This window comes from Campylobacter sp. BCW_6873 (assembly GCF_001762365.1).
Lineage (GTDB): Bacteria > Campylobacterota > Campylobacteria > Campylobacterales > Campylobacteraceae > Campylobacter_D > Campylobacter_D jejuni.
On the sequence record NZ_MJWS01000065.1, the window covers coordinates 173,015 to 230,685 of the forward strand.

Consider the following 57,671-nt stretch of genomic DNA (forward strand, 5'->3'; position numbering starts at 1 on the left):
CACTCATTATAAGTGAGCATAGCAATGAGGCGTATTTAAAACCTAAAATTTGGCGTTTTTTAAGAAGGGTAAGCTATCCTTTTTGTGATGCTTTAAGTGTGCTTGGAAGCAGTGATAAGGTGTATTATGAAAGATTTGTAAAAAGGGTTAAGCTTTTATTAAATCCTTGTCATTTTAGCGATGAAATTCCTTTTGATTCTAGTTTTGAAAAGGAAAATTTGGTTCTTTTTATAGGGCGTTTAGATCACAACAAAAACCCTGCAATGTTTTTAAAAGCTATAGCGCATTTGGATAAAAATTTGCAAGAAAATTATAAATTTGTTATAGCAGGAGATGGAGAGTTAAGGCAAGAACTTGAATATAAGGTAAAATCTTTAGGAATAAAAGTTGATTTTTTAGGACGCGTTGAAAATGTCAAGGCTCTTTATGAAAAAGCAAAAGCACTTTGCCTTTGTTCTTTTGTAGAGGGTTTGCCAACGGTTTTAATTGAAAGTTTGTATTTTGAGGTTTGTAGAATTTCAAGTTCTTATTATAATGGTGCTAAGGATTTAATCAAAGATAATCATGATGGGCTTTTGGTAGGTTGTGATGATGAAATAGCACTTGCTAAAAAACTTGAACTTGTTTTAAATGATGAAAATTTTAGAAAAGAACTTGTAAATAATGCCAAACAAAGGTGTAAAGACTTTGAAATTTCTAATATCAAAGAAGAATGGCTTAAGCTTATAGCCGAGGTTAAAAATGCCTAAACTTTCTGTTGTAGTACCAACTTTTAATCGTCAAGTTTTGTTAGAAAAGGCTATTAAAAGCATACAAAATCAAGATTTTAAAGATTTAGAAATTATTATAAGTGATGATAATTCTAGCGATGATACTAAAAGTGTGGTGCAAAATTTACAAAAAAATGATGATCGCATTAAGTATTTTTTAAATCAAAACTACAAACAAGGTCCAAATGGCAATAAAAATAATGGCTTAGATCAAGCAAGTGGCGAGTTTGTAACTTTTTTAGATGATGATGATGAACTTTTATCTGGGGCTTTAGGCATCTTAATGCAAAAAGCAAACGAAGGTTATGCTCATGTTTTTGGAAATTGTTTGATAGAAAAAGAAGGAAATTTAAGCAAGGAATTTAGCGGCAAGGGTTTGGAAAAAGATAGCGAAATTTCTAAAAAAGATTTTTTAATGGCTAAATTTAGCGGAGAGTTTTTTTCTGTTTTTAAAAAATCTCTACTTGAAAACAAGCGTTTTAATGAAGAATTTTATGGCAATGAAGCCACGCTTTGGGTAAATTTATACAAGGAAAAAAGTTTTTATATTCATAAGGCTTTTAGGATTTATAGGATTTTTAGGCAAGATAGCGTGACTTTAGGGGCGAGTAAAAATGCTTATAGGGTGTATTTGGGATATTTAGAGCTTGCTAAAATTTTAGAAAATGAACTTAGAATGAGTAAGGATAAAGATTATAAAAAAACTTGTGCGAGTTATTATAAAATGGCAGCTTATTATGCAAAACTTGCAAAAAATTATAAAGCTCTTTATAAATGTTTGTTTAAAAGCCTGAGTATAAAAATCAACGCTCCTGCTTTGATATTACTCATTTTAAGTATAATTCCAAATAATATGATTGAAAAATTATCGAAAATTCGGGTGGCTTTATGCAAAAATTAGGAATTTTTATTTATTCTTTAGGAAGTGGTGGTGCTGAAAGAGTTGTGGCGACTTTATTGCCTATTTTAAGTTTGAAATTTGAAGTGCATTTGATCTTGATGAATGATAAAATTTCTTATGAAATTCCAGAGTGTCAAATTCATTTTTTAGAATATTCAAAACCTAGTGAAAATCCTATTTTGAAATTTTTAAAATTACCTTTTTTGGCTTTAAAATACAAAAAACTTTGCAGAAATTTAGGCATTGATACAGAATTTGTTTTTTTAAATCGACCTAATTATATAGCTTTAATGGCAAGAATGTTTGGAAATAAAACTCGCCTTGTGATCAATGAATGCACTACGCCAAGTGTGATGTATGCGAAAAATAATTTTAATTCTTTGGCAAATAAATTTTTAATTTCTTTGCTTTACCCAAAAGCTGATTTAATCTTGCCTAATTCTAAGGGAAATTTAGAAGATTTAGTGCAAAATTTTAGTATAAATCCAAAAAAATGTGAAATTTTGTACAATGCCATCGATTTAGAAAACATAGAGCAAAAAGCCCTTGAAGACATAGCTTTAAAAGATAAATTTATTTTAAGTGTAGGCAGGCTTGATAAAGGTAAAAATCATGCTTTATTAATTCGTGCTTATGCGAGATTGAAAACAGATTTAAAGCTTGTGATTTTAGGTGAAGGTGTGCTTAAAGATGAGCTTTTAGCTTTGATTAAAGAGTTAAATTTAGAAGAAAAGGTTTTGCTTTTAGGATTTGATAATAATCCTTATAAATACATGGCTAAATGCGAATTTTTTGCTTTTGCTTCTGTATTTGAAGGCTTTTCAAATGTTTTAATTGAAAGCTTAGCTTGTTCTTGTGCGGTGGTTTGCACTGATCATAAAAGTGGCGCAAGAGAGCTTTTTGGCGATGATGAATTTGGACTTTTAGTAGAAGTAGATAATGAAAACTCCATGTTTCAGGGTTTAAAAACTATGCTTGAAGACGATAAATTAAGAAAAGCGTATAAAAATAAGGCTAAAACTAGGGCTAAGGCCTTTGATAAAGTAAAAATTGCACGCGATGCTTTGAGATATTTATTAGGATAAAAGATGTTGAAAAAAGAGTATTTAAAAAACCCTTATTTAGTTTTGTTTGCAATGATTATATTAGCTTATGTTTTTAGTGTATTTTGCAGGTTTTATTGGGTTTGGTGGGCAAGTGAGTTTAATGAGTATTTTTTCAATAATCAATTAATGATCATTTCAAACGATGGCTATGCCTTTGCTGAAGGCGCAAGAGATATGATAGCAGGTTTTCATCAGCCTAATGATTTGAGTTATTATGGATCTTCTTTATCTACGCTTACTTATTGGCTTTATAAAGTCACACCTTTTTCTTTTGAAAGTATCATTTTATATATGAGTACTTTTTTATCTTCTTTGGTGGTGATTCCTATTATTTTACTAGCTAATGAATACAAACGTCCTTTAATGGGCTTTGTAGCTGCTCTTTTAGCAAGTATAGCAAACAGTTATTATAATCGCACTATGAGTGGGTATTATGATACGGATATGCTGGTAATTGTTTTACCTATGTTTATTTTATTTTTTATGGTAAGAATGATTTTAAAAAAAGACTTTTTTTCATTGATTGCCTTGCCGTTATTTATAGGAATTTATCTTTGGTGGTATCCTTCAAGTTATACTTTAAATGTAGCTTTAATTGGACTTTTTTTAATTTATACGCTTATTTTTCATAGAAAAGAAAAGATTTTTTATATAGCTGTGATTTTGTCTTCTCTTACTCTTTCAAATATAGCATGGTTTTATCAAAGTGCCATTATAGTAATACTTTTTGCTTTATTTGCCTTAGAGCAAAAACGCTTAAATTTTATGATTATAGGAATTTTAGGTAGTGCAACTTTGATATTTTTGATTTTAAGTGGTGGGGTTGATCCTATACTTTATCAGCTTAAATTTTATATTTTTAGAAGTGATGAAAGTGCGAATTTAACGCAGGGTTTTATGTATTTTAATGTCAATCAAACCATACAAGAAGTTGAAAATGTAGATCTTAGCGAATTTATGCGAAGAATTAGTGGTAGTGAAATTGTTTTTTTGTTTTCTTTGTTTGGTTTTGTATGGCTTTTGAGAAAACATAAAAGTATGATTATGGCTTTACCTATATTGGTGCTTGGGTTTTTAGCCTTAAAAGGGGGGCTTAGATTTACCATTTATTCTGTACCTGTAATGGCCTTAGGATTTGGTTTTTTATTGAGCGAGTTTAAGGCTATATTGGTTAAAAAATATAGCCAATTAACTTCAAATATTTGTATTGTTTTTGCAACTATTTTGACTTTAGCTCCAGTATTTATTCATATTTACAACTATAAAGCACCAACAGTTTTTTCTCAAAATGAAGCATTATTATTAAATCAATTAAAAAATATAGCCAATAGAGAAGATTATGTGGTAACTTGGTGGGATTATGGTTATCCTGTGCGTTATTATAGCGATGTGAAAACTTTAGTAGATGGTGGAAAGCATTTAGGTAAGGATAATTTTTTCCCTTCTTTTGCTTTAAGCAAAGATGAACAAGCTGCAGCTAATATGGCAAGACTTAGTGTAGAATATACAGAAAAAAGCTTTTATGCTCCGCAAAATGATATTTTAAAAACAGACATTTTGCAAGCCATGATGAAAGATTATAATCAAAGCAATGTGGATTTGTTTCTAGCTTCATTATCAAAACCTGATTTTAAAATCGATACACCAAAAACTCGTGATATTTATCTTTATATGCCCGCTAGAATGTCTTTGATTTTTTCTACGGTGGCTAGTTTTTCTTTTATTAATTTAGATACAGGAGTTTTGGATAAACCTTTTACCTTTAGCACAGCTTATCCACTTGATGTTAAAAATGGAGAAATTTATCTTAGCAATGGAGTGGTTTTAAGCGATGATTTTAGAAGTTTTAAAATAGGTGATAATGTGGTTTCTGTAAATAGTATCGTAGAGATTAATTCTATTAAACAAGGCGAATACAAAATCACTCCAATTGATGATAAGGCTCAGTTTTATATTTTTTATTTAAAGGATAGTGCTATTCCTTATGCACAATTTATTTTAATGGATAAAACTATGTTTAATAGTGCTTATGTGCAAATGTTTTTTTTGGGAAATTATGATAAGAATTTATTTGACTTGGTGATTAATTCTAGAGATGCTAAGGTTTTTAAACTTAAAATTTAAGGGTTGAAAATGAGAATAGGATTTTTATCACATACAGGAGCAAGTATTTATCATTTTAGAATGCCTATCATAAAAGCATTAAAAGATAGAAAAGATGAAGTTTTTGTTATAGTGCCACAAGATGAATACACGCAAAAACTTAGAGATCTTGGTTTAAAAGTAATTGTTTATGAGTTTTCAAGAGCTAGTTTAAATCCTTTTGTGGTTTTAAAGAATTTTTTTTATCTTGCTAAGGTTTTGAAAAATTTAAATCTTGATCTTATTCAAAGTGCAGCACATAAAAGCAATACCTTTGGAATTTTAGCAGCAAAATGGGCAAAAATTCCTTATCGTTTTGCTTTGGTAGAAGGCTTGGGATCTTTTTATATAGATCAAGGTTTTAAGGCAAATTTAGTGCGTTTTGTTATTAATAATCTTTATAAATTAAGTTTTAAATTTGCACACCAGTTTATTTTTGTCAATGAAAGTAATGCTGAGTTTATGCGGAATTTAGGACTTAAAGAAAATAAAATTTGCGTGATAAAATCTGTAGGGATCAATTTAAAAAAATTTTTTCCTATTTATGTAGAATCGGAAAAAAAAGAGCTTTTTTGGAAAAATTTAAACATAGATAAAAAACCAATTGTGCTTATGATAGCAAGAACTTTATGGCATAAGGGTGTAAAAGAATTTTATGAAAGTGCTACTATGCTAAAAGACAAAGCAAATTTTGTTTTAGTTGGTGGAAGAGATGAAAATCCTTCTTGTGCAAGTTTGGAGTTTTTAAACTCTGGCGTGGTGCATTATTTGGGTGCTAGAAGTGATATAGTCGAGCTTTTGCAAAATTGTGATATTTTTGTTTTACCAAGCTATAAAGAAGGCTTTCCTGTAAGTGTTTTGGAGGCAAAAGCTTGCGGTAAGGCTATAGTGGTAAGTGATTGCGAAGGTTGTGTGGAGGCTATTTCTAATGCTTATGATGGACTTTGGGCAAAAACAAAAAATGCTAAAGATTTAAGCGAAAAAATTTCACTTTTATTAGAAGATGAAAAATTAAGATTAAATTTAGCTAAAAATGCCGCCCAAGATGCTTTACAATACGATGAAAATAATATCGCACAGCGTTATTTAAAACTTTATGATAGGGTAATTAAGAATGTATGAAAAAGTTTTTAAAAGAATTTTTGATTTTATTTTAGCTTTAGTGCTTTTGGTGCTTTTTTCTCCGGTGATTTTAATCACTGCTTTACTTTTAAAAATCACTCAAGGAAGTGTGATTTTTACCCAAAATCGCCCAGGGTTAGATGAAAAAATTTTTAAAATTTATAAATTTAAAACCATGAGCGATGAAAGAGATGAAAAGGGTGAGTTATTAAGCGATGAATTGCGTTTGAAAGCTTTTGGAAAAATCGTTAGAAGCTTAAGTTTGGATGAGCTTTTACAACTTTTTAATGTTTTAAAAGGGGATATGAGTTTTGTTGGACCTAGACCTCTTTTGGTTGAGTATTTACCTCTTTACAATGAAGAGCAAAAATTACGTCATAAAGTGCGTCCAGGTATAACAGGGTGGGCGCAGGTAAATGGTAGAAATGCTATTTCTTGGCAGAAAAAATTCGAGCTTGATGTGTATTATGTGAAAAATATTTCTTTTTTACTTGATTTAAAAATCATGTTTTTAACAGCCTTAAAGGTTTTAAAACGAAGCGGGGTAAGCAAAGAAGGTTATGTTACAACAGGGAAATTTAATGGCAAGAACTGAAAAAATTTATATTTATGGTGCTAGTGGTCATGGGCTTGTTTGTGAAGATGTGGCTAAAAATATGGGCTATAAAGAATGTATTTTTTTAGATGATTTTAAAGGAATGAAATTTGAAAGCACCTTGCCAAAATATGATATTTTTATAGCCATAGGAAACAATAAAATTCGAAAAAAGATTTATCAAAAAATTTTAGAAAATGGCTTTAAAATTGTTAATCTTATCCATAAAAGCGCGCTTATAAGTCCTAGTGCAAGTGTGGAAGAAAATGCAGGGATTTTAATCATGCCTTATGTAGTAGTTAACGCTAAAGCCAAAATAGAAAAAGGCGTGATTTTAAATACTTCAAGTGTGATTGAGCATGAATGCATGATAGGGGAATTTTCTCATGTAAGCGTAGGGGCTAAATGTGCGGGTAATGTAAAAATCGGTAAAAATTGTTTTTTAGGGATTAATTCTTGTGTTTTGCCTAATTTAAGCTTAGCAGATGATAGTATTTTAGGTGGTGGAGCAACTTTAGTTAAAAATCAAGATGAAAAAGGTGTTTTTATAGGAATACCTGCAAAAAGGATGTAAATTGCATTTTAATAACAATCTTGTTGTTCACTATATAGTAAATCCTTCGCCTTTGGGGTGGATTGTCATTAATTTACTAACCATATGTCTAATATGCTACATATTTCCTTTGAAAAATTCTTTAAAACACAAAAAACTTTTTAGTCTTAAAGCAAATGTAAATTCTAAAAATAGTAGGATTGTAAAATATACAGGTATTGCTGCTTTTTTGGGTGGATTAATAGGAATTTGGTATAATTTTGAAGGTTTTTATCAACTTCTTTTTTTCTTTGAATTAGAAAATGAAAATTTAAAAACACTTTGGAATTTGCAAGTATCAGTTTCTTCTGTGATAACAGGTATGTTATTATTGTTGATGTACGTTATAAATTTAGCAATAGTTTGTGAAAATGGAATTTATATAGTTAGTAAATTTAATCTTTTTTATATGTATTTTATAAAACGAGAAGATTTGGAAATTGTTAAAATAGAAAAAATGAAATTTTTAAATCAAGTTGAAGTTTGTTTTGTTATCAAAACAAAAAATAAAATACTCCTTAAATGCTTTGAAAGTATTTATAAAAAAGAAGACTTAGAAAAGCTTAAAAATTGGTATGAAAACAAGCTTTGACTATAAAAAGAATTTAAATATTTGAATCTTGGTAATTTTTTTTAGATAAAATATATAAGGATAAAAAATTCTGCTTTATATAAAGGATAAAAAATGAGATTTTTTCTTTCTCCTCCGCATATGGGTGGTAATGAATTAAAATACATAGAAGAAGTTTTCAAAAGCAATTATATAGCACCTTTGGGTGAATTTGTAAATTGCTTTGAGCAAAGTGTAAAAGATTATAGCAAAAGTGAAAATGCCTTAGCTTTAAATTCAGCCACAGCGGCTTTGCATTTAGCTTTAAGGGTGGCAGGGGTAAAACAAGATGATATCGTTTTAGCTTCTTCTTTTACTTTTATCGCTTCAGTAGCACCTATTTGTTATCTTAAAGCAAAGCCTGTATTTATAGATTGTGATGAAACTTATAATATTGATGTAGATTTGTTAAAACTCGCCATTAAAGAATGTGAAAAAAAACCAAAAGCATTGATTTTAACTCATCTTTATGGCAATGCTGCAAAAATGGATGAGATTGTTAAAATTTGCAAAGAAAATGAAATTGTTTTAATCGAAGATGCTGCCGAAGCTTTAGGAAGTTTTTATAAGAATAAAGCTTTAGGAACTTTTGGAGAATTTGGAGCTTATTCTTATAATGGCAATAAAATCATCACCACTTCAGGTGGAGGTATGCTTATAGGAAAAAATAAAGAAAAGATTGAAAAAGCAAGATTTTATAGCACTCAAGCAAGGGAAAATTGTTTGCATTATGAACATTTAGATTATGGTTATAATTACCGTTTAAGCAATGTTTTAGGAGCTATTGGTGTAGCACAAATGGAGGTTTTAGAACAAAGAGTGCTTAAAAAAAGAGAAATTTATGAGTGGTATAAAGAATTTTTAGGAGAGCATTTTAGCTTTTTAGATGAATTAGAAAATTCAAGAAGCAATCGCTGGTTAAGTACAGCTTTGATTGATTTTGATAAAAATGAACTTAATGCTTGTCAAAAAGATATAAATATCAGTCAAAAAAATATCGCTTTGCATCCAAAAATTTCAAAACTCATAGAAGATTTGAAAAATGAACAAATAGAAACAAGACCATTATGGAAAGCTATGCACACTCAAGAAGTATTTAAAGGAGCTAAGGCTTATCTTAATGGCAATAGTGAGTTATTTTTCCAAAAAGGAATTTGTTTGCCAAGTGGCACGGCGATGAGTAAAGATGATGTTTATGAAATTTCAAAACTGATCTTAAAGAGCATAAAGGCTTAAAATGATTTTTTATAAAAGCAAAAGATTAGCATTTTTTTTAACTTTAGATATTGTTTTAATTTTACTTAGCGTTTATCTGGCTTTTTCTTTGAGATTTAGTGGAGATATTCCGAGTATTTTTTATCATGGTATGATGATTTCTGCTATTATTTTGCTTGTTTTAAAACTTTCATTTTTGTTTGTTTTTAGAATTTATAAAGTAGCTTGGAGATTTTTTTCTCTCAATGAAGCAAGAAAAATTTTTATTGCTTTGCTTTTAGCTGAGTTTTGTTTTTTTCTTATTTTTTATTTTTTTAGTGATTTTTTTAATCCTTTTCCAAGAAGTGCTATTGTGATAGATTTTGTTCTTTCTTATATGTTTATAGGTACTTTAAGAATTAGCAAAAGAATGCTTGTGGATTTTAAACCTTCTAGAATGAAAGAAGAAGAAACTCCTTGTATTGTAGTAGGGGCAACTTCTAAGGCTTTGCATTTGTTAAAAGGTGCAAAAGAAGGTTCTTTAGGGCTTTTTCCTGTAGGCGTAGTTGATGCGAGAAAAGAGCTTATAGGGACTTATTGTGATAAATTTATTGTAGAAGAAAAAGAAAAAATAAAATCTTATGTAGAACAAGGGGTAAAAACTGCCATTATTGCTTTAAGACTTGAACAAGAAGAGCTTAAAAAACTTTTTGAAGAACTTGTAGCTTATGGTATTTGCGATGTAAAAATATTTTCTTTTACAAGAAACGAAGCAAGAGATATCAGTATAGAAGACTTGCTTGCTAGAAAACCAAAAGATTTAGATGATAGTGCTGTGGCGGCTTTTTTAAAAGATAAGGTAGTTTTGGTAAGTGGAGCAGGTGGAACTATAGGCAGTGAACTTTGTAAGCAATGTATTAAATTTGGTGCTAAGCATCTTATCATGGTTGATCATAGTGAGTATAATCTTTATAAGATCAATGATGATTTAAATTTATATAAAGAAAAAATTACTCCTATTTTACTGAGTATTTTAGATAAGCAAAGTTTAGATGAGGTATTAAAAACTTATAAACCCGAGCTTATTTTACATGCAGCCGCTTATAAACATGTGCCTCTTTGCGAACAAAATCCACATTCAGCAGTAATTAATAATATTTTAGGAACTAAAATTTTATGCGATAGTGCTAAAGAAAACAAAGTAGCTAAATTTGTGATGATAAGTACAGATAAAGCAGTGCGACCAACAAATATTATGGGTTGCACTAAGAGAGTTTGCGAGCTTTATACTTTAAGTATGAGTGATGAAAATTTTGAAGTTGCTTGTGTGCGTTTTGGTAATGTTTTAGGTTCTAGTGGTAGTGTGATACCGAAATTTAAAGCACAAATTGCCAATAATGAGCCTTTAACTTTAACGCACCCTGATATAGTGCGTTATTTTATGCTTGTGGCTGAGGCAGTGCAACTTGTTTTACAAGCTGGAGCTATTGCAAAAGGGGGAGAACTTTTTGTTTTGGATATGGGTAAGCCTGTAAAAATCATAGATTTAGCTAAAAAAATGCTTTTACTTTCTAATCGTAATGATTTAGAAATTAAAATCACAGGCTTAAGAAAAGGCGAGAAGCTTTATGAAGAGCTTTTGATTGATGAAAATGATGCTAAAACGCAATATGAGAGTATTTTTGTAGCAAAGAATGAAAAGGTTGATCTTGATTGGCTTAATAAAGAGATAGACAATTTACAAATATGTGAAGATATTTCAGAGACTTTATTAAAGATTGTGCCTGAATTTAAACACAATAAAGAAGGTGTATAATGTATATAAAAGATATACAAAGATTTGAAGATAATCGCTATCGTGCTAGAGCTTATATGAGTTATATTTTAACAAGAAATTTACCTAATAAACTTCCTGATATTCACCTTGAAACGATTAAAACAGCTTTGGATAAAATAGCTCATGAAGTTGTTGTTTTTGATGCTTTGTATATTTTAGATATTTCAGGCATGCAAATAGAAAATGCGATTTCCTTAAATAAGGCTCATGAAATAGGGCAGGGTGAGGATAGAAGTACTCGTTCTTATTTTTATAGAGCTGTAAAATTAAGACGATGCGTTTTAAGTGATCCTTATCCTTCGGTTTTAAACAACGAACTTTGCGTGACAGCTTCTATGCCAATTTACGATGATAAAAATAACTTGCTTTTTGTTGTTTGTATCGATATCAAGCTTGAAGATATTTTAAGGATTATTCAAGCAGGAAAATTTGAGTTTGTTTTTACTCAATTTAGTCGTTTGGTATATTTTTGTTTCGCACTGGTTTTATTTGTGATTACTTGCTTTTTATTTCAAAAAGGTTTTTTTAGTCTTTTTGATAATCAAGCTATAGGTATAGAACATATGTTTGAAAGTACTATTGCTATAACTTTAGCTTTAGCTATTTTCGATTTGGCAAAAACTTTGATCGAACAAGAAGTATTAGGAAAAACAAAAAAAGAAGAAGGCGGAATTCAAAAAACTATGGTGAGATTTTTAGGTTCTATTATCATTGCTTTGGCTATAGAAGCTTTGATGTTGGTATTTAAACTTGCTATTGGTGATTTTTCTCAGATGATTTATGCGATTTATCTTATCGGTGGAGTGAGCTTGCTTCTTTTAGGTTTAAGTGTATATTTATTTACGGTTAAGTATAAAAATAATAATATTTGAGTAAAATTTTAAATAAAAGATGATATAATGCTATTTTTTAAAATTTTTTAGCTTGATTAATAAGGCTAAAAAGGGTAAAATAAAACTATAAAAACTTTGAAAGGACGAAATTGTGAAATTGTTAGTTGTTGATGACAGTTCTACTATGAGAAGGATTATTAAAAATACCCTAACAAGACTTGGACACGATGATGTTTTAGAAGCCGAGCATGGCGTTGAAGCTTGGGATTTATTAACTAAAAATGAAGATGTAAAAGTTTTAATTACAGATTGGAATATGCCAGAAATGAATGGCTTGGAGTTGGTAAAAAAAGTAAGAGCAGAGAAAAAATATGAAGATATGCCTATTATCATGGTTACAACTGAGGGCGGAAAAGCTGAAGTGATTACTGCTTTAAAAGCTGGCGTAAATAACTATATTGTAAAACCTTTTACTCCACAAGTTTTAAAAGAAAAGCTTGAAGATGTTTTAGGAATAGGAAGTGGAGAAGGTGCAGCTGAGTAAAGGCTGATTTTTAAAATTCTAAATGCAAAAAAAATATTACGAATTGTTCTTTATCGTAGAAGAGCAGTATAAAAATTTATTTCTTGATTTTGCTTTTGATTTAGGTATAGAAGCTATAGAAGAGAAAGATAATGGTGTTTATATTAGATCCCATGAGAGTTTAGAAGAGCTTTCATGGGCACTTGAAATATTTGCTCAAAAACTTACAACTACTTTCAATTTAAACCATAAAATTATTTCTAATTTAAGTCTTGTAGAGAAAGAAAACAAGGACTGGATACAAGAATATAAAAACGGCATAAAACCTATTTTGGTGGATAATGTTTATATCCATACCACTTGGCAAGAAGAAAAAAAGAATTATATAAATATAAAGATTAATCCAGCCTTAGCCTTTGGCTCAGGACATCATGAAAGCACATATTCTTGTGTAAAATTTTTACAAAAATTTTCTAAAAGTAAATTAAGAGCCTTAGATCTTGGTTGCGGTAGTGGAATTTTAGGTATTATCATGGCAAAGTTTGGTTGTAATGTTGAAATTTGTGATACTGATGAGTTGGCTATCGATAGTTCTTTGGAAAATGCAAGATTAAATGATGTCGATTTTCATAAGACTTGGTGTGGATCTATAGATAAAGCAAATGGTTTATATAACCTAATTGTTGCAAATATCATTGCAGATGTGATTTTAATTTTAGAAAAAGATATTAAAAACCATTTAGAAGATAATGCTATACTTATTTTGTCAGGAATTTTAGATAAATATTCAACAAGAATTAAAGAAAAATTTCAAGATTTAGAACTCATTGATGAAATGCAAATCAATGAGTGGTGTAGTTTTGTATATAAAAACAATAAAAAGGATAAGTAATGAATAATAATACCCCAAATAATAAGGGTAATCCGCAGGGTAATAATTTTTTTAACAAAAATCCCATTTTTATTTTTGCGATTTTTGCAATTGTAATGATAATTATTTTTAAGGGATTTTTTGATGGCAATGGTTCTTTTGGTGGGGCATTGAATGGTAATGAAGTAAATAAAAATGTCCCTTATTCTGAGTTAAAAAAGCTTATTGAAAATGGACAAATCAATCAAGTTAGTATAGGACAAACAACAATCAAAGCAATTTCAAGCTCTCACAATACTGTTTATACAGCAAAAAAAGTTAACGATCCTGAGCTTGTGAGTTTACTAGATAGTAAAAATATCGCTTATGGTGCGTATTCTGAAACAAATTGGTTTACGGATATACTTTTTTCATGGGTTTTGCCAGTATTTATTTTCTTTGGTATTTGGATGTTTTTGGCAAGTCGTATGCAAAAAAATATGGGAAGTTCTATATTGGGCATAGGAAGCTCTAAGAAGCTTGTAAATTCAGAAAAACCTAAAGTAAAATTTAGCGATGTGGCTGGTGTTGAAGAAGCTAAAGAAGAAGTAAAAGAAATTGTAGATTTTTTAAAGTATCCTGAAAGATATATTAAATTGGGAGCGAAAATTCCAAAAGGGCTTTTGCTTGTTGGGCCTCCAGGTACAGGAAAAACCTTGCTTGCAAAAGCAGTTGCAGGTGAAGCTGATGTGCCGTTTTTTAGTGTTTCAGGCTCGTCTTTTATAGAAATGTTTGTGGGTGTAGGTGCTTCTCGTGTGAGAGATTTGTTTGAAAATGCAAAAAAAGAAGCTCCTGCTATTGTTTTCATAGATGAAATAGATGCTATTGGTAAAAGTCGTGCGGCAAGTGGCATGATGGGTGGAAACGATGAAAGAGAACAAACTTTAAATCAGCTTTTGGCTGAAATGGATGGCTTTGGGACAGAAAGTTCCCCAGTCATTGTTTTAGCAGCAACAAATCGCCCAGAAGTTTTAGATGCAGCACTTTTAAGACCAGGAAGGTTTGATAGACAAGTTTTGGTTGATAAACCTGATTTTAAAGGTAGGTGTGATATTTTAAAAGTGCACATGAAAGATGTAAAAATCTCCCCAAAAGTTAAGGTGGAAGACATAGCACGCTTAACCGCAGGACTTGCAGGAGCTGATCTTGCAAATATTATTAATGAAGCGGCACTTTTAGCGGGTAGGGATTCTAAAAAATATGTAGAACAAAATGATTTAATTGAAGCTGTTGAAAGAGCTATAGCAGGACTTGAGAAGAAATCACGTCGTATTAATGAAAAAGAAAAGAAAATTGTTACTTATCATGAATGTGGTCATGCTTTAATCGCTGAAACTACCAAAGGTGCAAAACGTGTAAGTAAGGTTTCTGTGATTCCGCGTGGTCTTGCGGCTTTAGGTTATACTTTAAATACTCCTGAGGAAAATAAATTTTTAATGCAAAAACATGAGCTTATAGCTGAAGTAGATGTACTTTTGGGTGGTCGTGCAGCTGAAGAAGTGTTTATAGGTGAAATTTCAACGGGTGCAAGTAATGATTTAGAAAGAGCAACCGATATCATAAAAGCTATGATTTCTATGTATGGTATGAGTGAAATTGCAGGACTTATGGTGCTTGAAAAACAAAGAAATACTTTCTTAAGTGGTGGACAAACCATAAAAGATTATTCTGAAAAGATGGCAGAATCTTTAGATGATTATGTAAAGAAAACCTTAGATGAACGCTATAAAGATGTTAAAGATACTTTAAATACTTATAAAGGAGCGATTGAGACTATGGTAGCAGCCCTTTATGAAGAAGAGACTATTGAAGGCGCTAAAGTGCGTGAGATTATTAAAGAGTTTGAGGAACAAAATAGTCTACCAACTCGTTTGCAAGAGCTCGAAGAAGTTAAAATTGAAGTTAAAGTAGAAGAATGAAAGATTTTATTGCAAAAGATGGATATTTAAGTCTTATTATTTTAAGCTTGATTTTTATTTTTGTGTGGATTTTTTATTCTTTTTCCATCCTACTATTAGCATTAATTGTAATTTGTATTTTTCTTTTTAGAACACCCAAAAGAGAACTTGTTTGTAGCGATGAAAAAGCTATTTTTGCACCTATAGATGGTAGGGTTACTAAAATAGAAAATATTCATCATAAAGATTTAGGTGAATGTGTTGAAATTACTATTAAAAATGCTCTTTATGATGCTGGGAATTTTAATACACCTTTTGCAATGTCTATAATAGATATTCGTTTACGACACGGGCTTTTTTTGTGCAGTGAATTAAAATCTGCAAAAATGATGAATGAAAGAGCTTTTATTTTGGCAAAAGTTAAAGAGAATAAAACGATAGCCTTGCGAATTTATGCAGGTTCTTTTGATAGAAAATTAAAGCTCGATAATATTTCTCATGATTTAAAAGCAGGAGATAAAATGGGTTTTTTAATTAATGGCTCTATAAGTTTACTTTTACCAAAAGATACTAGAATTCATATAGGCTTAAATGATGAAATTAAAGCAGGTTCATTGTTAGGCTATTTTGCGTAAGGAAAAATAATGAATAACAGACCGCAATTAATTTATATTTTACCCAATCTTTTTACAGCTGCTTCAGCTTTTTTAGGGGTTATTTCTATTATAGCTTCAATACATGGAAATTATTATACAGCTTTGATTTATATTATTTTATCTTTGATTTGCGATGGGCTTGATGGCCGTGTTGCAAGACTTACAAATTCTACTTCAAAATTTGGAGTAGAATTTGATTCTTTAGCTGATCTAGTAGCTTTTGGAGTTGCTCCAGCAGTTCTTTTTTATATGGCTATAGGTTATGATTTTGGAAAACTTGGATCTTTGATTACGGCTTTTTTTGTGGTTTTTGGAGCCATTCGTTTGGCGAGATTTAATGTTACCACAGGCACTTATGAACCTTCTGTTTTTATAGGTCTTCCTATACCTACTGCAGCAGTTGTGAGTGCTATATGGACTTATGCGTTTATCAGTTATGATTTTTTAAAGCCTTATGGTGTAGTTTTTTTGGTGCTTCAAGCAATTTTGGGGCTTTTAATGGTAAGTAATATACGCTATCCCAGCTTTAAAAAGCTTGATTTTAATCGTTCTAGCGTTTTAAAAGTTTTAATTATATTAATTATAATATTTTCATTTTTATATCTTTATCCCCTTGAAAGTTTAGTAATTTTAGCAAGCTTGTATGTGCTTTATGGAATTATTCGGGTTTTATATACCATTATTGTTTCAAAATTTAAGATAAGAAATCAAGAGTAAAATTTTTCAATGACTTCGCATTCTTCTTGAGTGAAACCAGCTTTGATTCTTGCCTGAATGTTAAGTTTTTTTCCTGCAAGAGAGAATTGTTTAAATGTTTTGCAAAGCTCGATAAAATCATACTTGTTTTGATTTGAAAATTTCCACCAAGTATCTCCTTTTTTAACGTGTTTTATTTCATCATTAAGTATAATTTCAAGATATTCCATTAAAAGATTTTTAATGGAGTGATTGGAGCTTTCAAGTTTTTGAACAACAAAGGGGTTGGCATCAAGCCCTTTAGCTTCTAAACCTCTATGAACTACTCCCATTCTAAAGCTTAAAGAGTCTTTTGTAGCTTCTAGAGCAGATTCTAAATTATCATGCACTGGAAAATCTCCATATTTGTAACCAAGTTCTTCAAGTACTGAATTTAAAAGTTTGAAATGTTTAATTTCCTCATCTGCTACCTCCAGCCAATCGTAATAAAATTGCAAAGGTAGATTTTTAAAGCGATAACTAGCATCTAAAGCTAGGTTAATTGCATTAAATTCTATATGAACGACTGAATGAATTATTTTAGCAAGCGCATGAGTTGAATTGACAAATTTAGGTCTTCTTATACGCGTAGGATGAAGTAAGGTAATTTGTTGTGATGTATTTTTTTTGAAAATGCTTTGATTCTCGTGATTAAAAATAAATTTGTGGCTTTTAAAGTCTTCATAAAAATTTTGAAAAGAGTGAAATTTTATATTTGTATTTTTTTCATATAAAATATTTTGAAGCTCTTGAAAAAATTCTTTTTGCATTTAAAACTTTCTTGAAAATTATAAAAATTTATCATTTAAAATTGAAATTTTAATTATATAATATAAAAATTATTTTACAAGGGTAGATCATGAAAGAATTAAATGAAGAAGAAAAAAAAGTAATTTTAAATAAAGGAACAGAAGCTCCTTTTAGTGGGAAATATAATGATTTTTATGAAAAAGGAATTTATCAATGCAAGCAATGTGGAGCTTCGCTTTATAAATCCGAAGATAAATTTAAATCAGGTTGTGGATGGCCTAGCTTTGATGATGAAATAAGAGGGGCTATTAAAAGAATTCCTGATAAAGATGGGATTAGAACCGAGATTGTGTGTGCAAACTGCAATGGACATTTAGGTCATGTTTTTGAAGGAGAAGGGTTTTCTGCTAAAAATGTAAGACATTGTGTAAATTCTATTTCTTTGGAATTTGTAAAAACTAAGGATTGATAGTGTTTTCTAGTATGGGTTCTGAGCTTTATTTGATATTTTTTGCTGCAATTACTTTACTTGCCATCTTAAATCCTTTTGGTAATTTAACTCAATTTTTGGCTATGAGCGATGGATTACCTATAATGCTTCGGAAAAAACTTTTTAGAACTATTGTCTATACAGCTTTTACTATAGTTTTGGTATTTTTATTATCAGGACCTTTATTTATGAACTATATTTTTAGAGTTTCATTAGATGATTTAAGGGTTTCTGGTGGTTTGGTTCTTATTGTAATGGCTATTAAAAATTTACTTTTTTCAACAAAAATTGTAACTAAGGATTTTAGTTCTTATCAGGATATGGATGATAAGGAAATTTTAAGACAGAGTTTAATACCTATGGCATTTCCTATGCTTGTTGGACCTGGAACTTTAGCTAGTATTGTCGTTATAGCAGAAGATGGTGGGCTTGATGTTGCTCTTGGCGGAGTAATGATAGCTTTTATTTTTATGTTTGTACTTTTTCATTTTGCAGCTACTATAGAAAAAATAGTTGGAAAATTGATTTTGCATGTTTTTTCTCGTATAGCACAAGTGTTTATTGCTGCTATGGGGTTTAAGATGATTATTGTAGGTTTAAAGGATATATTTAACTTATAAATTAATATAATTTTAAGTAAATAATACTATATAAATATGATATAATTTTAAAATAATTTATTATTAAAAAGGTGAGTTTTATGTTTGGTGCTAAGAAAAATAATACTGAAATAATTGAACAACTTGAAAAAAAGTGTAATGGTTTAGGAGATATTTTAAGATCTATTGGGAATACCATGGCAGTAATTGAATTTACCACCGATGGCGTTATTTTAGAGGCAAATCAAAATTTTTTAACAACTATGAAATACTCCCTTTCAGAGATCAAGGGCAAGCATCATAGTATGTTTTGTTTGCCTGAAGTTGTTAATTCTTCAGCATATAGTGATTTTTGGAAAGATTTAAGAGATGGAAAAGCTAGAAGTGGTCTTTTTAGACGTATAGCTAAGGGAGGGATAGATGTTTATTTAGAAGCAAATTATCTTCCAATTAGTGATAATAATGGCCATGTTTATAAAATTATTAAATTTGCCAATGATATAACTCAAAGACATTATGAAATGCTTGATCTTAGAAATACTATTGCTGCTGCTAATCGTTCCATGGCTATTATTGAATTTAAACCTGATGGGACTATTATTACGGCTAATGAAAATTTTTTAAGAACTATGGATTTTAATATTGATGAGATTAAAGGAAAGCATCATAGTATGTTCTGTGATTCTAATTATAGACACTCTAAGGACTATGTTCAATTTTGGGAAGATTTAAGAGAGGGCAAATTTCAATCAGGTAAATATATAAGATACGGAAGAAATAATAAAAAAGTATACCTTGAAGCAAGTTATAATCCGGTTAAAAATGATGATGGGAAAATTTACAAGGTTATTAAATTTGCTACAGATATAAGCGAACAAGTTAAAAAAGATCAAGAAAAACTTCGCCTCATAAGCGAACTTGCAGAAAAAAATGATAATCTTACTCAAGATGGAGATCGTGTAATTGAAAACACTGTTTCAAATGTTCAGAATATTGCTGATATGATGTCTCAAAGTTCAAATCTTGTTTCTTCATTAAATCAACAATCAGATGAAATTAAATCTATTATTCAGACTATTAGTGATATTGCTGATCAGACTAATCTGCTTGCTTTAAATGCTGCTATTGAGGCAGCGCGTGCTGGTGAACATGGTAGAGGTTTTGCTGTTGTTGCTGATGAAGTAAGAAATTTAGCCGAAAGAACAGGGCATTCAGTTAATGAAATTACCACTACGATTAATTCTATTCGTAATGTTACATCACAAGTGGTTGAGAGTATTAAAAGCGGTTTAGAGGATGTTAATCAGAGTGTTGAACTTGCAAAAGAAGCAAGAGAATGTATGGAGAAAATTCGTGAAAGCTCTACTGAAGTTGCTAAAGCAATGTCATAAGCGTGATTTTCACGCTTATTTTTTAAGTCATTAAATCTTTAAAATTTTTAAAACCACTTTCTTGATTGCATTTTTCTTTTAAAATATTTAAAAATTCTTTCCTAGAAATATTATGAGCACCCATGAATTCTAAATGTTGGTTATAAACTTGACAATCTATGATAAAATCATAAGGTTTTAATAAATCACAAAGCTTAATCATGGCAACTTTAGATGCATTTTTTTTAATGCTTACCATGCTTTCACCAAAGAAAACCTTGCCTAAAATTAAACCATAAATTCCACCTATAAGTTCATTATTTTCATAAAGTTCAAGGCTATGCGCATAGCCTTGGGTAAATAACTTATAATAAGTGGTAATAAATTCATCATCTATCCAGCTTTGAGAGCGTGTATCGCGACATAGTGTAATTAATTTTAAAAAATCATAATCAAGTTTAATTTGATAGAGATTAATAAATTTTTTCATATTTTTTTGGATGTGAATTTGATTTGGAATTAAAACACATCTAGGATCTGGACACCACCAAGTTACAGGTTTACTTGTCCATGGGAATAGACCAAAAGTATAAGCTTTTACAATAAAATCAGCTTCTAAATTTTGACTTAAAAATACAGGAGCATTTTTAGGTGCATTGAGTAATTTAGAATATAAATTCGAGCTTTCCATTTTTACCAAGTTTGATTTTAGCTATACCGCCTTTTTTAAGCTTTCCGAATAAAATTTCATCACTGATTTTTTCTCCTATTTCCTCAGAAATTATGCGTTTTAAAAGCCTTACTCCAAATTCTTTATTATAGGCTTTTTTAGTTAAATAAATTTTGGCTTTATCATCCGCTGATAATTTTATATTGTTTAAATTTTTAGAAATTTCATCAAGTTCTTTTTCGATAATTTTAACAAGTATAGCATCGTTTAAATCATTAAAATGTAAAATTTTATCAATGCGATTAATAAATTCTGGAGCAAAAAAATCTTTGATAGCACGATTACTTTTTTCTTCATTTTTACTTAAAAAACCAAGCTCATTGCTTTCTTTAAGTCCTAGATTGGATGTCATAATAATGATTGTATTTTTAAAATCTACTTTAAGACCGCTATTGTCGGTGAGTTCAGCATTGTCAAAAATCTGTAAAAAGGTATTACTTAAATCAGGATGAGCCTTTTCTATTTCGTCAAAAAGAACAAGACTGAAAGGATTTTTGCGGATAGCATTGCTTAAAAGTCCACCCTCTTCAAAACCTATATATCCAGCTGGAGATCCTATTAGTTTACTTATAGCATGTTTTTCTGCATATTCACTCATATCAAAGCGTTCTAAATTTAAACCTAAAAATTCAGCTAAAGCTTTGCAAAGTTCTGTTTTTCCAACTCCACTTGATCCAGTAAACAAAAACACTCCGCGTGGTGTATTGGAATTTTTAAATCCTGCGAAACTTTGCTTAAGTGATGAAACAAGACTATCTATAACTTCATCTTGGCCAAAAATTTTTGCTTTTAAATTTGTTTTTAAATTCATTAAAGCTTTATTTTGATCGAATTCAAACATTTTGTGATGGTGGGTCATTTTTGCTAAAACATTTTCTAAATCTTTTAAATTGACATTTTTTTTAGCTTTTGGATTTAAAGCAAAAGAAGCGCCAAGTTCATCGATCAGATCTATAGCACAATCAGGTAAAAATTTATCATTAAAAAATTTTTTACCCCAAATTACAGCATATTGAAGAATTTCATCGTTTAATTTTATATGATGAAATTCTTCATATTTGTTTTTTAATCCTTTAAGAATTTGCAAGCTTTCTTCTTGGCTTGGTTCATCTACATTTATTTTAGCAAAACGGCGACTTAGGGGTTTATTTTTATCAAAAGTATTTTTATATTCCATAAAAGTTGTTGCACCTATGCATTTTAAAGTTCCATTACTTAGAGCTGGTTTTAAAAGATTGGAAAAATCAGTATGAGATTCTCCTGTGCTTCCAGCTCCTACTATAGTGTGAATTTCATCAATAAATAAAATAGCATTGGGTATTTTCTCAAGTTCATTTAAAATTTCTTTAATTCTTTTCTCAAAATCTCCACGGTATTTTGTTCCCGCAAGTATACTAGCCATATCAAGACTAAAAATTTTTGCATTTTGTAAGTTTTTAGGCACCTTTTTTTCCGCAATAGCCAATGCTAATCCTTCTACAATGGCCGTTTTGCCAACTCCTGCTTCTCCTATTAAAATAGGATTATTTTTCTTGCGACGTGAAAGAATTTGCATCATTCTTTCAAGTTCAAATTTTCTTCCTATTAAAGGATCAATCTTGCCATTTTGAGCTAAAAGTGTTAAATCACTTGTGTGGTTGCTTAAATTTTGTATATTTTTATGATTTTGAAGTTCTTGAATTTTGTTAAGATTTATGTTGTGTTTTTTTAAGAGATAGCTAGAATAACTTCTTGAATCCTGTATGAGCTTTTCTAAAAAATCTATAATTTTAATTTCATTATTTTTATTTTTAAGTGAAAGTAAGATTTCATCTAAAACAACAGATATTGTAGGTTCTATTTCTTGTTTAATAATTTGATTGTTTTGAGAAATGTAATTTTTTAATTCAGTTTCTAGAAGTTCAAGATCTCCATCTGAAAATTCTTCAAATATATCCTTAAAATCAGTGCTTAGTTTTAGTAATGCAAACAGCACATGCTCACAGGTAACAAATTCATGGTGGTTTATTAAGCTTAGATTTTTGGCATTATCAAGATATTTTTGTAAATTTTCTTGGTATTTCATTCTTCTTCTACCTTCGCTTGTAGTGGAAAATTAGCAAGTTTAGCCGCATCTATAACTTTTTTTTGTTTTGAAAGAGCTATTTCTTGAGTGTAAATGCCACAAATTCCAGAACCATTGTGATGAATTTCTAACATTGTTTGACTTGCTTTCTCAAGGTTTTGATGAAAAATATTCATCAAAATTTCTATAACAAAATCCATAGTTGTTACATCATCATTTAAGAGTATAACTTTATACATTTTTGGTTCACTAAGTTTTATTTGTTCTAGAGTTTGGGTTTTTGGCATTATTTTCCTTTGTAGATTTTATTTAAATCTTCTTGCATGAGTTCTGTTGGAATTTTACCAAGATAAAAATTTGTTGGAGCATTATTATTCCAGTAATCGCTTATTTTTTGATAAATTCCATTTTTTAAAACGACCTTAAAAGGAAGTTGCTCCATATTTTGATAGTCTATATCTTTTAAAATTTGAGCAATAATACGATCGTTAGAGCTGCCATTGCTTAGAAAATAGTAAGCACCATAATCATCTGCGAATTTTTTAACTGTTTCATCGCTAACATCTTCAAAATGCGTAAGTCCTATAATGATAAATTTGCTAGAATTATTTTTCCAAAGTTTGCTAAGATCTAAAGCTTCTTCTTTACATGGGGTGCAAAAAGTGCCAAAAAAATCAAACATTAAAACTTTTCCTTCCTCTCCTTCTACCACAAAACCTTTATCTGTTCTTATTAAAGTTTTGCTTCCACCATTTACACTATTTAAGACTATTTTATCTCCTTTGTGATACTCTTCAAACATAAAATCATTTTGAATTTCTTCTTCTTTGGAGCAAGCATTAAGAAAAAATGCTAAACTTATTAAAAATAGGGTTAAAATTTTTTTCATTTAATTTCCTTTATTTATAATTTTTCATAGCAGCTCTAGCCTCTAAATCGGCTTGCTTTTTCTTTAAAGTTTCACGCTTGTCGTGTAAATTTTTCCCTTTAGCTAAAGCAAGAGTGGCTTTTACTTTATTTTTCGTGTTAAAATAAAGATCTAATGCAACGATAGTATATCCTTCTATACTTACTTTACCTAATAATTTATCAATTTGTTTTCTATGCATTAAAAGCTTTCTAGCGCCTCTTTCTTCGTGTTTATAGAAAGAATGTGTAGTATGAAGCAATGAAATATGAGAATTAAGTAAAAAAATCTCATTTTTTATAATGCGAACAAAAGAGTCTTTAAGATTTGCTCTTCCTGCTCTTAAGGCTACAACTTCACTTCCTTTAAGGACAATTCCAGCTTCAAAGCGTTCTATGATGCTATAATCAAATAAAGCTTTTTTATTTCTCGCAATAATTTTCATCGATCAACCTTAAAAACACTACTACCGCTACCGCTTAGAAAAAAATCTTCTTGTAAGTAAGACTTCATTTTAGGATATAAAGTTGCACAAGGAGTAAATAAATCATTTAATTCTTTGTTTTTAAAGTTTTGCAACAACTCTTTTGTGCTGAGTTTTTTGTAGATTTGCACTTGATTATTATTTTTTTGAAAGTCAAATATTCCTCTATCAAATTCATCATAAACAGCTTTAGTTTGGCAAGATATTTGTGGAAAAGTCCATTTTAAATTAGGTATGTCATCTTCAAATTCTTTTATAATTTCACCACAGCCACTTACATCAGCAGAGTGAAAGCCACTTAAAAAAAAGGCAATATCACTTCCTAGTTGCATGCTTAAATTTATAAGTTCTTGTAGGTTTAATTTTAAATTTAGGGTTTCATTCATTAGCAGTAAAAAACTCGCACAATCGCTACTTCCACCGCCAAGTCCAGCACATACTGGGATATTTTTTGTGAGTTTTAGGCTTTTTTTGCTAAATAATTCTTTTAATTCATTATTATATCTTTTAGAAAGTAGTAAATAAGCCTTTTGAATAATATTATTTTCGCATTTAAAATTACTAATGATTTCAAATTCTTTTTTAGAATCTGATTCTTTATCAACAAGCTCAAGCTCATCAAAAAGATCTTTTAAAAGTATAAATCGTGATTCTAAAAGATGATATTTTCTTGAGTCAAAACCGGTAAGTTTTAAAAAAATATTTGCTTTAGCGTAAGCTTTCATTTGATTAGTTTTTTGCTTAAGTCATCAAGTTTAATATCATTCTGAACAACAGAATGCAAATTTTCATCCTTTACTTGTTGAACAAGTTCTTTTCTAAGTATCATAAGGGATTTTGGAGCTTCTATGCCTATTTTGGCATATCCTTTCCCTGTTTGAACGACTTTGATTTCTATACCTTCTCCGATAATTATACTTTCATTTTCTTTTCTTGATAATATTAACATTTTTCAACCTTATTCAGAAGATATTTTACTGTATTTTCTTTAATATTAATTATGCTAAAATATTTTTCTGTTTCAATATAATAATCTCCTTCATCATGAAATTCTAATTCTTCGACAAAAATTTTAGCACCATTTTCGAGTTTATTTAAATCCTTGATAAAATTTGGCTTTAGGTTAATGTATTTTAACACATTTAAGCTTTTCTCATTATTATAAACAAATTTACCTTCTTTAATGCGCTCTAAAGAGCTTAAAGTTGCATTAATACCTAGTTTTCTAGCAAAAAGTTCACAATAAGATCTTATATAAGCACCTTCACTGACTGTGATTTCAATATTTAAAAAAGGATGATTATAGCTTAAGATCTTACAATCAAATACTTCCATTTGACAAGGTTTTAAAATTGCTTCTATACCTTTTTTTGCAAGTTCATAGGCGCGAGTTCCATTGATTCTTTTGGCGCTAAATTGAGGTGGTGTATAGGAGATAATTCCTTGCATTTGATCAATGATTTGTTTTAAATTTGCAAGATCAAATTCTTTTATATTTTGAATTTCTTTTATATTTTGATCATCAAGACTTAAGGAGTAAACTCCAAGCCATAAAGTAGCTTTATAGGTTTTTGGAGTTTTTTTTAAAAAACGGAAAAGTTTTGTGTATTGTCCAAATGCAACGATTAAAACCCCTTTGGCGAAAGGATCAAGAGTGCCAGAATATCCTGCTTTTTTATTTTTATATTTTTTCTTTAAAGTGCTTAAAAAGGCATTAGAGCTCAAACCCCTTGGTTTAAAGGCTGCAAAGATCTTGTTCATACTGCTTTTTCCACAAAGCTTGCCATGATTACACGCATTATGCCACCAAAATTAATATTAAGCTTTTCCTCTTTTCCGCTTTTATTAACTTCAACAACCCTGCCAATGCCAAAAATTTTATGTTTAACTAGATCTCCTTTGCAAAAACTAGTTTTTTGTATATTTTGATTTTTTGATTTTTCATTGATTAATTTACTTTCTTCTAAGAAGCGACTAGGATTGATATTTGCTCTTGAACCATGATAAAAACGAGAATTTGCAACACTTATTGTGAGAAATTTCTTGGCGCGAGTGATGGCAACATAAGCAAGACGGCGTTCTTCTTCGAGATTTTCTTCGCTATTTAAAGGAAAAAATCCTTCATCAAAGCCTATTATAAAAACATAATCAAATTCCAAACCTTTGCTAGCATGAATACTCATCAAGCAAACACATTCTTCATCTAAATTATCTTGATCACTTAATAAAGAAATTTCACTAAGTAGATCTTCTAAAGAAGCTTCGGGATCTTCTTTGAGTTTTTCTCTTAGATTAGCATAAAACTCATCAAGATTTCTGATTCTTTCATCTCCATCATCTTGCTCTGAAAAATAATCTTTGATTTTAAATAATTCTTCTATATTGTCAAAAACCTTTTTTGCATTATCGTAGCTTTTTAGAGTGTGAATATTTTGTATAAAAATATTTGCTTCATTTTGTGCTTTTTTTGTTGTTAAAATTCCTACACCACCATCGCTTTCACATAAGGCATCAAAAAGTGAAATTTGACGTTTTTTTGCATATTCTTCTAAATTTTTTAGGGTTTTTTCTCCTATGGATCTTTTGGGGCGATTAATAATGCGCCTAAACGACAAATCATCATTTGGATTTAAGATAAGTCTAAGATACGAGATTAAATCTTTTATTTCTAATCTTTCATAAAAACGCATACCACTAAGCAGTTTATAAGAAATTTTTTCCTTCATAAATGCTTCTTCTATTGCTCTTGATAGTGCATTAACTCGAAATAAAACGGCGATCTCTTTAGCTTCTACTCCAGAATTTAGCAATTTTTTTACTTCTTGAGCGATATATAAACCTTCATCTTTTTCGTTTTCGTTTTTTAATATTTTAATATTTTCCCCAGTATCTTTAGTGCAGATTAAAGTTTTTCCAAGTCGTTGTTCATTGTGAGATATGAGATTATTTGCTGCTTGTAAAATAGTCCCTACTGAACGATAATTTTGTTCAAGTTTTACAAGTTTAACATTTTTAAAATCGTTTTGAAAATTTAAAATATTTTCAATTTTTGCTCCACGCCAACTATAAATACTTTGATCATCATCACCAACAACTGTGATATTTTCATGCATACAACATAGATTTTTTAGAATTTTATATTGTAAGGTATTAGTATCTTGATACTCATCAACTGTAATGTAATTATAAAGTAAGCTTTGTTCTTTGGCAAAATTTATATCATTTTCTAAAATGAGATTGCTTAGCAATAAAAGATCATCAAAATCTACAAAATTTTGTTTTAATAAGTATTCTTCATAAGCACGGTAATAGTTGGCAAATTTGTATTCATTTTGATATTTTTCAAAATTATGTTCTTTTAGTAAATTTAAATCTTCAAAGACATTGCTTACTTTTTTGCCTTCATTTTTGCAATAAGATATGTATTTGATAATATCATAGACATTATCTTTGTTTTTATCATGGATTAAGTCTTTAATTATTTTTTTTGTATCATCTGTATCGATAACAATAAAACTATTTTTACGCTCCAATCTTTCAAAATGGAGTTTTAAAAATAAAAGTCCAAATTTATGAAAGGTGCAAAGCAAAGGATTGTGATTGCCTTGTAGAAAATTTAATGCTCTATGACGCATAACACTAGCTGCTTTATTTGTAAAAGTAAGAGTAAGAGTGTTATGCGAGGGGATGCCTACTTCACCGATAAGATAAGCAAGACGAGTGGTGATAGTTTTGGTTTTTCCACTACCTGCACCCGCTAGGATAAGCATGGCTCCATCAATGTGGCTTACTGCCTGTTTTTGACTATCATTTAAATCTTCAAATAGATTCATTTTTTGAAAATATCTTTATTTTTTGGATTATTTAAAAATATATTTTTAGATTTTTGTAAATTTTTACTATCTTCGCGTTTATAAAGGCTAAAATTAACAAATAAAATGCTATTTTCTATTTGAATTTGCGTGATAGCTCCTAAATCAACCTTTACAAAACTATCAAAATCATCATTTCCAAAACCTGCGTGAAATTGAATGAAATCTTTATTTAGTTGTATGGATTCAAAGGTGTATCCTCCAAGAGCAAAAAGAGCATAAGGATTTTGTTTAACATCAAGCTCTTTGGGAAGTTCAGGGTTAAAATCTATGAAATTTGTATTTGCAACTATGGAAAATTCTATATTTTCTTCTATAAGGTGTGAAATAACTTCATAGCAATGCTTTTGCATGGTATGGATAAAATTTTCATTTTTTAAGATTGTTTCTAGCATGATTGTAACTCCATAAATTCATTGATGAGTTTTTGAATTTCTTTTATGCCTATTTCCCAAAAATTTTCATCTTCTATATCAAAGCCAAACATTCCTACTAGTTCTTTTGGACTCACACTTCCACCTAAAGAAAGCATTTTGATATAAAGTTCTTTAAAATTTTCACATTTTTTACTTTTGTAAAGTCCATAAAGAGCTAAAACTAAAAGTTGTGCATAAGCATAAGCATAGCAGTAAAAAGGAGAATGGATAAAATGAGGAATATAACTCCACCAAGAAGCATAATTTTTTGTAAGTTTTACGCTGTCTTGAAACATTTTTTGAGATTCTTCCATCCAAATTTTATTGATTTCTTCGGTGCTTAATTCATTTTCTTGAGCATGTAAGCGTCTTTCAAAACAAGTAAAATTAATTTGTCTATAAAAAGTTGCAAAAATATCTTCGATTTTATTTGCATATAAAGATAGGAGTTCTTCTTTTTTTAACTTATCTTTAATAAAATCAAATACGAGCATTTCGGCAAAAACTGAAGCTGTTTCTGCGGTGGTTAAAGGTGTGTTTTGATTTAAGTAGCTTACATTGTAAGAAAGTTTTTGATGGATAGTATGTCCTAATTCATGTGCAAGTGTAAAAAGATCACGCCTTTTATCGGTGTAGTTTAATAAAACAAAAGGATGCGCATCAGAAGTTGCAGAATGTGAAAAAGCACCCCCTTGTTTATTTTCTTGTGGATAAACATCAATCCAGCCTTGATCAAAAGCATTTTTTGCTATATTATAAAATTGAGAAGAAAAAGCTTGAAATGCCTCTAAAACAATATCTTTACTTGTTTTAAAATCAAAACTTGCTTCTTTTCCTATGGGCGCATATCTGTCGTAGTCTTTAAGCTCATCATAGCCTAAAATTTGTTTTTTTCTTTTGTAAAATTGCGATACTAAGTTAAAATGTTTTTGCGCACTTGCTATCAAAGAATCAACGCTTTTTTGTGAAATTTGATTGCTGATATGTCTTGAAATTTCAGCATTTTCATAACCTCTTAATAAGCTTATATTTTTTCTTTCTGTTTTTATCATATTGATAATAAAACTTAAAAGTCTGCTATTTTTTTGCAAAACTTTACTGAATTTTTTAGCAGCTTTTTTGCGTATCTTTCTATCTTCATCATACATTTTGCTTAGAATTTCTTCTTCACTAAGTTTTTTACCTTCAAAAGGGATTTTTAAAGCGCTCATACTTTCATCAAAAAGCCTACTAAAAGCATTTGCACCTGTATTTGAAAGATAGAGCATAATGCGTTCTTCGTTTTTGCTAAGATTATAGCGTTTGTTTTGCAATAAATTAGAAAGATAAAAATCATAATCTTTACAAAAAGTTGTAAATTCTTGACTTTTTTCAGGAACTAACTCACAAAATTCAAGCTCGAAAAAGAGTAAATTTTCTTCTATTTTTTTGCATTCTTCTTCGTATTGTGCGTAAAAAGAACCATTTTGAGTGTTTTTAGCAAAAAGCAAATAAGCATAAGTCATGATTTTGCCAAGAGCTTGATTTAAATTTTCATAATCTTTTAAAGCTTGTAAAAACTCATTAGCATTTAATGTATAGAGTTTATTTTCATAGTCTTTTTTAAAATTTAAACTTTGTTGGATTTGATCTTGTGTAAAATTTTGCAACGCTTCTTTATTGTGAAATAAAGCACTTAAATCCCATTCTAACATTTTTTATCCTTCATTTTCTAATATGAGTTTTTTAAGAACAGCCATTCTAATGGCCACTCCATTTTTAACTTGTTTTAAAACTAAAGTTCTTTCATCACTCATCATTTCATCGCTTATGTCAATATTGCGATTTACAGGGCCTGGATGTAGTAAAATAAGCTTTTTATCTTTTACCAAGCTTTTTTGAATACAAAAATCATTTGCATAGTCTTTAAGTGAAGCATAAACGGTTTTATTATGTCTTTCTGTTTGTGTTCTAAGACTCATGATAATATCTGAATTTGCTATGATATTCTCATCAAGCTTATAATGTTTTTTAAGATGGGTATTAGGCATAAAATGTGGTGGAGCTACTAGGGTAATATCAAGATTAAATCTGCTTAAAAGTTCTATATTGGACGCTGCAACGCGGGAATTTTTGATATCACCTACGATGCAAATTTTCTTACCTTCGACATCGCCTTGAAAATGATTATAAATAGTGAATAAATCTAGCAAAGCTTGGGTAGGATGGGCGTGTTTTCCATCTCCTCCATTAACAACTGGACAATGCATATGCTTTGCCAATATCAAAGGAACTCCTGAGTTTGCGTGTCTTATAACAATAGCATTAGGACTCATCGCATCTAAATTAGCAGCAGTATCATAAAGAGTTTCTCCTTTGCTAGAGCTTGATCTTGAAACATCAAGGCGTAAAACCCTAGCACCTAATCTTCTTGCAGCGCTTTCAAAAGATGAAAGGGTGCGTGTAGAGTTTTCAAAAAAAATTGTCGTGATACTTTTTCCTTTAAGAAAAGTTCTAGGTTTTTCATCTAAGAAATCACTTGCTTCTTTAAAAAGCTCCATAATTTCGACTTTATTAAAATCCTTTGTAGTGATGAGATGACGCATACTTTTACCTTATTTGATATTATAATTTAATTCATTTTTAGAACAAATTGCTGTAAAAAGAACATCTGTAGAACTATTTAAAGCAGTTTCAACACTATCTTGAATAATCCCTATAATAAAACCTATGGCAACTACCTTCATAGCAATATCATAGTCTATATTAAATAAAGAACAAGCCAAAGGTATAAGCAGTAAGGATCCACCCGCAACTCCGCTAGCCCCGCAAGCTGCAAAGGTGGCAATAATGCTTAATAAAAGGGCTTGCAAAAGACTGATTTCTATACCAACGGTATTGGCTGCAGTAAGACTTAAAATAGCTATAGTAACTGCCGCTCCTGCCATGTTGATAGTAGCTCCTAAAGGTATAGAAATGCCATAAAATTCTTTATCTATGCCAAGTTTGGCGCAAAGTGCCATATTAACAGGAATATTTGCTGCTGAACTTCTTGTAAAAAAAGCAAAAAATGCACTGTGCCTTAAGCAGATAAAAATCAAAGGAAAAGGATTTTTTCTTGTATAAAAAAAGACTATTAAAGCATTGATAACAAAAGTAACAAAAAGCATAGTAGCTACAAGTAAAATTAAGAGTTTTACATAGCTTAGTAAACCTTGTGCTCCTGTTTGTGCTACAGAATTAGCCACAAGTCCAAAAATTCCAAAAGGAGCAAGTTTTACTACAAATTTAACAATTTTCAAAACCCCTTCATTAATATCTATAAAAACTTGTTTTGCTTCGTTAGAACAGTGTTTTAATGCTATACCTCCAGCTATTGCCCAGGTTAAAATTCCTAAATAATTCCCGCTTGAAAGAGCATTTATGGGATTATCGACAATTTTAAATAAAAGATCTTTAAAAATCTCACTCATGTGGGTTGGAGATGAGTTTGTAGCAGTTTGAACTCCATCTAAAACAAGCTTTATAGGGAAGAAAAAATTAGCAAGAACCGCACAAGCTGAAGCAAGAAAGGTACCTACTATATACAAAATAATAATATTTTTGATCTTAGCACCACTTTGAGAAAAATCTTTAGTGCAAATTGAGGTTAAAATTAAAATAAAAACAAGCATAGGAGCGATAGCTTTTAAGGCGCTTGTAAAAAGTATTCCGAGTAAATTTGCAATTTCAGATATTTCTTTAGAACTAATGCCTATAAGTATTCCTAGTACTATACCTATGCAAATTTGAACTATGAGGTTGCCTTTAGCGTAGCTTTGAATGATTTTAGAAAACATAAAAACCTTTTAAATATTTTTTATATCAGAAGTTGATTTTAACTAACTTTTGCTTAATTTTAGAGAATTTTTAATTTATCAAGCTTTGATAAGTTTATTTGGATACAATTGTGGTTCATTTTAAATGAAAGGACTTTTTATGTATCTATTCACTTCAGAAGTCGTAAGTGCAGGTCATCCAGACAAGTGCGCTGATATAATCGCTGATACGATAGTGGATATACTCTTGAAAAATGACAAAAATTCAAGGGTGGCGAGTGAGGTTTTTGTCGCAGGAAATAAGGTTGTGATAGGAGGCGAAGTTAAGTCAAATCACAAACTTAGTAAGGCTGATTACGATAATTTAGTTAAAGATGTTTTAAAAAACATTGGTTATGACGGGGCAGGGTATTTTAGTAAAGAGCAGTGTTTGCATCCTGATGAAGTTGATGTTATGGTGTTTTTAAATGAACAAAGCCCTGATATCAATCAAGGTGTCGATCAAGAAGATGGCGAAACAGGAGCAGGTGATCAAGGTATTATGTTTGGTTTTGCAAGTTGCGAAGCTGAAGAATACATGCCAGCAGCTATTAGTTATGCAAGAATGCTATGCGATAGAGTTTATGCTTATGCAAAAGCAAATCCACATGAACTTGGAGTGGATATTAAAACTCAAGTAACTATTGATTATGGTACTAAGGCGAATTTTGAAAATTGCGAACCGCAAAGTATCCATACTATAGTAGTTTCTGCACCTTGTGTTGAAAGTATGAAAATAGAAGATTTAAGATCTTTGGTGATGAAACTTATCTTAGATAGTAATTTACCAAAAGAACTTTTTGATCCTAATAAAACTAGAATTTTAATCAATCCAACTGGTAAATATATCAATCATTCTTCTTTGCATGATAGTGGTTTAACAGGAAGAAAGCTTATAGTAGATAGTTTTGGAGGTTATTCTCCAATAGGTGGTGGCGCACAATCAAGCAAAGATTATACTAAAGTTGATAGAAGTGGACTTTATGCAGGTAGATGGCTAGCTAAAAATATAGTTGCAGCAGGGCTTGCTAAAAAATGTATTGTTCAACTTAGTTATGCTATAGGTGTTGCAAAACCTACTTCGGTAAGTGTGGATTGTATGGGCACAAATACCAGTGTAAATGATGATGTTTTAAGTGATTTTGTTATGCAAAACTTCTCTTTAACGCCAAATTGGATCCGTGATAAATTTCATCTGGATAAACCAAGTAAAGAAACTTTTCTTTATGCGGATGTAGCGGCTCGTGGGCAAGTAGGGCAAAAGGACTATCCTTGGGAACAACTTGATGCTCTAGAACAGTTTAAAAAGCTGCTTTAAAAAATTAACAATATTATACAAGCTTAAATAAGGCTTGTATAATTATAAAGAATTAATGAAGTTGTATTAATTTTTGACTTAGAGGGATATTTTTCAATATCCCCCATAAATATAAAAGTTAGGAAGGAAGCTAAATTAATTTAGCTTTGGGGTAAAAACCCCTCTAAGTCAAAATATTATTTGACAGAATTATAATATAAAATAACTTAAATTACTTTAAAATTAAAATTTTAATATTATTTTTTATCATTAAATATTTCTTTGGATAAATTTTTTCCAATCTTTACTTAAAAGCTTTTTAGGGAGTATAACTATATTCTCTTTACCATTTGTAGCATGATAAACACTAACCCCATATTTACTTGCATAAAATTTCATTAAGAGTTGTTGGAGTTTGTATTCGCTGCTATTATTAAACCAAGCATTGTTGCTTAGAGCTATAATAATTTGTGAATTTTGATAGTTTTGTTCTTTGGTAGCTTCATAACAAATTGCATTTGTAATAATTTGATTGTCTAATTTATATTTGCTTTGTATAGGACCTTGGGAAAATTCTTCAATATTTTTAAGAAAATATTTTTTTATTAAGTCTTTAAAAAATGGAATTTCTTCACCAAAGGGAACTAAAAAATGCTTATTTAAAATATAGACATTGCCTTTTTTAAAGATATACGTGCTATTGTAAGTATGCTCTTTTTCAGTATAAAATGCTCCCGTAATAATGGTAATTTTATAAGATAATTCTTTAAGCATAAGTTCATATTTGGTATTTTTTAAATCAAAAGCAAAAGCGGTTTCAGGCAAGATTACAAGTTCTTTTTTTTCATTTATAGCTTGAAATATATCTTGAATTAGGATATCAGAATTTGATTTTAAATTTTCTTGTAAAAATTTTTGATCTTGAGAGATATTAGTATTGATGAGTTTGTAGTTTAAATTAAGAGTTTGAGCTTGTTTTTCATTATATTGAAATCCACTAAAGAATAAAATAAGAACAATTGCTATTTTATAATATCTTGATATATAACCCTCATAGATGAAATATGCTATTAAAAATATGCAAATAATGCCACGATAACTTGGGTCAAAAAAACCATAAACTGTAAAAATTCCCCAATTAAGCCAATCAAATCCTAAAGGATGGATAAAACTTATGCAAAAAATTCCACAAAGTCTTAAAAAATCAAATTTTAATAAATAACATAATCTAAAAAGCAGCCCATAAATAAAACCAATGATAATTGGTATAATTGGTACTAAATAGTTTAGATTAAAATAAATTGAAGATAAAGCAATCCACCAAAACCAAAGAATCCCTACAAAAAAACCTATCCAAAAATATTGTTTAGAAGTTTTACTTTTTAGGAGTAAAACTAACCCCCAAATAGCTAAAAACGGGCTAATGGTTTGTGTAAAAATATTTTCAAAAAATGATAGATAAATAGAATTTGAAAGTAAAATTGCAATAAAAAAGACTTTTATTATTTTAAAAATGATAGAATTAGTGTTTAATTTTTTTGGAATAAAGGAAAAATATGGCAGAAAATTCAATTTTAACTTCATTGTTACCTCTTGTAGTGTTATTTGCAATTTTTTATTTCTTGGTGATCAGACCGCAACAAAAACAAGCAAAAGCACATAAACAAATGCTTGAGTCTTTGCAAAAGGGAGATAAAATCATCACTAATGGCGGACTTATTTGTGAAGTCGTAAAACCAGAGGAGGATTTTATCAAAGTTAAGCTTAATGAAGACAATGTTACTGCAAAAATTTCAAGAGAATTTATAGCAAAGAAAATTGATGCGTAATTCTAAAATCAATTATCGCTTGATTATTTTTATAGCGGTATTTATTTTTGGAGTAGCTTTTTCACTCCCTTCTTTTTTGCAGTCAGAACGTGGTGCGAAGATTAATTTAGGGCTTGATTTGCAAGGTGGGCTTTATATGCTCTTAGGTGTAGATAATGAAGAAGCTGTAAAATCTAAAATAAAATCAATTGCATCTTCATTGAGTTATTCTTTTAATAAAGAAAATATTTTAAATGATGGCTTAAATACCCATGATGATATTTTAGAATTTACTTTGCTTGATAATGCGGATATTGCAAAAGTTGAAAATTTGCTTAAAGAAATAAAAGGAATTAATATACAAAGTGAAAATATGCACTATAAAATTTCTTTTACCTCAGAAGAAGTAAAAAATATAGAAAATTTTACACTTTTGCAAGCAGTTGAAACCATAAGAAATAGGCTTGATCAATTTGGTTTAGCAGAGCCAACAGTTGCTAAACAAGGTGATGATAAGATTTTGGTTGAACTTGCAGGGATTAAAACCAAAGAAGATGAACTAAGAGCAAAAGAACGCATCACAAAAGCAGCACATTTACAACTTATGGAAGTTGATGATTCTAAAATGGGTCAAGCTTCCACAATGAGCGACGCTGAGGCTGCGAGTTATGGACTGATTTTAGTGCCTGATTCTAGAAATCCAAATTTAAAATATACCTTAAAAAGCATACCTATTTTAGATGGATCTATGCTTACTGATGCTAGAGTAGGGATTAGTGATAAGAGTAATTATCCTGTGATTAATTTTACTTTAAATGCCGAGGGTTCTAAAAAATTTGCTGATTATACAGGAGCAAATGTTGGAAAGCGTCTTGCTATTGTACTTGATAATAAAGTGTATTCTGCCCCATCTATCAATGAACGCATAGGTGGAGGTAGTGGGCAAATCAGTGGAGCTTTTACCCAAGAAGAAGCGCGTGATGTGGCGGTAGCTTTAAGAAGTGGAGCTTTGCTTGCGCCTGTAAAATTACTTGAACAAAGAAGTATAGGACCATCTTTAGGTGCTGATAGTATTAAAATGAGTATGATAGCCTTAATTGGTGCATCGGTTTTTATTGTAATATTTATGATGATGTATTACGGTGTGGCAGGAATTTTTGCAAATATTGCAATGTTAGTTAATGTTTTGGTAGTAGTGGCTGTTATGGCTATGTTTGGAGCAACTTTAACTTTACCAGGGATGGCAGGACTTGTTTTAACTGTGGGTATGGCAGTAGATGCAAATGTGATTATCAATGAACGCATACGAGAACTCTTGCGAGATGGAGTAAATATAAGAGCTAGTATAGAGCAAGGTTATAAAAATGCTATGAGTGCGATTATAGATTCAAATATCACTTCTTTAGTTACTTCGGTAGCACTTTATGCCTATGGAACAGGAGCAGTTAAAGGTTTTGCTGTGACTTTGGGAATTGGTATCGTTGTTTCTATGATTACAGCTATTTTAGGAACTCATGGAATGTTTGATTATTTTATGCAACGCATAGAAAAAAGTAATAATACAAGATTTTGGTTTGGTTACAGGAGAAGATAATGCAGTTTTTTAGCGAAAAGAAAATTTATGATTTTATGAGAATGCGTTTTGCTGCTATTTCTCTTTCTTTTATTTTGTTTTTTGGTTCTATTTATTTGCTTTGGGATAGGGGTTTGCAATATGGTATTGATTTTAGCGGAGGAACTTTAGTTCAGCTTAAATATGAAAATGCAGCTCCTATAACACAAATCCGAGAAATTTTAGAAAAACAAGGAACTTTTCAAAATTTATCTGTAACCGAATTTGGAAGCAATAAGGAAGTAACCATACGCTTTTTAGGAAGTAATGATAATGTAAGCAATGATATAGGCGAGCATATAAGTACTCTTTTAAAAGATACGGGAAAATTTGAAGTGCGTCGTGCCGATGTGGTGGGTCCAAAAGTAGGTGATGAACTTAGAAATAAAGGACTTATGGCCATAGCTATATCTTTGATAGCAATTTTAATTTATATAGCGTTGCGTTTTGAGTGGCGTTTTGCTCTTGCGGCTATAATCAGTGAAATTCATGATGTTGTGATTACTTTAGGGGCAATTTCTTTATTTAAAATTGATGTCAATCTAGATACCTTGGCTGCTGTTTTAACTGTACTTGGGTACTCTTTGAATGATACAATTATTATTTTTGATAGAATCAGAGAAGGTATTAAAACAAGTAAAAAAACCGAACTTGCACCTATTATCAATGAAAGCGTTTCAGCAACTTTATCAAGAACGGTTTTAACTTCAGGGTTAACTTTAGCAACCGTTGTGATACTTTATTTCTTTGGAGGGGAAATGATACAGGGATTTTCTTTGGCTTTAATTGTAGGTATTATAGCAGGAACTTTAAGCTCTATTTTTGTTGCAAGTCCGACATTATTGTGGTTTAAATTTAGTGTGCTTGAGTTTAGAAATAAAGAAATTGAAAAAGCAAAAAGAAAACAAGATAAAGAACGCAATCGTGCAATGTATGAAAAAGGAACAGTGTAAGGAGAATTTTTATGGCTTATGAAGCAAGTTTAATAGAAAAAAAATGGCAAAAAATTTGGGATGAAAATGAATATTTTGAGCCAAAAGATGATTTAAATTTGCCTAAAAAATATATTTTATCGATGTTTCCTTATCCTAGCGGGCGCATTCATATGGGGCATGTAAGAAATTATACTATAGGTGATGCTTTAGCAAGATATTATCGCAAGATAGGTTTTAATGTTTTACATCCTATAGGTTTTGATAGTTTTGGTATGCCTGCTGAAAATGCAGCTATTAAACATAAAATTCATCCTAAGTCATGGACTTATGAAAATATAGCTTATATGAAAAAAGAACTTTTTTCTTTAGGTTTTTCTTTTTCTAAAAAAAGAATGCTTGCTACTTCAGATCCACTTTATACAAAATTTGAGCAAGAATTTTTTATTAAGATGTTTGAAAAAGGTTTGATTTACACTAAAGAAGCAAATGTAAATTGGTGTGAGCAAGATCAAACGGTTTTGGCTAATGAGCAAGTTGAAGACGGAAAATGTTGGCGTTGTGGTCATGAAGTGGTGCAGAAAAAAATGCCAGGTTATTATGTAAAAATCACTGCTTATGCTGAGGAACTTTTAAAAGATTTAGAAGAATTAAAAGATAAATGGCCTAATCAAGTTTTAACTATGCAAGAAAATTGGATTAGTAAAAGCGAAGGTTTGGAATTTTCTTTAAATTTAGACGAAGAAAGCAAGCAAAAAACCAAAGAAAGTTCTTTAGAAGTTTTTACTACAAGAGCAGATACAATTTATGGAGTTTCGTATATCGCTTTAGCTCCAGAACATAAAATTGTTCAAAATTTGCTTTCGCAAAATTTATTAAATCAAGATGTATTAAATAAAATCAAAACTATTCAAAATCAAAGCCCAAGAGAAAGACAAAGTTCTGAAAAAGAAGGTTATTTTCTAGGAATTTATGCCATTCATCCTTTAAGCGGAGAAAAAATTCCTTTGTGGGTGGCTAATTTTGTCTTGGCTGATTATGGTAGTGGAGCGGTTATGGCTGTTCCAGCTCATGATGAAAGAGATTTTGAATTTGCAACAAAATATAATCTTGCCATCAAACAAGTTATTCAAACTCAAGAAAATTTACCTTATACGCAAAAATTAGGAAAATTAATTAATAGTCAAGAATTTGATAATCTTGATTGTAATGAGGTAAGATTAAAAATCATTTCTCAGTTTGAAGCTAAAAATATAGGAAAAAGGGTTGTAAATTTTAAAATTCGTGATTGGGGTGTTTCACGCCAAAGATATTGGGGTGCGCCTATTCCTATGATTAAATGTCAAATTTGTGGTATAGTGCCTCAAAAACTAGAAAATTTACCTATTACCCTACCTGAAGATGTGCAAATTACAGGTGAGGGTAATCCACTTGATAAACATCCAACTTGGAAAAATTGTATTTGTCCCAAATGTGGCAAAGAGGCTCAAAAAGAAAGTGATACTTTAGATACTTTTTTTGAAAGTTCTTGGTATTTTGCACGTTTTGCAAGTGATGAGAGAACTTGGCAGGAAAAAGCTTTAGATGAAAAAAGTGTAAAGTATTGGATGAGTGTGGATCAATATATAGGTGGTATTGAACATGCAATCTTGCATTTACTTTATGCGAGATTTTTCCAAAAAGCTTTAAGAGACTTGGGTTATTTAACACAAAATGAACCTTTTGATAAACTTTTAACTCAGGGTATGGTGTTAAAAGATGGTGCTAAAATGTCAAAATCAAAAGGCAATGTTGTAGATCCTGATGAGATTATAGAAAAATACGGTGCTGATACCGCAAGACTTTTTATACTTTTTGCCGCACCTCCGGCTAAAGAGCTTGAATGGAATGATGATGCGGTTGAAGGGGCTTATAGATTTATTTGTAAACTCTATGATAGGGCGCAAAATATTAAAAAAGGTGAGCTTGTAGAATTAAAACAAGAAAATTTAAATAAAGAAGAAAAATATGCAAGATTAAAGGTATATGAAGCTTTGAAAAAATCCTTTGAAGTTTATCATCAAAGTTTTGCTTTCAATACTTTAATTGCAGCTTGTATGGAGGCTTTAAATGCTTTAGCGCTTTGTAAAAATGAAGCTTTGGAGCAAGAGGCTTTTTATATTATTTTAAATATCTTAGAGCCTATCATTCCTCATGTTTGTTTTGAGCTTAGCGAGGAGCTTTTTAAATGTAAAAATTTTAAAAAATTAGAACTCAAAGAAGAGGTTTTTGTAAAAGATACTTTAAATTTAGCTGTAAGTATTAATGGTAAAAAAAGGGCTGAATTTGAAATTTCAAGTAGTGCGAGTAAAGAAGAAATTTTAGCTTTTGCAAAAGAAAATACTGCTAAATGGCTTGAAGGTAAGAGTATAGTTAAAGAAATTTATGTGGAAGGAAAGCTAGTTAATCTAGTGATTAAATGAAAAAGATTTTAATTTTTTGTATAGGTTTATTTTTAGGTGCTTGTGGATATGTTCCTACATCAAAAATCGCTAATAATATTTTCGATGAGAAAGTTTATGTTAATGTTGAATTAAGTCAACAAGACCCAAAAAATAGTATCTATGTTGCCGATACTTTAAAAGAAATGGTAATTTCAAAATTAGGGCGCAAGCTTGCTTTAAAACACGAGGCAGATGATGTAATTAATGTTAAAATGAATAATTTAGAATTTATTCCTTTAGCTTATGATAAAAATGGCTATGTCATTAGTTATAAAGCTAAATTAAATTTAGATTTTAATGTTGTCTTTAAAGATGGTTCAAGTCAGGCTTTTAGTACAAGTGGAAGTTATAATTTTGAAATTTCTCCAAATAGTATTATTAGTGATTCTGCAAGGTATGAGGCTATTCGAGCAGCTTCAAGCGAGGCATTTGATGAGTTTATTTCCGTAATTGCTATTAAAGGGCAAAAACGTGATTCCAAATACTAATGAAATAGCAAAGCAAACTTTAATTGCATTAAAAGAAAGAAAACTAAAACCAACTCCTGAAAATTATACGGAAATTTTTGAAGAACTATCTTTAAAATATGGTATCACAAGCTCAAATAAAGCTAAACTTGACAAATACAAAACCTTACTTTTACCGATTTATCAACAAGAATTAAATTCTAAAACTATAAGAAGTTTAGAAGAACTAATTAGTTTTTTAATTTCTGTTTTAAATAGACAAAGCGGAAAACAATTTAGTGAATTTTTTGATTTTTTATATACCATATCTAAAACTTTGCAAATAAGTAAGGATAAAAAGATAAGAGATTTGGCTAAGGTGACTTCGATTAGAATTTCTAAAACTATGGATAGTGAAAGTATTTACTTGCTTACCAAAAAATGGAAAGAGCTTGAAAGAAATTATGATGAAAATAATTTAGAAGAACAAGCTCGTAAATATGGCATTAGTAAATATGATGATTATGATAGCGTGATTAAAAAACTCTTAGTTAAACTTGAAGAGCGTAGTTATGAGCACTTTAGTGAATTATTATGCTTGGGTTTAAATCCTTCATTGGTGGAAGATTTAAAAATTCAAGGTTTTATACAAAATTTAACACAAAAGCCTTTTGTAATAGGCGAAGAAAATTTTAAGAACGAATTAATGGAATTTATCAATCATCGCATAATGGTCGATAATATGTATGTCCAAAAAAATTTAAATTTTTTTAATGATAATCTAAAAAAAATCTATGAATTGCTTGTTTTGCTTAATAAATCGAATGAACAAAACATGGATTTTATTAATACCTTAAAACCAGATGAAAATGGGGAAGTAAAACTTAGTTTTGAGGATTTAAAACTAAAATTTAAACAACTTGGAGAAAAAATTACATCTTTAAATAATCAAATTGAATTCACGCAAAGTTTGGAGGAGAGAGAGGCTTGGAGTGTTCTTAAAGAGCTTGATAAAATGGATGAAAATTTTAATAAGTATAAAGTTAATTACTCTTTAGCTTTATTTTCTATAGTAAATTACCGTTTCATTATGGAAAAATATGGTATGGGAAGTTTGAATGAAATTTTTGTTCGATTTAAAAAAATTTTAAAAGATTCTTGTAGCGAATTTGATGAACTGTGGATGATAGATGAAAAGAGTTATTTGATTGTTTCGCCAGGAAAAAGCAAAGATGAAATTACACAGCTTGTAAATACAAATCTTAAAACTATAGAAAATTTTAGATTTATTTATAAGCAAGATATTATAACTCCTAAAATTCACGTGGCTTATCTTGATAAGCAAAGTAAGCCAAGTATTAATATTTTAGATGAGTTAATAAAGCAAATTGCAGCGGTTAATGAACAATATAATGAAAGTTGAGAATTTTTTAGCTCAAAAAAGTATAAATTACGATAAAATTGATCGTTTTTTGATGTTTAGAATGTATGAAAAATATAAGAAATATTTTAAAAATATTCCTATAATTCAACTTATAGGCACAAATGGTAAAGGTAGTACGGGTAGATATTTAACCCAACTTTTAGAAAATTTAAATTATAAAATAGGGCATTATACTAGCCCCCACATTTTCAGTTTTAATGAAAGATTTTATCTTGATGGTAAGATTGCAAATGATGAAGAATTAGAACAAGCTCATATAAGACTTGAAGAAATTTTTAAACAAGACTTGCAAAAATTAAGTTATTTCGAATATGCTACTTTTTTAGCTATGATTTTATTTCAAAAATGCGATTTCATTGTTTTAGAAGCAGGAGTGGGTGGAGAATATGATGCTACTTCTGTTTTTGAAAGAAGAATGAATATTTTTACAAGAATTGGATTTGACCATGTTCAAATTTTGGGCAATTCTTTAGAAGATATTGCAAGAACCAAGCTTAAAGTTATGGCGCCTATAGCACTTATAAGTGATGAGCAAGAGCAAAATGTTTTAAATTTAGCAAAAAAAATTGCTTTTTTAAAAAAAGCTAATTTGCAAGTTTCTTCCTTAAATCCTTTTTTGAAAGAAAAATTTGAGATTTATTGTAAAAAGTTTGTTTTACCTTGTTTTTTAAAGCATAATTTAAAGCTTGCATTAAAGGCTTGTGAAATTTTAACTTCGCAAGAAAAAACCTTAGAAGCTTTAAAAAAGTTACAAGAGTTAAATTTACAAGGAAGATGCCAAGAAATTTCTCCAAATTTTTTTGTTGATGTGGGTCATAATCCCATGGCTGCTAAGGCTATGCTTGATAAATTTCAAGGAGAAAAAATAAATCTTATTTATAATGCTTATTTGGATAAGGATATTTTTCAAATTTTAAATGCATTAAAGCCTATTATTGATACAATACAAATATATAAATATAAAAGTGCAGAACGAAAGCTGGCTGATGATGAAATTTATAGTATTGCATCAAAGCTAGGCATACAATGTAAAGAATTTGTAAAATTAGAAGAAAATAAAAAAAATCTAGTTTTTGGCTCTTTTATGCTGGTAGAAAATTTTTTAAAGGAGTGGTGTGGTAAAAAATAAATTCACTATTACCATTACAGATATTAACGGTTCAAGACATTTTTATTTAAATCAAATAATCAAAAAAATAGTTTTTTATACTATTGCTTTTATTGTTTTATTTTTAGTTTTTAGTGGTTTTTATATCAAATATCTCGATAGCAAACTTAGTGATATCAGTGAAAAGCGTGAGGAGCTTTTGAAAAAAAGTAAAGAATTGGAATTATCTAATTCGCAAATGCAAAAAAGCATAGAAGAAAAAACTCAGCAGTATGCAGCTATAGAAGATAAAATAGCTTCTTTTGAAGAGGCTTTGGGCTTAGAAGCAGAAAATAATCTTACAATTAGTGCAAGACTTGATAATCTTCAGCTTACCAATGAGCAGCAACTTGGAATTTTGGGACAAATTCCTAATGGATGGCCTATTGAAAATAAAGGTATTACGGGAAATTTTGGCTGGAGAGAGCATCCGCTTTTAAAAAGAAGGGAATTTCATCCTGGCATTGATTTAAGAGCAGAAATTGGTACTCCTATTTATGCACCAGCAAGTGGAGTGGTGGAATTTTCAGGTTATAATGATAATGGCTATGGTTATAATGTAATTTTATTGCATAATTTTGGTTTTAAAACAGTATTTGCTCATATGATGCGCAAAGAAGTAGTCAAAGCGGGTCAATTTGTTAATAAAGGGCAGTTGATAGGTTATAGTGGCAATACAGGTCTTTCTACGGGGCCGCATTTGCACTATGAGGTAAGGTTTATTAATAAAACTTTAGAACCTTTGTATTTTTTAAATTTGCAAAGAAAAAATATGAATGATTTTTTTAATCAAGAAAGGAGAGTTCCATGGCAATCTTTAATAAAGGCGGTATCAGCCCAACATCCAGCTCTAGCTCAGAAACAACAGTAATTTCTTCAGGTGCGAGAATTGAGGGTAAATTTTATTTTGCTTCTATGCTTCATGTTGATGGAGAGTTAAGTGGTATTATTCATTCTGAAAGTATTGTAGTTATCGGAAAAAATGGAAATTTAAAAGGTGAATTACAAGCAGATAAAATTGTAGTAAATGGGTATTTTGAAGGGCAGCTTGAGGCTAATAGTTTAGAAATTTTAGCAGGCGGAGTTGTTAATGGCGATATTTCAACGCAAAAAATTTCTATAGAAAATGGCGGTCGCTTTAATGGAACTAGTAAAATTAAAGAAGATACTATCAAACTTATTGAAAATAACAACGAAGAATAATGCAAGCTTCATTTTATGAATACCTACAAAATCCAAAAATTTGTGAACTTTTGCTTTGTAAAGATGAAAAACAAGCAGATTTACTTGCTCAAGTTTCACGATTTAAGGGTTTAAAAACCTTTGTTTTACCTGATTTTAGAGCGCAGTTTGGAGATGATTTAAGGGCTTTTTCCAAAGAACTTTTTGATCTTTGCAAGATTTTAAATGCTTATCATAAAGAAGAAGAAAAAAAAATCCTTATTTCTCCTTTAAATACTGTTTTAAAAAAACTTCCTTCAAAAAAACATTTACAAAATTATCATATCGATAAAAAACAAAATTTTGATTTGAAATGTTTTGAAGATGAAATTTCAAGATTGGGATACGAATTTGTAGATATAGTTCAGGATAAAGGTGAAATTTCAATTCGTGCGGATATTATTGATATTTTTTGTATCAATGAAGAAAATCCTATTAGAATTTTACTTTTTGGCGAAGAGATTGAAAGCATAAGATATTTTGATTTGCAAAGTCAAAAGTCTATTCCTAATGAACTAGAATATTTTGAAATTTGTCCTTTTTTAAAATATTTTGACAAAGAAAATTATGAAATTTTTAAGGACAAATTAGAAGATTTTCAAAGCGATACTTTAATACATGATATTAATTCTTTAGGATTTTGGTGTATTGATGATTTTTTTGATTATTTAGAACTTGATTTTTTAGCTTGTGAAAAGTTTGATATTAATGAATATGAAAAAGATATAAGTTTTGTGAATGCAAAAATTTTACCTCAAGCTAAAAAATTTAAAGAATTGCAAAGTTCTTACAATAAAGATTTTTTTGAATTTCATAAAAATAAAAAAATCACACTTTTAGCTAAAAATGAAGCTTTGTTTAAAGCTTTGGAGCTTGAAGATACTCAAAATATCCATTTTGTAAAAAGTGATTTAAGGCTTAATCTTATTAGTCCTGAAGAGCTAATCATTTCTTTAAATCAAAAAGAAAAACAAAAAACAAGAAAAAAAGCTAGTTTGATTATAGATGAGCTTAAAAATGGGGATTATATAGTGCACGAAGATTATGGAGTGGGCAAATTTTTAGGTCTTGAGATGATAGTGATAAGCGGAGCAAAAAAAGAGTTTGTTGCTATAGAGTATCAAAATTCTGATAAGCTTTTATTACCAGTGGAAAATCTTTATTTGATTGATAAATATTTGGGTGTGAGTGGATCTATTCCAAGCTTAGATAAACTAGGTAAAACAAGCTTTATTAAACTTAAAGAAAAATTAAAGACTAAACTTTTAGCCATAGCTTCTGAAATTGTTATTATGGCGGCTAAAAGATCTTTGGTGCAAGCAAAAAAAATTACAGTGGATTTAAATAGACAAGCTGATTTTATAACTAGTGCAGGTTTTATTTATACAAGCGATCAAGAGAAAGCTTGTCATGAAATTTTGCAAGATTTTCAAAGTGGAAAAGTTATGGATAGGCTTTTAAGCGGTGATGTGGGTTTTGGAAAAACAGAAGTTGCCATGAATGCTATTTATCCAGTGGTTAAAAGTGGATTTTGTGCATTTTTATTTGCGCCTACAACTTTGCTTTCTCATCAGCATTATAAAACCTTAAAAAAGCGTTTTGATCCTTTTGATATAAAGGTTTTTAAACTGGATCGCTTTACAAGTAGTGCAGAAAAAAAACAAGTTTTACAAAATTTAAAAGAAAATAAAGCTTGTGTAGTTGTAGGAACTCATGCGCTTTTAAGTGTAGAATGTGAAAATTTAGCTCTTGTTATTATTGATGAAGAGCATAAATTTGGAGTGAAGCAAAAAGAAAAGCTTAAAGAAATCACTCAAAATTCACATATTTTATCCATGTCAGCAACCCCTATACCAAGAAGCTTAAATCAAGCTTTAAGTTCTATAAAATCTTATAGTGTTTTACAAACTCCACCAGAAGATAGAATGGATGTAAGAACTTTTGTCAAAGAAAATGATGACGCACTTTTAAAAGAAGCTATAGCAAGAGAGTTAAGACGTGGTGGGCAAATTTTTTATATTCATAATCATATTGCAAGTATAGAGCAGTGTAAAAAACATTTATTAGAACTTTTTTCTACTTTGCGTATTTTGATTTTACATTCTAAAATCGATGCCAAGGTGCAAGAAGAAGAAATGTTGAAATTTGAAAACAAAGAATATGATTTGCTTTTAAGTACCTCTATCGTAGAAAGTGGGATTGATTTACCTAATGCAAATACTATCATAGTAGAAAAAAGCGATCGTTTTGGTATGGCTGATTTGCACCAATTGCGTGGGCGTGTAGGAAGAAGTGATAAGCAAGGTTATTGTTATTTTTTAATCGAAGATAAAAATGCTATCACAAAAGATGCTTTAAAGCGTCTAGTTTCTTTAGAAAGTAATTCTTTTTTAGGCGCAGGTTCTGTTTTGGCTTATCATGATCTTGAAATTCGTGGCGGTGGAAATTTATTAGGCGTAGATCAAAGTGGACATATCGAGCAAATTGGATATAGTTTATATCTTAAAATGTTAGAAGATGAACTTAATGCTTTAAGTAAAAATGAAGTGGATCAAAAAGAAAATAAACTTGATTTAAAACTCAATGTTAATGCCTTTTTAAATAGTGAGCTTATCAGCGAAGATCGCTTAAGATTAGAACTTTATAGAAGACTTAGCAAGTGTGAGCAAGTTCATGAGGTTTATGAGATCGAAGGTGAAATTGAAGATCGCTTTGGAAAACTTGACGTTTATACTAAGCAATTTTTATCTTTGATTATTATTAAAATTTTAGCTTTAAATAAATTTAAAAGTATTAGCAACTATGAGCAAAATATTCAATTTACTGCTTTAAATGATGAAAAAGAACTCATCAAAGCAAAAAGCAAAGACGATGATGATATTTTAGAGGCAATTTTAACGCATTTAAGAAAGGCTTAAAATGGATTGGAATAAAACTTATGCAGCAATTTATAGAGCAAGAAAAGACTATTTAAAGCCTATTTTTGAAATCGATCCTATTGCTTTAAAAGATTTAGTAGGTATGGAAAAACAAAAAAAAGCACTTTATGAAAATACTTTAAATTTCATTCAAAACAAAGGGGCAAATCACGCACTTTTATGGGGATCTAAGGGTACTGGAAAATCAAGTTTAATTAAGGCTATATTTAACGAATTTAAAGATCAGGGCTTAAGACTTGTTGAATTAAATAAAGAAGATTTATTTGCCTTAGCAGATATCATCGATGAAATCAGATTAGAAAATTTTAAATTCATACTTTTTTGTGATGATTTTTCTTTTGAGAAGGGAGATGATAGTTATAAATTTTTAAAACCTTTACTTGAGGGAAGCATAGAAAAAGCCCCAAATAATGTAATTATTTATGCGAGTTCAAATCGTAGGCATTTATTAAGTGAAAGCATTGCTGATAATCTTGATACGCAAATTGCACATACAGAACTTCATTTAAGCGATGCTGCTGAAGAAAGATTAAGCTTGAGTGATAGATTTGGTTTGTGGTTAAGTTTTTATCAAGGAAATTTAGAAGAGTATTTAAAGATGATAGATTTTTATTTTAAAGATTATTCTTGTGATAAAGAGCTTTTACACGCTAAAGCTAAAGAATTTACTACTCTAAGAGCAAGTAGAAGTGGTCGTACTGTGAAGCAATTTTATTTGGCTTTTAAGGAGAATTTTAAATGACTGGAGCGCAAATTTTTACCAAGCTTTTAAATTTGGATTTAAATTATCATGATTTTGATTGGCTTGAAAATCAAGGATTGAGTGAATTTGAGCTTTTAATTTCTGTGATTTTAACTCAAAATACAAATTGGAAAAATGTCTTAAAAGCTTTAGACAATTTAAAAAAAGAAAATATTGCAAGCTTAGAACAAATCAATACTTTATCCAATTTAGAACTTGCAACTTTAATTAAGCCTAGCGGATTTTACAACACCAAAGCCAAGCGTTTAAAAGGCTTGGTAGAAAGTATCATAAACACTTATAAAAATTTAGAAAATTTTAAAACAAATGTAAGCAGAGAATGGCTTTTAAATATCAAAGGTTTAGGTTTTGAAAGTGTTGATGGTATTTTAAGCTATCTTTGTAAAAGAGAGATTTTGGTTGTAGATAGCTATAGTTTGCGTTTGGCTTTTTACTTAGGTTATGAGTTTGAAAATTATGAAGAATTAAGAGAATTTTTTCAAAGTGGCATAGAAAGTGAGCAAGAAAATTTGTGTAAAATTTTAGGAAAAAAATGCGAACTTTACGAACTTTATCAAATTTTTCATGCTTTGATCGTAGCTTTTGCAAAACAGAGTTTTAAAGGACAAAAATTAAGCCCTAAGGGTGAAGAATGGATCAAAATTTTAAAGGAAGATTTATGAAAGCAAAAGGAAGTGAACTTATACCTGTTTTAACTATAGCAGGGAGTGATTGTAGTGGTGGAGCAGGGATACAAGCCGATCTTAAAACCTTTAGTGCGCACAATCTTTTTGGTATGAGTGTGGTTTTAAGTGTGGTAGCTGAAAATACCGCAAGGGTGATTTCTGTACACGATATACCTACTCAAAGCGTAGATGAACAAATGCTTGCCGTATTTGAAGATATAGTGCCAAAGGCAACTAAAATCGGAATGATAGGTTCTTGTGAATTAATGAGCTGTGTAGCTAAAAATTTAAGCGAGTTTAAACCTCAAAATGTAGTGATCGATCCTGTAATGTTTGCTAAAAATGGCTATGCTTTAATGCCGCAAGAAAATTGTGATTTTTTCAAGCAAACCATAGTAAAATTTGCAGATATTCTTACGCCTAATATTCCTGAAGCAGAGTTTTTATGCGGTTTTAAGATCGCTAATGAAGAGCAGATGATAAAAGCAGCTAAGCATTTATGCAGCTTGGGGGCTAAGGCAGTTTTACTTAAAGGCGGACATAGTGAAGAAAATGCCAATGATGTGCTTTATGATGGAAAAGAAATTTATATTTTAAAAGGCGAACGCATAGAAACTAAAAATACTCACGGTACAGGTTGTACGCTTTCTTCGGCTATTGCTAGTAATTTAGCTAAAGGCAAGGATTTATTTTATGCTGTTAGTGAAGCTAAAGAATATGTAAGAAATGCGATTTATTATTCACTCAATCTTGGAAAAGGTTGTGGTCCTACAAATCATTTTTTCAAGTTTTTAGATGAAAAATAAATTAGATCTTAGCCTTTATTTGGTTGCTACTAAGGGAAATAAAAGCGAGGAATGTTTTTTAAATACTTTAGAAAATGCTATAAAAGGCGGAGTGAGTATAGTTCAACTTCGTGAAAAAGAGCTTAATGCAAGAGAATTTTACAAACTAGGTTTAAAGGTGCAAAAACTTTGCAAGGCTTATAAAATACCTTTTTTGATTAACGATAGAGTGGACATAGCTTTAGCCTTAGATGCTGATGGGGTGCATTTAGGACAGGAAGATTTAGAAGTAAAACTAGCTAGAAAGCTTTTAGGAGATGAAAAAATCATAGGCTTAAGCCTTAAAAAACTAGAACAACTTGAGTTCATACAAGGAGCAAATTATTTAGGTTGTGGAGCTATCAAGGCAACGCCTACTAAAGAAAGTTCGCTTTTAAGCCTTGAGCTTTTAAGCCAAATTTGTGATAAAAGTCCTATAGGGGTTGTAGCTATAGGAGGGGTTGATAAAGCAGTGCTTGATGAGTTAAAGGGTATAAATTTAAGCGGCGTGGCTGTGGTTAGGGCGATCATGGATGCTAAAGATGCTTTTTTGGCAGCTAAAGAGTTAAAGCGTAAAATCTATGAAAATTTACCTCTTAAATGAAACTCCTTTTAAAGGGGTGGAAAATCTTATTTTAAATGAGATTATTTTTTACGATTTTAGTATAGATTTGAGTTTGTATGATGCTTTAATCTGTACTTCAAAAAATGCTTTAAAAGCCTTACAAAATGCAAAAATCACTTTAAATTTTAAACTCAATTTATACGCTGTAGGACAAAGTACAGCTCAATACGCTAAAAATTTAGGTTTTAAAAAGATTAAAATTCCATCAAAGGCTTATGGAAAAGATCTTTTTCTTGAATTTAAAGAGGAATTAAAAACGCAAAAATGTTTGTATTTAAGGGCTAAAAATATTGTTTCAACTTTAAATTTGGATCTTAAAAATGTAGGTGTGGATTTAGATGAAGTGATTGTTTATGAAAATGTTTTTAAAAAAGGTGACAAAAAACTTACTCATCCTGCTATTTTTATATTTACCTCTCCTTTAAGTGTAGAAAATTTTTTAAAATTTTATAGCTTAAAAGAAGAAGATAAGGTTGTAGTTATAGGACAAAGCACAGCAAAGAAGCTTTTAAATTTTAAAAATCTTTATATATGCGAAAATCAAAGTCTTTTAGAGTGTGTTAAGCTTGCTAAGACTTTGGTTTAATTTTTTAAATTCCAAAAATTTTCTTTGGGATAAATAATAATGCTTTTTGTGAGTAAAATTTCATCATTGACGTTTTTATCACGATTTAAAGCAATGCTAATGTGGGCTATAATAACACCATCTTTGCTTAAATTTGCATCGGGATTAAAGTTGGAAAATTTAAAATTAACACATTGTGCAATAGGATAAAAATATTTTATTTTAATCAAAGCTTTTGTGTAATTAAAATATATATTATCTAAACATTCTTTATTTTCTTGCTTTGCTTGATATAAAAAATATTTAGAAAATTGTGTTGCATTATGACTTAAAATTTGAGCTTGAAGGTAGTAATAACTATCTTGGATTATTTTTGGAGTGTAGCTAGATATGTTTAAGGTCAAGCTCATCCATAGACTTATTAGTAATATTAAAAAAATTGTCCAAATTAAAACATAAGCTTTTTTCATAGTAAAATTCTTTTTTCAAGACAATATTTTGCTTGTCTTTTTAGGCAAATTTTTAATTTATTGTTTTGCAGGTTAAATGAGCTTATGTTTTTAGAAATTAATCCTTGTTGGTTTAATTGTTCATTAAATTTTGGCTTTATTTCATATATAAGTTCTCCATTTTGCAATTTGATAACTAATTGAGCTTGCAAAGGAATAAAACTACCTGTAAAATTTGTAGATATACCATTTTCTAAGATGGATATTTTTTCAATCTTATTAATTTTATAAGCATAGCTAATATGCTCATTGTCATTATATAAATCTTTTCTATTTTGGAGTTGTGTTTTAAAATCAGAATGAGGTGAATAAAGTGTATGATTATTTTCTAAAATAAGAGCAGAATTAATAAGATAAAGTTTATTATCTTTTAGGCTAATTAACTCATCTTTTAAAAGACATTTTAATGTATTTTGTGAAAATGTAATATTAATACAATTTTGTATTAATTTTTCTATTTTAAGCAAGTTTAAATGTGCTTGAGTGATAAGATTGTTTGTATGTAAAGCAGTGAAATTTAAATGATAAAAATCCATTAAAGGTTTTGAAAGTAAGCTAGTTATAAAAGTAAAAAGTATTAGTGATATTATAAGTTCAAAAAGTGTAAAAGCTTTGCTCATTCTTTAAAATAAACGCTATAATTTTGATCTTGAAAGTATAATTTTTGAAATTGAAATATACCATCATTAACAAACTGTTCTTGTAAAACTATAGGTTTTAAGGCTGAAGTTTGAAGTATGATGGTTTTAAAAATGGGCTTTTCATATAATTCTTCTTGAAGTTTATAGAGTCTTTCAAAAATATTTAAATTTTCATAGTTTTTGTAAAGTTGAGTATAGTAATAAAAAATGCCAATGAAAATTAAAGATATGATCGTTATAGCACTAATACTTTCTATAAGTATGAAAGCCTTTTTCATTTAGCGCTGCTAGCATTTATGGCTTCAAAAAAACTTCCGCGAATTCCTTTTTGTTCGAGTATTTTTATGCCTTTTATTGTAACTCCGCCAGGGGAGCAAATATTTTCTTTGATAATAGCTGGATGTTCATGTTCTAGTAAAGCACTAGAGCTTTTAAATAAAGAGCGCGTAAGATTGAGACTAAGTTCTTTTGACAAACCTTCATAAACTCCAGCATTAGCAATGCTTTCCGCTATAAGTGCTAAAAAAGCAGGAGCGCAGCCGCTAATCGCCATAGCTGCATTCATTTGTATTTCATTATCTAATTTATAAGCCGAGCCAAAAGTTTTTAAAATGTCTAAAATTTCATTTTCAAAATGAGAGTTTTTAAGTATATATGGTGTGGTTGAAGCCTTATATTTAGCTGCTGTATTGGGCATTATTCTAACATAATTTTGAGCTTTGATGGTTTGTAGTTTTTCAAAATCAACATTGGCTAAAACAGAGATTAAGATACGTGCTTGTCCTTTTAGCATTTGAGCAATATTTTCTAAAGCATAGGGTTTAAATGCTAAAATAACATCTTTACCTTCTATGTTAAAATCTTTGTAAAGTAAGGTTTTAAAGCCTTCTTTGGTGAGGGCTTGAAGTTTTTCTATACTTCTTCCTACTATACAAATTTCATAATCATCTTTTAATCCATAGGCTAAGGCTGTTGCCATAGCTCCATTTGCAAGTATATAGAGCATTATTTTTTAATATAATTAGCAATTTGATCAGCTTGAAAAAAGTCCGGATAATTAACTGTATCTAGTATCACTTGTACCATAGTATTATTATCAAGATTAATGACTACTGGAGCTAGAAAATTCACTGTCGATTCTTCAATGCTTTTTGCTATGGCTACTATATTAAAAATTTTCATATTAGATTCAGGTGTTAAAGAAAGAAGCTCTTGATAATAAGTTGGTATATCAAATTCATAATCAGGTCTAATCAAATAAGGATTAATTAAAACAAAAGAAAAGTCTTTACCATCAAGACTTTTAAGTCTTACAAATACTTCATCGATAGTTGAAAATTCCATATTTTTGGTTTCTTCAAAACCTAAGATAGGGCATTTAACAGCTAGGGTCATGTTTTCTCCTCAAGTTATAATGTTTAATATTTTAACATAAAATAAGCAATAATCATTCCAAAATTTTAAATTATTTAATTAATTTTATTATAATTTTAGAAGAACATAATTATAAAATCGTTAAAATATAGATTTTTGAGAATATAAATCAAGGTGAAGTATGAAAAAAGGTATTTTTTTATTGGTTTTTTTAAGTGTTTTTTTTAGTGCGTGTAGTACGAAAAATGATGAAGGTTTATACAATCTTAGTGCTAGTGAGTGGTATAAGCAAATTATTAAAGATTTGCAGGACAAGGATTTGGAAAAAGCTGATGATCATTATAATGGTATGGCAAGTGAGCATGTTGCCGATCCTTTATTGGAAACTACTTTAATTATTTTAGCACAAGCTCATATGGATGAAGAGGAATATAAGTTAGCTGAATTTTATTTAGATGAATATAATAAAAAATTTGGAAATTCACGCAATGCTGATTATATTCGTTATCTTAAAATTAAGGCAAAATTTGATGCATTTGCAGTGCCAAATCGTAATCAGGCTTTAATGCTTGAAAGCCAAAAAGAAATAGATACTTTTTTGAAAGATTATCCTTATACAGAATATGAACCTTTGGTTCAGACAATGCTTACAAAATTTAATTTAGCGGTTTTTTATCTTAATAGCACTATAGAAAATCTATACCAGCGCATAGGGCATGATGAAAGTGCACAAATTTATAAACAAAGACTTCAAGAAAGTGAATTTTATCAGCAAAGTATTATCAAACCTGAGCTTCCTTGGTATAGAAGTATATTTGAAAGATTTTAATAAACAAGGAAAATAAATGCAGATTGAAGAGATACAAAATTATCCAGCAAATTTACCAGTATTGGTTGAAGATGAATTATTTTTATATCCTTTTATGATAACTCCTATTTTTATTAACGATTCATCCAATATGAAAGCTTTAGATCTTGCGATTAAAAATGATAGTATGCTTTTTGTTGCACCTTCAAGGTTGGAAAATGGAAGAAATTTTGATGAAATTTATAATTGTGGAGTGATTGGGACTATCATGCGAAAAGTTCCTTTGCCTGATGGAAGGGTGAAAATACTTTTTCAAGGATATGCTAAGGGTAAAATTATAGAGCAAATTTCTAATAAACCTTTAGAAGCCAAGATAGAACTTATAAAAGAAGACTTTTTAGAAGGAACTAAAAAAGAAGCGCTTCTTGAAGTTTTAAAAGAGAAGGTAAAAAATTTGGCAAATATTAGTCATTATTTTTCTCCGGATCTTTTAAGAACAATTGAAGAAGGTTTTGATGCGTCTAGGATTTGTGATTTGATTTTAAATACTGTGCGTATTAAAAAACAAGTTGCTTATGAGTTTTTTGTTTTAACAGATCTTGAGCAAAAATTAGTAAAATTAATAGATTTAATTGCCCAAGAAATAGAAGCCAATAAAATTCAAAAAGAAATTAAAAATAAAGTACATTCTCGTATTGATAAGGTAAATAAAGAATATTTTTTAAAAGAACAATTAAGACAAATTCAAAAAGAGCTTGGTTCTGACACACAAAAAGAAGATGAGGTTAGAGAGTATCAAAAGCGTCTGGAATTAAAGAAGAAATTTATGCACGAAGACGCTTATAAAGAAATCAAAAAACAAATTGAAAAATTCGAACGCATTCATCAAGATAATTCCGAAGCATCGATGATTCAAACTTACATAGAAACAGCATTAGATATTCCTTTTGAAAAAATTTCTAAGAAAAAACTTGATATTAAAGAAGTTTCAAAACAGCTCAACCATGATCATTATGCATTAAATAAACCAAAAGAACGCATAGAAGAATATTTTGCAGTTAGGGAACTTTTAGAAAAAAGAAAAATAGCAGAAAAAGATGGTGCTAAAGTTATACTTTGTCTTTATGGACCTCCTGGCGTGGGTAAAACTTCACTGGCAAATTCTGTTTCAAAAGCTTTAAAAAGAGAGCTTATTCGCATAGCCTTAGGCGGACTTGAAGATGTTAATGAGCTACGTGGTCATCGTAGAACTTATATAGGCGCTATGCCTGGACGTATTACCCAAGGACTCATAGAGGCAAAACAAATTAATCCTGTAATTGTATTGGATGAAATTGATAAATTAAATCGCAGTTTTAGAGGCGATCCAAGTGCGGTGCTTTTAGAAATTTTAGATCCAGAGCAAAATTCTAAATTTAGGGATTATTATTTAAATTTTAATATTGATTTAAGTAAAGTCATTTTTATAGCAACAGCAAATGATATTAGCAATATTCCTGCACCTTTAAGAGATAGAATGGAATTTATAGAACTTAGCTCTTATACTCCAAGTGAAAAATTTCATATAATGAAAAAATATTTAGTTCCAGATGAGCTTAAAAAACATGGCTTAAAATCCAATGAATTATCTATTGATGATGAAACTATAGAGTTAATCATTAGTGATTATACTCGTGAATCAGGAGTTAGAAATTTGCGTCGCAAAGTGGCAGAGTTGTGTCGTAAGAGTGCTAAAAAACTACTTTTAGAAAATATTAAAAAAGTCATTATTAATACAAAAAATTTGAATGAATTTTTAGATAAAAAAGTTTTTGAAATAGAAAAAAATAATGGAGAAAATCAAGTAGGTCAGGTTAATGGTTTGGCTTGGACAAGTGTAGGTGGAGATGTTTTAAAAGTAGAGGCTGTAAAAATTAAAGGTAAAGGAGAATTAACGCTCACGGGAAGTTTGGGTGATGTAATGAAAGAATCAGCTAGAATTGCTTTTAGCATGATAAAAGTTTTAATCGATGAAGGAAAAATAAAAATACCTAAAAAAATAATTATCGATCCTAAAGTTAATGTTTATGATAGTTATAATATTCATATCCATGTGCCAGATGGAGCTACTCCAAAAGATGGTCCAAGTGCGGGCATTACGATAAGCACAGCTATTGCTTCTATTTTTAGTGATAAAAAGGTTAAAGCAGATGTTGCAATGACAGGTGAAATAGATTTAAAAGGAAAAGTTTTACCAATAGGCGGATTAAAAGAAAAATTAATTGCAGCTTATAAAGCAGATATAAAAACAGCTTTAATCCCAAGAAAAAATTACGAAAGGGACTTAAAAGATATTCCTAGTGAGGTTAGAGACAATATGGAAATCATTGCTGTTGATACTTTTAGTGATGTCTTAGAATATACTTTGATTTAATTTTATTTTGAGAATAAATGTATAAGAAAGCAAACTTTTTACAAGTTTGCTTTTAAAAGATTATAGTCCTTCAAAAGGATTATTGATTACTTCTTTTCTATCCACTATATAAGGGATAAGAGCTACATGTCTTGCACGTTTGATTGCAACTTCTACCATTTCTTGGTATTTTTTGCTTGTACCTGTTAAACGGCGTGGCATGATTTTAAATCTTTCAGATAAAGCATGTTTTAACATTGCTGTATCTTTATAATCAATAAATTCAACTTTTGCTTCAGTGTATTTGCAATATTTGCGAGAGTATTTTCTTTTTTCTGCCATAGTTTATCCTTTAAAATGGTAAATTAGTATCATCGCTATCATAAGCATCGATATCAATTTCTTTTAATTTTTCTTCGTGTTGTGGGTTTTGGTTTCTTTGTGGAGCAGGGTTTGTTTTTGCTTTATTAAAATTTTGATTTTCACTCATATAAGGATCATAGCTTTGATTTTCATAGTTTCCACTATAATTGTTGTTTGAAAAGCTATTATTGCCAAAATTTCCGCCTTGTTGTGGAGCATTGGAATTGCCAAGCATTTCCATATTTTCAACTTGAATGCTATGTTTAGAGCGATTTTGTCCATTTTGATCACTCCATTGTTCAAATCTTAAACGTCCTTCTATGAGTACTTTTGAACCTTTTGTAAGGTATTGGTTTGCAACTTCTGCGGTGCGACCATAAAAGCTTATATCAATAAAGCAAGTTTCTTCTCTTTTTTCTCCATTTGTGGTAAATCTTCTTGTTACTGCTATAGCGGAAGCTCCAATAGCACTACCGCTTTGTGCATAACGCATTTCTATATCACGTGTAAGATTTCCAACCAAAACAACTTTGTTAAACATCTTTTTCCTTATTGAATTTCAGGAGCATCTAAAGGTTTGATTTCTTTTTTAGATTGCTTAATCCCGTGGCTTAGTTTTTCCCAAGCTGCAATTTCTTTTTTATTTTCATATTTTACGATTAAAAATCTTATTACTTCTTCAGTGATTCTTAACACCCTTTCAAGCTCTGCAATTAAGTTTGTAGGAGCTTTGAAGTAAATCACAAAATAAGTTCCTCTTTCGTATTTTTTGATTTTATACGCTAATTTTCTAGTGCCCATTGGAACAACAGTTTCAATTTCTGCACCATTTTTGGTTAGGACTTCTTTAACGAATTCCAACTTCGCATT

At 29.8% G+C, this 57,671-nt stretch carries 59 protein-coding genes and 1 pseudogene (2 of these 60 running past the window's edge); 37 read left to right on the forward strand and 23 right to left on the reverse strand.

Annotated elements, in window-relative coordinates:
• From pglH to pssA, 16 genes are all read left to right on the forward strand, one after another.
• Positions 1–749, forward strand: the 3' portion of a protein-coding gene (gene pglH, locus AJ932_RS04730) for a GalNAc-alpha-(1->4)-GalNAc-alpha-(1->3)-diNAcBac-PP-undecaprenol alpha-1,4-N-acetyl-D-galactosaminyltransferase (protein ID WP_079860937.1). 331 nt of this gene lie to the left of the window's left edge; the window shows 749 of its 1,080 coding nt (coding positions 332–1,080); the start codon falls outside the window, past its left edge; the stop codon is at positions 747–749.
• A complete protein-coding gene (gene pglI / locus AJ932_RS04735; RefSeq protein ID WP_070278151.1) occupies positions 742–1,671 on the forward strand; it encodes a GalNAc(5)-diNAcBac-PP-undecaprenol beta-1,3-glucosyltransferase in 930 nt (309 codons plus the stop codon). The genes pglH and pglI overlap by 8 nt, the downstream gene beginning before the upstream one ends.
• Entirely contained in the window at positions 1,659–2,756 is a 1,098-nt protein-coding gene (gene pglJ / locus AJ932_RS04740) for an N-acetylgalactosamine-N,N'-diacetylbacillosaminyl-diphospho-undecaprenol 4-alpha-N-acetylgalactosaminyltransferase (RefSeq protein WP_070278149.1), read from the forward strand. Before pglI ends, pglJ begins: the two co-directional genes overlap by 13 nt.
• 3 nt (positions 2,757–2,759) lie before the next feature.
• A complete protein-coding gene (gene pglB, locus AJ932_RS04745) occupies positions 2,760–4,901 on the forward strand; it encodes an undecaprenyl-diphosphooligosaccharide--protein glycotransferase (RefSeq protein WP_070278147.1) in 2,142 nt (713 codons plus the stop codon).
• Positions 4,902–4,910: 9 nt separating this feature from the next.
• Entirely contained in the window at positions 4,911–6,041 is a 1,131-nt protein-coding gene (gene pglA, locus AJ932_RS04750) for a N,N'-diacetylbacillosaminyl-diphospho-undecaprenol alpha-1,3-N-acetylgalactosaminyltransferase (RefSeq protein ID WP_070278145.1), read from the forward strand.
• A complete protein-coding gene (gene pglC / locus AJ932_RS04755) occupies positions 6,034–6,636 on the forward strand; it encodes an undecaprenyl phosphate N,N'-diacetylbacillosamine 1-phosphate transferase (RefSeq protein ID WP_070278143.1) in 603 nt (200 codons plus the stop codon). The genes pglA and pglC overlap by 8 nt, the downstream gene beginning before the upstream one ends.
• Positions 6,623–7,210 carry a UDP-N-acetylbacillosamine N-acetyltransferase gene (gene pglD, locus AJ932_RS04760; protein WP_070278266.1) on the forward strand — a complete coding sequence of 196 codons (588 nt, stop codon included), beginning with the start codon at positions 6,623–6,625 and terminating at the stop codon, positions 7,208–7,210. Before pglC ends, pglD begins: the two co-directional genes overlap by 14 nt.
• The gene (locus AJ932_RS04765; RefSeq protein WP_261660085.1) at positions 7,194–7,820 is read left to right on the forward strand and encodes a hypothetical protein; all 627 of its coding nucleotides are present in this window, start codon (positions 7,194–7,196) and stop codon (positions 7,818–7,820) included. The genes pglD and AJ932_RS04765 overlap by 17 nt, the downstream gene beginning before the upstream one ends.
• Positions 7,821–7,913: 93 nt before the next feature.
• On the forward strand, positions 7,914–9,074 hold the full coding sequence (gene pglE, locus AJ932_RS04770; RefSeq protein WP_044779136.1) for a UDP-N-acetylbacillosamine transaminase: 1,161 nt from the start codon (positions 7,914–7,916) through the stop codon (positions 9,072–9,074).
• Position 9,075: 1 nt separating this feature from the next.
• The gene (gene pglF / locus AJ932_RS04775) at positions 9,076–10,848 is read left to right on the forward strand and encodes a UDP-N-acetylglucosamine 4,6-dehydratase (configuration-retaining) (RefSeq protein WP_070278140.1); all 1,773 of its coding nucleotides are present in this window, start codon (positions 9,076–9,078) and stop codon (positions 10,846–10,848) included.
• A complete protein-coding gene (locus AJ932_RS04780) occupies positions 10,848–11,741 on the forward strand; it encodes a PDC sensor domain-containing protein (protein ID WP_002861835.1) in 894 nt (297 codons plus the stop codon). Before pglF ends, AJ932_RS04780 begins: the two co-directional genes overlap by 1 nt.
• 112 nt (positions 11,742–11,853) lie before the next feature.
• Complete coding sequence (locus AJ932_RS04785) at positions 11,854–12,246, forward strand: chemotaxis response regulator CheY (RefSeq protein WP_032603349.1); 393 nt, start codon at positions 11,854–11,856, stop codon at positions 12,244–12,246.
• Between the two features lie 22 nt (positions 12,247–12,268).
• Complete coding sequence (locus tag AJ932_RS04790; RefSeq protein ID WP_002861833.1) at positions 12,269–13,117, forward strand: 50S ribosomal protein L11 methyltransferase; 849 nt, start codon at positions 12,269–12,271, stop codon at positions 13,115–13,117.
• Entirely contained in the window at positions 13,117–15,054 is a 1,938-nt protein-coding gene (ftsH, locus tag AJ932_RS04795) for an ATP-dependent zinc metalloprotease FtsH (protein WP_070278138.1), read from the forward strand. Before AJ932_RS04790 ends, ftsH begins: the two co-directional genes overlap by 1 nt.
• Entirely contained in the window at positions 15,051–15,668 is a 618-nt protein-coding gene (locus AJ932_RS04800) for a phosphatidylserine decarboxylase (RefSeq protein WP_070278136.1), read from the forward strand. The genes ftsH and AJ932_RS04800 overlap by 4 nt, the downstream gene beginning before the upstream one ends.
• A 9-nt stretch (positions 15,669–15,677) precedes the next feature.
• Positions 15,678–16,406, forward strand: a complete 729-nt coding sequence (pssA, locus tag AJ932_RS04805) for a CDP-diacylglycerol--serine O-phosphatidyltransferase (RefSeq protein ID WP_002859122.1) — start codon at positions 15,678–15,680, stop codon at positions 16,404–16,406.
• Here pssA and AJ932_RS04810 read toward each other — a convergent pair.
• On the reverse strand, positions 16,397–17,194 hold the full coding sequence (locus AJ932_RS04810) for a ferritin-like domain-containing protein (protein ID WP_070278135.1): 798 nt from the start codon (positions 17,192–17,194) through the stop codon (positions 16,397–16,399). The two genes, pssA and AJ932_RS04810, sit on opposite strands and share 10 nt — an antisense overlap.
• Before the next feature lie 89 nt (positions 17,195–17,283).
• Between AJ932_RS04810 and AJ932_RS04815 the strand changes: the two genes are divergently transcribed.
• From AJ932_RS04815 to cetZ, 3 genes are all read left to right on the forward strand, one after another.
• Complete coding sequence (locus tag AJ932_RS04815; protein ID WP_002861829.1) at positions 17,284–17,643, forward strand: methionine-R-sulfoxide reductase; 360 nt, start codon at positions 17,284–17,286, stop codon at positions 17,641–17,643.
• A 14-nt stretch (positions 17,644–17,657) separates the two neighbouring features.
• On the forward strand, positions 17,658–18,284 hold the full coding sequence (locus AJ932_RS04820) for a MarC family protein (protein WP_072223892.1): 627 nt from the start codon (positions 17,658–17,660) through the stop codon (positions 18,282–18,284).
• A gap of 80 nt (positions 18,285–18,364) precedes the next feature.
• A complete protein-coding gene (cetZ, locus tag AJ932_RS04825; protein WP_070274324.1) occupies positions 18,365–19,654 on the forward strand; it encodes an energy taxis response protein CetZ in 1,290 nt (429 codons plus the stop codon).
• Between the two features lie 22 nt (positions 19,655–19,676).
• Here cetZ and aat read toward each other — a convergent pair whose 3' ends face one another.
• Genes aat through sstT form a run of 13 tightly spaced genes read right to left on the reverse strand, consistent with a single transcriptional unit; the run spans position 19,677 to position 31,925 of the window.
• A complete protein-coding gene (gene aat / locus AJ932_RS04830) occupies positions 19,677–20,324 on the reverse strand; it encodes a leucyl/phenylalanyl-tRNA--protein transferase (protein ID WP_044306090.1) in 648 nt (215 codons plus the stop codon).
• Complete coding sequence (locus AJ932_RS04835; protein WP_070278131.1) at positions 20,299–22,428, reverse strand: AAA family ATPase; 2,130 nt, start codon at positions 22,426–22,428, stop codon at positions 20,299–20,301. The genes aat and AJ932_RS04835 overlap by 26 nt, the downstream gene beginning before the upstream one ends.
• Positions 22,425–22,715 (reverse strand): ATP-dependent Clp protease adaptor ClpS, encoded by a 291-nt coding sequence (locus AJ932_RS04840; protein WP_044779145.1) that lies wholly within the window; start codon positions 22,713–22,715, stop codon positions 22,425–22,427. The genes AJ932_RS04835 and AJ932_RS04840 overlap by 4 nt, the downstream gene beginning before the upstream one ends.
• Positions 22,715–23,317, reverse strand: coding sequence for a TlpA disulfide reductase family protein (locus AJ932_RS04845; RefSeq protein WP_002853867.1), 603 nt, complete (start codon positions 23,315–23,317; stop codon positions 22,715–22,717). Before AJ932_RS04845 ends, AJ932_RS04840 begins: the two co-directional genes overlap by 1 nt.
• 10 nt (positions 23,318–23,327) lie before the next feature.
• Positions 23,328–23,780 carry an SsrA-binding protein SmpB gene (smpB, locus tag AJ932_RS04850; protein ID WP_002852861.1) on the reverse strand — a complete coding sequence of 151 codons (453 nt, stop codon included), beginning with the start codon at positions 23,778–23,780 and terminating at the stop codon, positions 23,328–23,330.
• Complete coding sequence (locus tag AJ932_RS04855; protein WP_070278130.1) at positions 23,777–24,544, reverse strand: 4-(cytidine 5'-diphospho)-2-C-methyl-D-erythritol kinase; 768 nt, start codon at positions 24,542–24,544, stop codon at positions 23,777–23,779. Before AJ932_RS04855 ends, smpB begins: the two co-directional genes overlap by 4 nt.
• On the reverse strand, positions 24,541–24,768 hold the full coding sequence (csrA, locus tag AJ932_RS04860) for a carbon storage regulator CsrA (RefSeq protein WP_002852854.1): 228 nt from the start codon (positions 24,766–24,768) through the stop codon (positions 24,541–24,543). Before csrA ends, AJ932_RS04855 begins: the two co-directional genes overlap by 4 nt.
• Positions 24,762–25,580, reverse strand: a complete 819-nt coding sequence (truB, locus tag AJ932_RS04865; protein ID WP_002861823.1) for a tRNA pseudouridine(55) synthase TruB — start codon at positions 25,578–25,580, stop codon at positions 24,762–24,764. Before truB ends, csrA begins: the two co-directional genes overlap by 7 nt.
• Complete coding sequence (locus tag AJ932_RS04870) at positions 25,577–27,652, reverse strand: ATP-dependent helicase (protein WP_070278128.1); 2,076 nt, start codon at positions 27,650–27,652, stop codon at positions 25,577–25,579. Before AJ932_RS04870 ends, truB begins: the two co-directional genes overlap by 4 nt.
• Positions 27,649–28,086 (reverse strand): hypothetical protein, encoded by a 438-nt coding sequence (locus AJ932_RS04875; protein ID WP_002861821.1) that lies wholly within the window; start codon positions 28,084–28,086, stop codon positions 27,649–27,651. Before AJ932_RS04875 ends, AJ932_RS04870 begins: the two co-directional genes overlap by 4 nt.
• Positions 28,080–29,801, reverse strand: a complete 1,722-nt coding sequence (locus AJ932_RS04880) for a M3 family oligoendopeptidase (RefSeq protein WP_070274758.1) — start codon at positions 29,799–29,801, stop codon at positions 28,080–28,082. Before AJ932_RS04880 ends, AJ932_RS04875 begins: the two co-directional genes overlap by 7 nt.
• Before the next feature lie 3 nt (positions 29,802–29,804).
• Entirely contained in the window at positions 29,805–30,692 is an 888-nt protein-coding gene (locus tag AJ932_RS04885) for an aspartate carbamoyltransferase catalytic subunit (protein ID WP_052857573.1), read from the reverse strand.
• Positions 30,693–30,701: 9 nt separating this feature from the next.
• Positions 30,702–31,925, reverse strand: coding sequence for a serine/threonine transporter SstT (sstT, locus tag AJ932_RS04890; protein WP_070278126.1), 1,224 nt, complete (start codon positions 31,923–31,925; stop codon positions 30,702–30,704).
• 139 nt (positions 31,926–32,064) lie between these two features.
• Between sstT and metK the strand changes: the two genes are divergently transcribed.
• A complete protein-coding gene (metK, locus tag AJ932_RS04895) occupies positions 32,065–33,261 on the forward strand; it encodes a methionine adenosyltransferase (RefSeq protein ID WP_070278124.1) in 1,197 nt (398 codons plus the stop codon).
• Between the two features lie 236 nt (positions 33,262–33,497).
• On the opposite strand, the pseudogene AJ932_RS04900 reads toward metK, so the two are convergent.
• Positions 33,498–34,824: pseudogene (locus AJ932_RS04900) on the reverse strand (apolipoprotein N-acyltransferase).
• On the opposite strand from AJ932_RS04900, the gene yajC reads away from it, so the two are divergent.
• From yajC to AJ932_RS04975, 15 genes are read left to right on the forward strand one after another with little or no spacing between them, the layout of a single operon-like run.
• Entirely contained in the window at positions 34,797–35,069 is a 273-nt protein-coding gene (gene yajC, locus AJ932_RS04905) for a preprotein translocase subunit YajC (RefSeq protein WP_002786346.1), read from the forward strand. The pseudogene AJ932_RS04900 and the gene yajC sit on opposite strands and share 28 nt — an antisense overlap.
• Positions 35,062–36,642, forward strand: coding sequence for a protein translocase subunit SecD (gene secD / locus AJ932_RS04910; RefSeq protein WP_070278122.1), 1,581 nt, complete (start codon positions 35,062–35,064; stop codon positions 36,640–36,642). The genes yajC and secD overlap by 8 nt, the downstream gene beginning before the upstream one ends.
• A complete protein-coding gene (gene secF / locus AJ932_RS04915; protein WP_070278120.1) occupies positions 36,642–37,613 on the forward strand; it encodes a protein translocase subunit SecF in 972 nt (323 codons plus the stop codon). The genes secD and secF overlap by 1 nt, the downstream gene beginning before the upstream one ends.
• Before the next feature lie 11 nt (positions 37,614–37,624).
• A complete protein-coding gene (gene leuS, locus AJ932_RS04920) occupies positions 37,625–40,054 on the forward strand; it encodes a leucine--tRNA ligase (RefSeq protein WP_070278118.1) in 2,430 nt (809 codons plus the stop codon).
• On the forward strand, positions 40,051–40,563 hold the full coding sequence (gene lptE / locus AJ932_RS04925) for an LPS assembly lipoprotein LptE (protein ID WP_002860199.1): 513 nt from the start codon (positions 40,051–40,053) through the stop codon (positions 40,561–40,563). Before leuS ends, lptE begins: the two co-directional genes overlap by 4 nt.
• Complete coding sequence (locus AJ932_RS04930; RefSeq protein WP_002861812.1) at positions 40,547–41,944, forward strand: hypothetical protein; 1,398 nt, start codon at positions 40,547–40,549, stop codon at positions 41,942–41,944. Before lptE ends, AJ932_RS04930 begins: the two co-directional genes overlap by 17 nt.
• Positions 41,910–43,094: a folylpolyglutamate synthase/dihydrofolate synthase family protein gene (locus AJ932_RS04935; protein ID WP_083261766.1), complete on the forward strand. Its 1,185-nt coding sequence runs from the start codon at positions 41,910–41,912 to the stop codon at positions 43,092–43,094. Before AJ932_RS04930 ends, AJ932_RS04935 begins: the two co-directional genes overlap by 35 nt.
• Positions 43,081–43,983: a M23 family metallopeptidase gene (locus AJ932_RS04940; RefSeq protein ID WP_044780205.1), complete on the forward strand. Its 903-nt coding sequence runs from the start codon at positions 43,081–43,083 to the stop codon at positions 43,981–43,983. The genes AJ932_RS04935 and AJ932_RS04940 overlap by 14 nt, the downstream gene beginning before the upstream one ends.
• Entirely contained in the window at positions 43,920–44,315 is a 396-nt protein-coding gene (locus tag AJ932_RS04945; protein ID WP_002868630.1) for a polymer-forming cytoskeletal protein, read from the forward strand. The genes AJ932_RS04940 and AJ932_RS04945 overlap by 64 nt, the downstream gene beginning before the upstream one ends.
• The gene (locus tag AJ932_RS04950) at positions 44,315–47,251 is read left to right on the forward strand and encodes a DEAD/DEAH box helicase (RefSeq protein ID WP_070233057.1); all 2,937 of its coding nucleotides are present in this window, start codon (positions 44,315–44,317) and stop codon (positions 47,249–47,251) included. The genes AJ932_RS04945 and AJ932_RS04950 overlap by 1 nt, the downstream gene beginning before the upstream one ends.
• A 1-nt stretch (position 47,252) precedes the next feature.
• Positions 47,253–48,014: an ATP-binding protein gene (locus AJ932_RS04955; protein WP_070274303.1), complete on the forward strand. Its 762-nt coding sequence runs from the start codon at positions 47,253–47,255 to the stop codon at positions 48,012–48,014.
• On the forward strand, positions 48,011–48,697 hold the full coding sequence (locus tag AJ932_RS04960; RefSeq protein WP_070233061.1) for an endonuclease III domain-containing protein: 687 nt from the start codon (positions 48,011–48,013) through the stop codon (positions 48,695–48,697). The genes AJ932_RS04955 and AJ932_RS04960 overlap by 4 nt, the downstream gene beginning before the upstream one ends.
• Positions 48,694–49,506, forward strand: a complete 813-nt coding sequence (thiD, locus tag AJ932_RS04965; RefSeq protein WP_002869047.1) for a bifunctional hydroxymethylpyrimidine kinase/phosphomethylpyrimidine kinase — start codon at positions 48,694–48,696, stop codon at positions 49,504–49,506. Before AJ932_RS04960 ends, thiD begins: the two co-directional genes overlap by 4 nt.
• On the forward strand, positions 49,496–50,128 hold the full coding sequence (gene thiE / locus AJ932_RS04970) for a thiamine phosphate synthase (RefSeq protein ID WP_070278117.1): 633 nt from the start codon (positions 49,496–49,498) through the stop codon (positions 50,126–50,128). The genes thiD and thiE overlap by 11 nt, the downstream gene beginning before the upstream one ends.
• On the forward strand, positions 50,106–50,735 hold the full coding sequence (locus tag AJ932_RS04975; RefSeq protein WP_002856298.1) for a uroporphyrinogen-III synthase: 630 nt from the start codon (positions 50,106–50,108) through the stop codon (positions 50,733–50,735). Before thiE ends, AJ932_RS04975 begins: the two co-directional genes overlap by 23 nt.
• On the opposite strand, the gene AJ932_RS04980 is transcribed toward AJ932_RS04975, so the two are convergent.
• Genes AJ932_RS04980 through fliW form a run of 5 tightly spaced genes read right to left on the reverse strand, consistent with a single transcriptional unit; the run spans position 50,732 to position 53,259 of the window.
• Entirely contained in the window at positions 50,732–51,184 is a 453-nt protein-coding gene (locus tag AJ932_RS04980; protein WP_002859148.1) for a hypothetical protein, read from the reverse strand. The two genes, AJ932_RS04975 and AJ932_RS04980, sit on opposite strands and share 4 nt — an antisense overlap.
• On the reverse strand, positions 51,181–51,843 hold the full coding sequence (locus AJ932_RS04985; protein WP_070278115.1) for a hypothetical protein: 663 nt from the start codon (positions 51,841–51,843) through the stop codon (positions 51,181–51,183). The genes AJ932_RS04980 and AJ932_RS04985 overlap by 4 nt, the downstream gene beginning before the upstream one ends.
• Positions 51,840–52,142: a transformation system protein gene (locus AJ932_RS04990; protein WP_002855822.1), complete on the reverse strand. Its 303-nt coding sequence runs from the start codon at positions 52,140–52,142 to the stop codon at positions 51,840–51,842. Before AJ932_RS04990 ends, AJ932_RS04985 begins: the two co-directional genes overlap by 4 nt.
• A complete protein-coding gene (locus AJ932_RS04995) occupies positions 52,139–52,870 on the reverse strand; it encodes a pyrroline-5-carboxylate reductase (RefSeq protein WP_002855729.1) in 732 nt (243 codons plus the stop codon). The genes AJ932_RS04990 and AJ932_RS04995 overlap by 4 nt, the downstream gene beginning before the upstream one ends.
• Positions 52,870–53,259, reverse strand: a complete 390-nt coding sequence (gene fliW, locus AJ932_RS05000) for a flagellar assembly protein FliW (RefSeq protein ID WP_002852982.1) — start codon at positions 53,257–53,259, stop codon at positions 52,870–52,872. Before fliW ends, AJ932_RS04995 begins: the two co-directional genes overlap by 1 nt.
• Positions 53,260–53,419: 160 nt before the next feature.
• Here fliW and AJ932_RS05005 point away from each other — a divergent pair, with 160 nt between their 5' ends.
• Positions 53,420–54,067, forward strand: coding sequence for an outer membrane protein assembly factor BamD (locus AJ932_RS05005; RefSeq protein WP_002852961.1), 648 nt, complete (start codon positions 53,420–53,422; stop codon positions 54,065–54,067).
• A gap of 16 nt (positions 54,068–54,083) precedes the next feature.
• Positions 54,084–56,459 carry an endopeptidase La gene (lon, locus tag AJ932_RS05010; protein ID WP_002856101.1) on the forward strand — a complete coding sequence of 792 codons (2,376 nt, stop codon included), beginning with the start codon at positions 54,084–54,086 and terminating at the stop codon, positions 56,457–56,459.
• A gap of 60 nt (positions 56,460–56,519) precedes the next feature.
• Here the strand turns inward: lon and rpsR are convergent, their stop codons facing one another.
• The 3 genes in view from rpsR to rpsF are tightly spaced (at most 10 nt apart) and all read right to left on the reverse strand, a layout consistent with a single transcriptional unit that may run on beyond the window.
• Positions 56,520–56,780 (reverse strand): 30S ribosomal protein S18, encoded by a 261-nt coding sequence (rpsR, locus tag AJ932_RS05015; protein ID WP_002853032.1) that lies wholly within the window; start codon positions 56,778–56,780, stop codon positions 56,520–56,522.
• Positions 56,781–56,790: 10 nt separating this feature from the next.
• Positions 56,791–57,342, reverse strand: coding sequence for a single-stranded DNA-binding protein (locus AJ932_RS05020; protein ID WP_002877747.1), 552 nt, complete (start codon positions 57,340–57,342; stop codon positions 56,791–56,793).
• A gap of 8 nt (positions 57,343–57,350) precedes the next feature.
• On the reverse strand, positions 57,351–57,671 hold the 3' portion of the coding sequence (rpsF, locus tag AJ932_RS05025; RefSeq protein WP_002812868.1) for a 30S ribosomal protein S6. It continues 57 nt past the right edge of the window; the window shows 321 of its 378 coding nt (coding positions 58–378); its start codon lies beyond the right edge, outside the window; it ends in the stop codon at positions 57,351–57,353.

What these genes read in the sequence shown, in the direction of transcription:
- pglI (WP_070278151.1), top strand. Translation starts at nt 742, where the DNA reads ATGCCTAAACTTTCTGTTGTAGTACCAACTTTTAATCGTCAAGTTTTG.
- pglJ (WP_070278149.1), top strand. Translation starts at nt 1,659, where the DNA reads ATGCAAAAATTAGGAATTTTTATTTATTCTTTAGGAAGTGGTGGTGCT.
- pglB (WP_070278147.1), top strand. Translation starts at nt 2,760, where the DNA reads ATGTTGAAAAAAGAGTATTTAAAAAACCCTTATTTAGTTTTGTTTGCA.
- pglA (WP_070278145.1), top strand. Translation starts at nt 4,911, where the DNA reads ATGAGAATAGGATTTTTATCACATACAGGAGCAAGTATTTATCATTTT.
- pglC (WP_070278143.1), top strand. Translation starts at nt 6,034, where the DNA reads ATGTATGAAAAAGTTTTTAAAAGAATTTTTGATTTTATTTTAGCTTTA.
- pglD (WP_070278266.1), top strand. Translation starts at nt 6,623, where the DNA reads ATGGCAAGAACTGAAAAAATTTATATTTATGGTGCTAGTGGTCATGGG.
- pglE (WP_044779136.1), top strand. Translation starts at nt 7,914, where the DNA reads ATGAGATTTTTTCTTTCTCCTCCGCATATGGGTGGTAATGAATTAAAA.
- pglF (WP_070278140.1), top strand. Translation starts at nt 9,076, where the DNA reads ATGATTTTTTATAAAAGCAAAAGATTAGCATTTTTTTTAACTTTAGAT.
- AJ932_RS04780 (WP_002861835.1), top strand. Translation starts at nt 10,848, where the DNA reads ATGTATATAAAAGATATACAAAGATTTGAAGATAATCGCTATCGTGCT.
- AJ932_RS04790 (WP_002861833.1), top strand. Translation starts at nt 12,269, where the DNA reads ATGCAAAAAAAATATTACGAATTGTTCTTTATCGTAGAAGAGCAGTAT.
- ftsH (WP_070278138.1), top strand. Translation starts at nt 13,117, where the DNA reads ATGAATAATAATACCCCAAATAATAAGGGTAATCCGCAGGGTAATAAT.
- AJ932_RS04800 (WP_070278136.1), top strand. Translation starts at nt 15,051, where the DNA reads ATGAAAGATTTTATTGCAAAAGATGGATATTTAAGTCTTATTATTTTA.
- pssA (WP_002859122.1), top strand. Translation starts at nt 15,678, where the DNA reads ATGAATAACAGACCGCAATTAATTTATATTTTACCCAATCTTTTTACA.
- AJ932_RS04810 (WP_070278135.1), bottom strand. Translation starts at nt 17,194, where the DNA reads ATGCAAAAAGAATTTTTTCAAGAGCTTCAAAATATTTTATATGAAAAA.
- AJ932_RS04815 (WP_002861829.1), top strand. Translation starts at nt 17,284, where the DNA reads ATGAAAGAATTAAATGAAGAAGAAAAAAAAGTAATTTTAAATAAAGGA.
- AJ932_RS04820 (WP_072223892.1), top strand. Translation starts at nt 17,658, where the DNA reads ATGGGTTCTGAGCTTTATTTGATATTTTTTGCTGCAATTACTTTACTT.
- cetZ (WP_070274324.1), top strand. Translation starts at nt 18,365, where the DNA reads ATGTTTGGTGCTAAGAAAAATAATACTGAAATAATTGAACAACTTGAA.
- aat (WP_044306090.1), bottom strand. Translation starts at nt 20,324, where the DNA reads ATGGAAAGCTCGAATTTATATTCTAAATTACTCAATGCACCTAAAAAT.
- AJ932_RS04835 (WP_070278131.1), bottom strand. Translation starts at nt 22,428, where the DNA reads ATGAAATACCAAGAAAATTTACAAAAATATCTTGATAATGCCAAAAAT.
- AJ932_RS04840 (WP_044779145.1), bottom strand. Translation starts at nt 22,715, where the DNA reads ATGCCAAAAACCCAAACTCTAGAACAAATAAAACTTAGTGAACCAAAA.
- AJ932_RS04845 (WP_002853867.1), bottom strand. Translation starts at nt 23,317, where the DNA reads ATGAAAAAAATTTTAACCCTATTTTTAATAAGTTTAGCATTTTTTCTT.
- smpB (WP_002852861.1), bottom strand. Translation starts at nt 23,780, where the DNA reads ATGAAAATTATTGCGAGAAATAAAAAAGCTTTATTTGATTATAGCATC.
- AJ932_RS04855 (WP_070278130.1), bottom strand. Translation starts at nt 24,544, where the DNA reads ATGAAAGCTTACGCTAAAGCAAATATTTTTTTAAAACTTACCGGTTTT.
- csrA (WP_002852854.1), bottom strand. Translation starts at nt 24,768, where the DNA reads ATGTTAATATTATCAAGAAAAGAAAATGAAAGTATAATTATCGGAGAA.
- truB (WP_002861823.1), bottom strand. Translation starts at nt 25,580, where the DNA reads ATGAACAAGATCTTTGCAGCCTTTAAACCAAGGGGTTTGAGCTCTAAT.
- AJ932_RS04870 (WP_070278128.1), bottom strand. Translation starts at nt 27,652, where the DNA reads ATGAATCTATTTGAAGATTTAAATGATAGTCAAAAACAGGCAGTAAGC.
- AJ932_RS04875 (WP_002861821.1), bottom strand. Translation starts at nt 28,086, where the DNA reads ATGCTAGAAACAATCTTAAAAAATGAAAATTTTATCCATACCATGCAA.
- AJ932_RS04880 (WP_070274758.1), bottom strand. Translation starts at nt 29,801, where the DNA reads ATGTTAGAATGGGATTTAAGTGCTTTATTTCACAATAAAGAAGCGTTG.
- AJ932_RS04885 (WP_052857573.1), bottom strand. Translation starts at nt 30,692, where the DNA reads ATGCGTCATCTCATCACTACAAAGGATTTTAATAAAGTCGAAATTATG.
- sstT (WP_070278126.1), bottom strand. Translation starts at nt 31,925, where the DNA reads ATGTTTTCTAAAATCATTCAAAGCTACGCTAAAGGCAACCTCATAGTT.
- metK (WP_070278124.1), top strand. Translation starts at nt 32,065, where the DNA reads ATGTATCTATTCACTTCAGAAGTCGTAAGTGCAGGTCATCCAGACAAG.
- yajC (WP_002786346.1), top strand. Translation starts at nt 34,797, where the DNA reads ATGGCAGAAAATTCAATTTTAACTTCATTGTTACCTCTTGTAGTGTTA.
- secD (WP_070278122.1), top strand. Translation starts at nt 35,062, where the DNA reads ATGCGTAATTCTAAAATCAATTATCGCTTGATTATTTTTATAGCGGTA.
- secF (WP_070278120.1), top strand. Translation starts at nt 36,642, where the DNA reads ATGCAGTTTTTTAGCGAAAAGAAAATTTATGATTTTATGAGAATGCGT.
- leuS (WP_070278118.1), top strand. Translation starts at nt 37,625, where the DNA reads ATGGCTTATGAAGCAAGTTTAATAGAAAAAAAATGGCAAAAAATTTGG.
- lptE (WP_002860199.1), top strand. Translation starts at nt 40,051, where the DNA reads ATGAAAAAGATTTTAATTTTTTGTATAGGTTTATTTTTAGGTGCTTGT.
- AJ932_RS04945 (WP_002868630.1), top strand. Translation starts at nt 43,920, where the DNA reads ATGGCAATCTTTAATAAAGGCGGTATCAGCCCAACATCCAGCTCTAGC.
- AJ932_RS04950 (WP_070233057.1), top strand. Translation starts at nt 44,315, where the DNA reads ATGCAAGCTTCATTTTATGAATACCTACAAAATCCAAAAATTTGTGAA.
- AJ932_RS04955 (WP_070274303.1), top strand. Translation starts at nt 47,253, where the DNA reads ATGGATTGGAATAAAACTTATGCAGCAATTTATAGAGCAAGAAAAGAC.
- AJ932_RS04960 (WP_070233061.1), top strand. Translation starts at nt 48,011, where the DNA reads ATGACTGGAGCGCAAATTTTTACCAAGCTTTTAAATTTGGATTTAAAT.
- thiD (WP_002869047.1), top strand. Translation starts at nt 48,694, where the DNA reads ATGAAAGCAAAAGGAAGTGAACTTATACCTGTTTTAACTATAGCAGGG.
- thiE (WP_070278117.1), top strand. Translation starts at nt 49,496, where the DNA reads ATGAAAAATAAATTAGATCTTAGCCTTTATTTGGTTGCTACTAAGGGA.
- AJ932_RS04975 (WP_002856298.1), top strand. Translation starts at nt 50,106, where the DNA reads ATGAAAATTTACCTCTTAAATGAAACTCCTTTTAAAGGGGTGGAAAAT.
- AJ932_RS04980 (WP_002859148.1), bottom strand. Translation starts at nt 51,184, where the DNA reads ATGAAAAAAGCTTATGTTTTAATTTGGACAATTTTTTTAATATTACTA.
- AJ932_RS04985 (WP_070278115.1), bottom strand. Translation starts at nt 51,843, where the DNA reads ATGAGCAAAGCTTTTACACTTTTTGAACTTATAATATCACTAATACTT.
- AJ932_RS04990 (WP_002855822.1), bottom strand. Translation starts at nt 52,142, where the DNA reads ATGAAAAAGGCTTTCATACTTATAGAAAGTATTAGTGCTATAACGATC.
- AJ932_RS04995 (WP_002855729.1), bottom strand. Translation starts at nt 52,870, where the DNA reads ATGCTCTATATACTTGCAAATGGAGCTATGGCAACAGCCTTAGCCTAT.
- fliW (WP_002852982.1), bottom strand. Translation starts at nt 53,259, where the DNA reads ATGACCCTAGCTGTTAAATGCCCTATCTTAGGTTTTGAAGAAACCAAA.
- AJ932_RS05005 (WP_002852961.1), top strand. Translation starts at nt 53,420, where the DNA reads ATGAAAAAAGGTATTTTTTTATTGGTTTTTTTAAGTGTTTTTTTTAGT.
- lon (WP_002856101.1), top strand. Translation starts at nt 54,084, where the DNA reads ATGCAGATTGAAGAGATACAAAATTATCCAGCAAATTTACCAGTATTG.
- rpsR (WP_002853032.1), bottom strand. Translation starts at nt 56,780, where the DNA reads ATGGCAGAAAAAAGAAAATACTCTCGCAAATATTGCAAATACACTGAA.
- AJ932_RS05020 (WP_002877747.1), bottom strand. Translation starts at nt 57,342, where the DNA reads ATGTTTAACAAAGTTGTTTTGGTTGGAAATCTTACACGTGATATAGAA.